The following is a 42,261-nucleotide window of genomic DNA, read 5'->3' as shown; positions in this document are numbered from 1 at the left end:
CGATTCAATTTTTACAGGCCGTTGACGATGTGGACCTGCCGCCGGAGGTCGCGGACCGGGCCATTTACTCCCCCCACCTGGGAGGAAATACCGGCGGCTCCTTCCGCCGGGGCCACCGGAATATGTGGGAGAACGCCCGCCGCATCCAGGAGGGACAGCGGCCGGTCCACATCGTCAACGGCCTGTAAAAATTGAATCGTGCCCCGCCTCCTTCTCCAAGGAAGGAGGCGGGGCACATAGTTTGTCAAAAAACTTGCTGAGAGGAAACCGGCTGAGTGATGGCGGGGGAGCTCGAGGGGGCGGCAGCCCGCCTCGAGTGGAATCGAATGCCCTGAACGCCTTGCGCAGCGGCGGAAAAGTACCGTCATTTTGATCACATCATCCTTAAAATCTCCTTTTTCAGCCGGGAGATGATCCGCTTTTCCAGCCGGGAGATGTAGGACTGGGAGATGCCCAGCTGGTCGGCCACCTCCTTCTGAGTGCGCTCCCGCCGGCCGTCCAGGCCGAAGCGCAGGGTGATGATCTGCTTCTCCCGGGGCTCCAGCCGCGCCAGGGCCTGACGCAGCAGCTGCCGGTCCACGTCCGCCTCGATGGGCCGCATGACCAGGTCGCTCTCGGTGCCAAGCACGTCGGAGAGGAGCAGCTCGTTGCCGTCCCAGTCGGTGTTCAGAGGCTCGTCAAAGGAGAGCTCCGACTTCTGAGCGGCGATCTTGCGCAGATACATGAGGATTTCGTTTTCAATGCACCGGGAGGCGTAGGTGGCCAGCTTGATGCTCTTGGCGGGCTGATAGGTGCCCACCGCCTTGATAAGGCCGATGGTACCGATGGAGATCAGGTCCTCCAGGTTGACCCCCGTGTTCTCAAACCGCCGGGCGATGTACACCACCAGGCGCAGGTTGCGCTCGATGAGGGTCTGGCGGGCCTCCTCGTCCCCCTGCTCCAGGCGGGCGATGACCTGGGCCTCCTCCTCCCGGGTGAGGGGGGTGGGCAGAGTGCCGCTCCCCCCGATGTACATGATCTTGCCTGGCTGCACCAGGCCCAGCCGGGCGAGCAGGGCGGCCGCCCGCCGCCCCAGGCCCCTCCAGAATCGTCTCATGGCTGTCCCTTCCTTTCCATCTCAATCGGCCCCCAGGAGAGCCCGGTAGCCTCCCCCGTCGGACACCGGGGTAGGGGAGAGGGCGGCCAGCATGGGCCCCCGGTCCTCCTCGCCCACCTGCACCTGGTCCACCCGCACCGCCAGCAGCAGCCCCCGGTCCACCCCCACCGAGCGGTAGGGGAGCAGGCGGAACCGCCGCCGCCAGGGGTCCTCCAGCCGCTCCAGCGCACCCGCCGGGTCCCGAAGGTCGGCCGGGCTGGGCCGGATTCCGGGAGGCAGGAGTTCCTCCACGCAGTCCGCCTCGGCCACCAGCACCGGCCGCCCCGTGGCCGGGTCGGTGAGGGTGTTTCCCGTATCCACCAGGGCGGTGAGAGAAACCTGCCGCTCCCCCAGGGTGAGGCGCACCGGCCGGAGCTCTCCGGAGGGGGCGGTGTGCCGGCCTGTCCGCTGGAAAATCAGGGTGAGGGCCCCGTAGCACCCGGCGGCCGACAGCAGCACGATCTTCAGGTCCATGCCGGAGCAGAGCACCCCGTTGGACAGCGTCAGCCCCCGCCCGCCCAGCAGGCCGATGGCCAGCACCCCGCCCCCGAAGGCGCAGGAGAGGGCGAAGAAGATGACCACCTGCCGCAGCAGCCGCCGGCTTTTCCAGAAGGCGGCCAGCACCATCAGCACCGCCGCCGCCAGACGGCAGGGGGGGCGGGCCAGAAAGGAGAGCCCCGGCAGGAAGATGGCCACCGCGTACAGCCCCCCCAGCGCGGCCCCCAGCAGGAAGCGCAGCCGGGCCAGGGGTTCCCCCGCCAGCCTGGCGGAGGCCAGGAGCAGAAGATAGTCCACCATTGCGTTGAGCAGAAACAGGGTATCCACATAGATGACGGTCACGGCTATACGCCCCCTTTCACCGCAGCTGCACCCTCTATTATAGGAGCTTGGGCCAACGAAACCGGTCAAAACAGCTGGGCGCAGATGGATTTACCGCCGGCTTATCTGCCTCGGAACAGGTCGAAAAAAGCACTTTCCCCTTGCACGCGGGCCGGAAACACGGTATACTGGGGGTGAGCTGGATGAGAATGGATTCCTTCCGGCTCCATTTGCGCGAACAGTTCTCGGGACGGCTCCCGAGACGATACAATGGCCCCAGCGGCCGCAGAGAGAAATGAGGCAGACTATGACAAATCAGGAGCTCAACACCCATGCCATTAAAGTGATCGGCCACCGCAATCCGGATACCGACTCCATCTGCGCCGCCATCGCTTACAGCCGCCTGAAAAATAAGCTGGACCCGGAGAACCCCTGCAAGCCATGCCGGGCGGGACTGCTCAACCGGGAGACAGAGTTTGTGCTGGACCACTTCCAGGTCCCCGCCCCCGAGCTGTACACCGACGTGAGCCCACAGCTGCGGGACGTGGACATCCGCCCGGTCCCCGGGGTGGACGGGGAGATGACCGTGCGCCGGGCCTGGGCCAATATGCGGGACCAGGAGATCGACACTCTGTGCGTGGTGGATGAGGGCCGGAACCTCAAGGGGCTCATCACCGTCAAGGACATCGCCACCGCCAACATGGAGGTGCCGGACATCTCCATCCTGGCCGAGTCCCGGACCAGCTATCAGAATGTGGTGGACACCCTGGACGGCACCGTGCTGGTGGGGGACATCGAGGGCCGGTATGTGGAGGGGAGCATCCGCATCGGCTCGGGCAGCGCCGAGCACATGGAGCGCACCATCACCAAGGGGGACCTGGTCATCGTGGGCAACCGCAGCGACAGCCAGCTGGCCGCCATTGAGATGGACGCGGGCTGCATCGTGGTGTGCTCGGGCAGCAAGGTGTCCAAGGTGATCTGCATGCTGGCCGCCGAGAAGGGCTGCATCGTCATCAGCACCCCCAACAATACCTATGTGTCCGGCCAGATGATCAGCCAGGCCACCCCCATCCGCCACTATATGGTGCAGAAGAACCTGCTCACCTTCAACCTGAACAGCTCGGTGGACTCGGTGACCAAGGTGATGGCCTCCGTCCGGTTCCGGTACTTCCCGGTGCTGGACGACGAGGGGCGCTATGTGGGCGTGGTGTCCCGCCGGAACCTGATGAACCTGCACAAGAAGCAGCTCATCCTGGTGGACCACAACGAGCGCAGCCAGGCGGTGGACGGCATCGACCAGGCCGAGGTGCTGGAGATCATCGACCACCACCGTATCGGCTCCCTGGAGACGGAGGGACCGGTGTACTTCCGAAACGTGCCTGTGGGGTGCACCTGCACCATCATCTACCAGCTCTACCGGGAGACGGGGGTGGAGATCGAGGACACCACCGCGGGGCTGATGCTGTCCGCCATTCTGTCGGATACCCTCATGTTCCGCAGCCCCACCTGCACCCCCGCGGATGAAAAGGCGGCCCGGGCCCTGGCCCAGCAGCTGGGTCTGGATCTGGAGCGCTATGCCGACGCCATGTTTGAGGCCGGAGGAGATGTGAGCGGCAAGACCGCCGAGGAGGTCTTCAACGCCGACTATAAGATCTTCAACAGCAAGAACATCCGCTTCGGCATCGGCCAGGGCAGCTATATGAGCGAGAAGAACCGCAGGGCCAGCCAGGCGCTGATCGCCCCCTATCTGGAGACCGCCCTGAAAAATCAGGATCTGGACTTTATTTTCTATATGTTCACCGATGTGGTGCACTCCACCACCGAGCTGATGATGGTGGGGCGGGGCTCCGACGTTCTGGTGGAAAAAGCCTTCCAGGCCAAGGTAAAGAATGGAATGGCCATCCTTCCCGGTGTGGTCAGCCGGAAAAAGCAGATGGTGCCCGCCCTCATCAACGCCATCAAGTTGGAGGACCTGGAGGGGACGAACTGACCACTTTTTGTCCCGCCCCTGAAAAACAGAACACCCCGGCCGTTTTTAAACGGCCGGGGTGTTCTTCTGTCTTTTAAAGGGAAAATCAGGCGGTCTCCTCGGCGAAATTGCCGGTGTAGAGCTGATAATACTTGCCCTTCTTCTCAATGAGCTCGTCATGGGTGCCCCGCTCGATGATGCGGCCCTGCTCCATGACCATGATGCAGTCGGAGTTGCGCACCGTGCTCAGACGGTGGGCGATGACAAAGGTGGTCCGCCCGGTCATCAGGGCGTCCATGCCGTCCTGAACCAGCTTCTCGGTGCGGGTGTCGATGGAGGAGGTGGCCTCGTCCAGGATCAGCACCGGGGGATCGGCCACGGCGGCCCGGGCGATGGCCAGCAGCTGCCGCTGGCCCTGGGACAGGTTGGCGCCGTCGCCGGTGAGCATGGTGTCGTACCCGTCGGGCAGCCGGCGGATGAAGCCGTCGGCGTTGGCCAGCCGGGCGGCGGCCATGCACTCCTCGTCGGTGGCGTCCAGATTGCCGTAGCGGATGTTCTCCATCACCGTGCCGGTGAACAGATGGGTGTCCTGGAGGACGATGCCCAGAGACCGGCGCAGGTCGTCCTTCTTGATCTTGTTGATGTTGATGCCGTCGTAGCGGATCTTGCCGTCGGCAATGTCGTAGAAGCGGTTGATCAGGTTGGTGATGGTGGTCTTGCCCGCGCCGGTGGCGCCCACGAAGGCGATCTTCTGGCCCGGCTTGGCCCACAGGCTGATGTCGTGGAGGACCAGCTTGTTCTCGTCATAGCCGAAGTCCACGTCCTCAAAGACCACGCTGCCCTCCAGCCGGGTGTAGGTGACGGTGCCCTCCGCCCTGTGGGGGTGTTTCCAGGCCCACACGTTGGTGCGCTCGGCGCTCTCATACAGACGGCCCTCCGCGTCCTCCCGGGCGTTGACCAGCTCCACATAGCCCTCGTCCTTCTCGGGGGTCTGGTCCATCAGGTCAAAGACCCGCTGGGCGCCGGCGGCGGCGGTGACCACGAAGTTGATCTGCATGCTCACCTGGGCGATGGGGTTGGTGAAGCTCTTGTGCAGGCCCACGAAGGTGACCACGGTGCCCAGGGTGACGCCGGCCATGCCGTTGATGGCCAGGACAGCGCCCACGATGGCTACCAGGGCGTAGCTCAGCCAGCCGATGTTCATGTTGATGGGCATGAGCAGGTTGGAGTACCGGTTGGCCAGGTTGGCGCTCTGGCGCAGGGCCTCGTTCACCTTGTGGAAGTCGGCCTTGGCCGCCTCCTCGTGGCAGAAGACCTTGACCACCTTCTGGCCGTCCAGCATCTCCTCAATGAAGCCGTCCACCTCGCCCAGGGCCCGCTGCTGCTTGACGAAGTATTTGCCGGACAGGCGGGAGAAGTTCTTGGTGACGGTAAACATCGCTATGGCGGCCAGCACCGAGACCACGGTGAGGGCCGGGCTCATGATGATCATGGTAATGAGGGTGGCCACCATGGTAAAGCTGGAGTTGATGAGCTGGGGGATGCTCTGACTCAGAAGCTGGCGCAGGGTGTCCACGTCGTTGGTGTACACGGACATGATGTCGCCGTGGGCGTGGGTGTCAAAGTATTTGATGGGCAGGGACTCCATCTTGTGGAACAGGTCGTCCCGCAGGTGGCGCAGGGTGCCCTGGCTCACATTGACCATGATGCGGTTATAGCCGAAGGAGGCGATGACGCCCGCCCCCATGATGCACACCAGCTGCTTGATGTCCTGGGCCAGACCGGTGAAGTCCCGGGAGCCGGTGGACAGCATGGGCTCGATATATTCGTCGATCAGGGTCTGGGGGAAGGTGGCCCCCACCACAGTGCATACGGCGGACACCAAAATGCACCCGATGACGAGAATAAACAGATACTTATAGTAGTGGAGCATGTACCCTAGAACCCGGTTCAGAACGGCCGGTCCGGTCCGCCTTCTCTCATTTGCGTTCATAGATGTCCCTCCTCTCACGCGGGCTGGTCGAAGTCGCCGCCGCCCTTGATCTGGGATTCGTAGATCTCCTGATAGATGGCGTTGGTCTTCAACAGGTTGTCGTGGGTGTCAAAGGCGTTGACCCGGCCGTTGTCCAGCACCAGGATGCGGTCGGCCCCCTCCACGCTGGACACCCGCTGGGCGATGATGATTTTTGTGGTGCCGGGGATCTTCTCGGCAAAGGCCTTCCGGATCTTGGCGTCGGTGGCGGTGTCCACCGCGGAGGTGGAGTCGTCCAGAATCAGCACCTTGGGCTTTTTCAGCAGGGCCCGGGCGATGCACAGTCGCTGCTTCTGGCCGCCGGACACGTTATTGCCGCCCCGCTCGATGCGGGTGTGGTAGCCGTCGGGGAAGCGGTCGATGAACTCGTCGGCGCAGGCGGCCTTGCAGGCATCCATGCACTCCTCGTCGGTGGCCTCCGGGTTGCCCCAGCGCAGGTTGTCCAGAATGGTGCCCGAGAACAGGGTGTTCTTCTGGAGCACCACGGACACCTGGTTGCGCAGGGCCTCCATGTCGTACTCCCGCACGTCCAGGCCACCCACCTTGACGCAGCCCTCGTCCACGTCGTACAGGCGGCAGATCAGGTTCACCAGGCTGCTCTTGCCCGAGCCGGTGCCGCCGATGACGCCGATGGTCTCGCCGGACTTGATGTGCAGGTCGATGTCGGTGAGGGCGTCCTTGCCGCTGCCGTGCTTATAGGAGAAGCTCACGTGGTTGAAGTCGATGGACCCGTCCTTCACCTCCATCACCGGGTGCTCCGGGTCGTGGAGATCGGGGGTCTCGTCCAGCACCTCCCGGATGCGGCGGATGCTGGCCATGGACATGGAGATCATGACCACCACCATGGACAGCATCATCAGGCTCATGAGCAGGGACATGACGTAGCTGTACAGGCTGGTCAGGTCGGCGGCGGCCAGGGTGCCGTCCACCACGATGAAGTGGGCGCCCAGCCAGGACACCATGACGATGCAGAAGTACACGGCGATCATCATGGCCGGGCCGTTGAAGGCCAGCAGGCCCTCGGCCTTGACCGACAGGTCGTACAGATTCCTGGAGGCCTTGGAGAATTTCTTGTCCTCAAAGCGTTCCCGGACGAAGGCCTTCACCACCCGGATGGCGGACACGTTCTCCTGGACGCTGGCGTTCAGGTCGTCGTACTTGCGGAACACCTGGCTGAAGATGCGCAGGGTGACCACCATGATGGCGCCGACGACCACCACCAGGAAGGCCAGGGCGATGAGGAAGGTGAGGCTCAGCTCCACGTTGATGTACATGCACATGGCGAAGCTGAAGATCAGGGACAGGGGAGAGCGCACCGCGATGCGGATGACCATCATAAAGGCCTGCTGCACATTGGTGATGTCGGTGGTCATGCGGGTGACCAGGCCGGGCACGCTGAACTTGTCGATGTTGGAAAAGGAAAAGGTCTGAATGTTGGCGTAAATGGCCTCCCGCAGGTTGGCGGCCAGGCCGGAGGAGGCGCTGGCGGCAAAGCGGCCGGCGGTGGCGCCGAAGATCAGGCTGAACAGGGCCATGACCACCAGAACGGCGCCGTAGCGGTACACCGCGGACAGGTTGCTGGCCTCCAGGCCCTCAGCGATCAGCCGGGCGGTGATAAAGGGCAGCAGGATCTCCATGATGACCTCCAGCGTGGTCAGACCCACGCACAGGAGGGCGTCCTTCTTGTAGACTCCCAGCTGCTGCAACACTCGTTTCACGATTTGGATACCTCCTTGCTGTGATTCTGCGTCAGGGTGGAAAGATTTTGCAGCATTTTCTTCTGCAGACGGTCCAGCGTGGCCAGTTCCTCCGGAGAAAAGCCGGAATAGAGCTGGTTCTGGGCCTCGCAGATGGCCCGGTCCAGAAACTCCCGGGCCTCCTTGCCCTTGTCGGTCCCGAAGAGGATCTTTTTCCGGTCGTCCCGGGCGCAGGGCTCCACCCGCACATAGTCCTTCTCACGCAGGCGCTTGACCAGCCCCGACATGGCCGCCATGGAGTAGCCGAACTCCCGGTGGATGTCGGTGAGGGAGATCCCCCGGTCCGAGTGGTCCAGAATATACAAAAGGATGTGCGCCTGGATGGCGGTCAGCCCCTTTTGAGCCATGGCGCGGTTGCCCGACTGCTCCAGCTGGATGTTGATCTGCCGGTTCTCCTGAATCAGGACGCTTCGATTCACTTCCACGCTGGTTCCACCTCCTTCCAATTTGTTTTGCCCTAAACAGTTCGGACGTTTATCTTTATAGCACAAAAACCGTTGCATGTGAAATTCAAATCTGCTATTATCTATTAAAAAGTTTTATCGTATTTCTGTATTATACAAAAAGGCGCGGAAGCGGAAGGAGTGTTTTTGTTTGAATACTACACAACTGGAGTGTTTTATGGCTGTATCCAATTTTTTGAACTTCTCCCGGGCGGCGGAGCAGCTGCGAATCACCCAGCCGGCGGTGAGCCACCAGATCAACACCCTGGAGGACGAGCTGGGGGTCAAGCTGTTTTACCGCACCAGCAAGCGGGTGCGCCTTACCCAGGCGGGGCATCTGTTCTCCCAGTACGCCCGGGAGATCCTGTCCCTGTCCCGCATGTCCAAGGCCCGGCTGAAGGAGGGCCAGGACTCCTCCGTCCTTCGCTTTGGGATCGGCTGCCGCAGTTTTCTGGAGCTGCGGCTGCTGGGGCCGGTGCTGGGACAGCTGCGGGAGGAGTTTCCTCAGCTGATGCCGGTGCTGCGCCTGGTGCCCTTCGACTCCCTGGAAAATCTGCTGGAGGACGGGGATGTACAGGTGATGTTCACCTTTCAGGAGACCGCCCCCAAGCGGGCCGTCTACCGGGAGCTGTCCCGGAGAGCGGTGGTGTGCGTGTGCGGAAAGGACCACCCCCTGGCGGCCCATGAGCAGCTCGCCATACAGCAGCTTCGGGAGGGGGACCGGTTTGCCGCCTATCCGCCCCACAGCGCGCCGCCCTCCCTTCTGGCGGTGCAGGGTCAGATCATCACCGGACGAAGCACGGACCAGATCTGCTTCTGCGAGGGGCTGGAGACGTTATACACCCTGGTGGAGGCGGGCTTTGCCTTTGCGGTGATTGCGGATCTGCCCCAGGTCGCAATGCCGGGAATCCGGGCCATCCCGGTACAGGAATTTCCGGCGCTGTCCTATGGAGTGTCCTATCAGGCGGGGGAGATGGGGCCGGTGCTCCGCCGCTTTCTGGCCCGGATGGAGGAGTTTTTTCAAGCGGGAGACCGCAGGGTATGAAAAAAACGGAACCGGACCCCATCTATATGGGGCCCGGTTCCGGAAAAGGACCGGCCGGTGGAAAACGGGGGAGTTCAGCCCCCCATGCGCAAGGTGCTGCCGGAGGAGAGGCCGTCCTTGGCCAGCATCCGCTCCAGCACCTCCACGTCGGCGGTGATGTCCAGGGCGTCCCCCTGGAAGAGCTGGTCCAGCTGCTTCTCAAAGCCCTCCACCACCTTGTCCATCATGCCCTCGATGCGCTCCATGGCGGCGGAGATGTTCTCCCCGTCCACCTCCTGGTCCTCCAGCTGGGCGTAGGCCCGGAGAATTTTCAGGGTGGTGGGCAGGTAGTAGCTCAAAAAGCTGTGGAGCTGGTTGGACTTCTGGGGGTGGCTGCGCTGGTACTCGAACACCTTGGCGGTGATGACGCCGATGCGGTCGATCTGCTGATTCAGCTTGGGGTTGTCGATGTCCGCGTTGATGGCGCGGATCTCATCCAGAATGGCGTTCTGCGGGTCCTCCGCCGGCTCCTCCTGGGCGGGCTTCTCCTCCTCCTTGGGGGGATCGGGGATGCCGTCGCTGGTGAGCACCAGGCGGTCATTGCCGTAGTCCAGATAGCCCTGAGGGAAGAATCCGTCGTCCAGCATGTCCTCCAGCGTGTCCCGCACTTTGGCGGGGGAGGTCCCCAGGGTGGAGGACAGGGCGGAGATGGAGATGGTGGTCCGGCTGCCGATCATGGCCAGATAGCTGCGGAAGGTGCGCACCCGCTTCTGCCGGCGCAGGCCGCCCCACAGGCAGCCCAGCCCGGCTCCGAAGAAACAGAAGATGGGGACCAATTCTTCCAGATACCAGGCGATGTCTGGAAGCATCCACAGATTTCCAAACACGGAGTTGATGGAGGCGAAGCCAAAGACGGCGGAGAGCACGGCGCCCACGATGGTCAGCTTCTTTGCCTTGGCAGACATCTTGGACAGAAGGCTGTTGGGGGCCGGCACCGTGCCGGAGTGGGACACCGGCCCGGGCTGTCCGCCCATTTGCGCGGTGCGGGCACCCATGCGCCCCTGCTCCTGCTGCATGTAGTAGGGGTGGCGGCCCTTCTTCTTCCCGCCGCCGGCCAGCTTGATGACGATCATCAAAATGCCTACCGGGGGGAGCACGAAGAGGAAGAACAGCGCCAGAATCCAAAAGCCCCAGTTGCTCCGATTTCCGCCCCGGCGGGAGCCGCCCCCGGAGTCGTAGCCGTAATTGTAGGATTGATCTGCCATAGTATATGACCTCCAGCCGCGTGTGATTTCCATGGGATAAGCATATCAGACGCAAGGAAAAATGGGATTGAACTTCCCTTAAAATTTGATAAAAGCGCACATAACCCCCTGCGGCAGGGGGGACGCCCTTTGATTATACTGCGGGTCAGGGAAAAAGTAAACGGCTCTGGTGGAATTTTCAGGGGACTTGTAACTGTTCTGTAATTGTACGGCCGGGGAGAGAATGCTATAATATTCTGGAAACAGGTCTGCGCCGGACCGGGCCGCAGAGCGGTCCGAATATATGGCGCGGCCTGCCGGAATGAAACCGGGCCGGGTCCCGTACAATGAGAGCGCACGGGTTTCAATCCGCCCGGGATAGAGAGACAAAACCAAAGCCCCGGATCTGCGAGAGGGGCGTGGAGGGAAAACATGGAAGAAGTGCATACGCCGAAGAGGGTCGCGGCCCAGCCGGGGCGGCGCAGGAAGATCGCCCTCATTGCCGCCGGCTGCGCCGCGGCAGTGCTGCTGGCGGCCTACCTGGGGCTGTGCGCCTGGGTGGGCGGCTCGCCCAATATTTTGAAGGGAGTCTCCGTGGCCGGCGTGCCGGTGGGGGGACTGACCCGGGAACAGGCTCTGGAGACCCTGGAGGACAATCTGGGGCAGGTGTCCAGCGTGGCGCTGCCCCTGGAGTACGGCCCCTGGGAGGGGGAGATCACCGCCGCCGCCGTCCGGGTGGACGACCAGGCCACCGTGGCCCAGGCGTGGCAGACCGGGCGGGAAAACTTCCTGCTCCAGGGCGCATCCTATCTGTCCCATCAGCTGGGGGCGGAGGATGAGATCGGCCTGACCCTGGCTTGGACCGACACCGGCAAGTCGGAGCTGGAGGCGAAGATGGACGAGGCGGACCTCCAGGTGGGGGGCGCCCTCACCAACGCCACCTACGCCGTGGAGGGCGACAAGCTGATGCTCACCAAGGGGGTCACCGGGGTGACCATCGACCGGGAGGCGGCCGAGCCCATGGTGATGGCCGCCATGACCGAAGCGGTGTCCGACGCGATGCAGGGCGGTACCGCCGCGGTGGAGCCGGTGGTGCTCCCCGCCCACGAGACCACCCCTCAGGAGCCCGACTTTGACGCCATGTACCAGGAGCTCCACGCCGAGGCCAAGAGCGCCGAGATCGACCCGGAGACCCTGGAGGTCAGCGACCACGTGGTGGGGGTCGACTTTGATGTGAACCAGGCCAAAACCCTGTTTGACGCGGCGGCGGAGGGGGAGACTGTGGAGATCCCCCTGACCATCACCCAGCCCGAGGAGACCAAGGAGGGCCTGGAGGGGAAGCTGTTCCGGGACCTGCTGGGGGAGGGCACCAGCCGGGTGGGCGGCTCCGCCAACCGGAAGAGCAACGTGAAGCTGTCCGCCCAGGCCTGCAACGGCGTGGTGCTCATGCCCGGGGAGGTCTTCTCCTATAACAACACCACCGGCAGCCGCACCGCCGACAAGGGCTATCTGGGGGCGCCGGTGTACTCCGGCGGCGCGTCGGTGGAGGGCATCGGCGGCGGCATCTGCCAGACCTCCTCCACCATCTACTACGCCGTCCTCCATACGCCGCTGGAGATTGTGGAGCGTCACGCTCACATGTATGCCGTGGGCTACGTCCCCGACGGCATGGACGCCACTGTGTGGTATGGCGCCTCCGACTTCCGCTTCAAGAACAACACCAACTACCCAGTGAAGGTGGTTACCGAGAGCTATGACAAGAACGGCAGCCGTTTCCTCACCGTGAAGATTTACGGGACCAACGAGGATGGACGCTATGCCGTACCGGAGCGGATTCAGTACGACTATATCCAGCCCACCACCCAGTATAAGGCGGACTCCTCCGTGCCCCGGGGCACCACCCGGGTGGACTCCGTGCAGAATGCCTATGTGGGGTTGAAGGCCCAGACCTACCGGTATATTTACGCCGAGGACGGCACCCTGCTGGAGAAGCAGGATATGGGGGTCAGCAGCTATAAGATGCGGCCCACCACCATCCTCTACAACCCCGCCGACGGCGACCCCAGCCAGCCCGCGTCGAAGCCGGAGACCCCGGCCACCGATCCGGGGACCGGCACCGACCCCGGCGCCGGAACGTCCAATCCCGGCACCGGCACCGCCACGCCGCCCACCGACCCGAACGCCGGAGCGGGAGGAGGTTCCGGCTCCACAACAGACCCGGGCTCCTCTGCCGGGACAGATCCGGGGGGAACGCCTCCGGACCAGAGCGGAACGGAGACGCCGGACTCCGGGGCCTCCAGCTCCGGCGGGACCGGCTCCAGCAGTTCCAGCGGAGCCGAGGAGCCGCCGGTAAGCCAGGACGTGCAGGCGTAAAATACGAAATACCAGAGAGAAAAGGATCACAGCGCATGTTTCAAGGATTTTCTCAGGGTGCCGTGGATTTTCTGTGGAGCATCCGATTCAACAATGAGCGCAGCTGGTTTCTGGCCCACAAGGAGGAGTATCTGACCCTGGTGGACCGGCCCATGCGGGAGCTGGGAGACCAGGTCCACCAGGCCATGGAGGAGCTCTGCCCCGAGCTGGGGCTGAACCTCCACGTCTCCCGGATCTACCGGGACGCCCGGCGGCTCTACGGCCGGGGGCCCTACAAGGACCACCTGTGGTTCACCCTACGGCGGCCCAGGGAGGAGTGGGTGAGCCTGCCCGCCTTCTACTTTGAGATCGCCCCGGAGTATTACAGCTTCGGCATGGGGTGCTATGACGCGACCCCGGCCACCGTGGCCAAGCTGCGCGCCCGCATCGACCGGGACCCCAAGCCGGTGGAGCAGCTGGCCCGGAAGCTGGAGAAGTCCCCATTCCAGCTGGAGGGGGAGCTGTACAAGCGCCCCAAGGGGGACCCGGGGCCGCTGCTCGCCCCCTGGTACAACCGGAAAAGCATTTCCTTCGCCCGGGATGAGAACTGCGAGGGGCTGCTGTTCCAGCCGGAGCTGGCCGATCAGGTGCTGGAGGGGTTCCGCTTCCTGAAGCCCTATTACGACTATATGCTCTCTCTGGCCGGCGACCCGGCCCCGGAGGGCAGAGAATAATCCGTGCCGACGCCTCCCTGGGCCCGCTGGGTCCGGGGAGGCGTTGTTTCTGTCTGGGGCTCCGGGCAGAAAATCTCCCCGCTGTCGGTGGAAAACTGGCATTCTACACAAAAACGGGGGAGAAAAAAAGGAGGAACTGCCAGTTGAAATTAGCATACTAGTATATTAGAATATCAATCAGGAGGACGGCGCGGGGAGCGGAACTCCGTCTGTCCAATACTTGCCGCCCCCGGCCCGCCGGAGGCGTTCCGCGGGGAGAGACATTTATTATTTTTTAAGGAGGCGCATGCATATGCCCATGCAGATGGGATTCCGCTGGTATGGCGAAGGGAACGACAGCATCTCTCTGGCCGACATCAAGCAGATCCCCGGCGTGACCAGCATCGTCTGGGCCCTGCACCACAAGCAGCCCGGCGAGATCTGGGAGAAAGAGGAGATCGCTCAGGTCCAGAAGCAGCTGGAGCCTTACGGCTTCAACATGGACGTGGTGGAGTCGGTGAACGTCCATGACGACATCAAGGTGGGGCTGCCCACCCGGGACATGTACATTGATAACTACATTCAGACCATGCGGAATCTGAAGGAGTTCGGGGTGAAGGTGATCTGCTACAACTTCATGCCCGTCTTTGACTGGACCCGCACCGACCTGTTCCACCCCCTGCCCGACGGCTCCACCGCCCTGTATTATCAGAAGGACCTGATCCAGGACGACCCCAAGGCCATGGCGGACTATATCATGCAGAATCTTCACGGCATGACCTTCCCCGGCTGGGAGCCGGAGCGGATGGCCCGCCTGGACGAGCTGTTTGAGATGTACCGCCCTGTGACCAAGGAGAAGCTGTGGGAGAACCTGAAGTACTTCCTGGAGAAGCTGATGCCCGTGTGCCACGAGTGCGACATCAAGATGGCCATTCACATGGACGATCCCCCCTGGGACATCTTCGGCCTGCCCCGCCTGCTGGTGGACGCCGAGGCCATTGACCGGTTCCTGTCCATGGTGGACGACCCCTACAACTGCCTGACCCTGTGCTCCGGCAGTCTGAACGCCAACCCCAAGAACAATGTGGCCGACATCGTGCGCAAGCACTGCGACCGCATCGCCTTCGCCCACATCCGCAACGTGAAGCACTTCCCCAACGGGGACTTCTCAGAGACCTCTCACCGGGACTGCGACGGCGACACCGGCATTCTGGACATTCTGAAGGCCTACCACGACTGCGGCTTTGAGGGCTATATCCGCCCCGACCACGGCCGCCACCTGTGGGGCGAGGGCCCCGGCAGCTGCCGCCCCGGCTATGGCCTGTACGACCGGGCCCTGGGCATCATGTACATGTGGGGCGTCTGGGATATGCTGGATAAGCTGGACGCGGAACAAAAGGAATCGAAGTAAAGAGGGATACCAGATATGAAACTTTCCGATATCGAGACCGGCGCCCTCAACGCCCAGGAGTGGGCGGACAAGGGCTATGAGCTGCCCAAGTTCGACCTGAAGGCCGTCCGGGCCAAGACCCACGACCAGCCCACCTGGATCCACTTCGGGGCGGGCAATATCTTCCGGGCCTTCCCGGCCGCCCTGCTCCAGCGGGTGCTGGACGCGGGGGAGTATGACCGGGGCGTCATCGTGGCTGAGGGCTTCGACTACGAGATCATTGACAAGGCCTACCGGCCCTATGACAACCTGAGCCTGTCCGTGCTGCTCAAATCCGACGGCTCCATTGAGAAGCGGGTGGTGGCCTCTGTCACCGAGAGCCTGAAGGCCGACCCCCAGTTCCACGAGGACTGGGAGCGGCTGGAGGAGATCTTCAAGAACCCCTCCCTGCAGATGGTGAGCTTCACCATCACCGAGAAGGGCTACTCCATCTCTCCCGCCGACCTGGAGCGGGGGGCCGAGCCCCAGCTGATCATGGGCAAGGTCACCGCCCTGCTCTATCAGCGCTATCAGGCGGGCGAGCTGCCCATCACCGTGCAGAGCATGGACAACTGCTCCCACAACGGCGACAAGGTGAAGTCCGCCGTCCTGGCCTATGCCCAGGCCTGGGTGAAGGCCGGCCTGGTGCCCCAGGGCTTCCTGGACTACCTCCAGGATGAGGCGAAGGTGTCCTTCCCCTGGAGCATGATCGACAAGATCACTCCCCGGCCCGACGCCAAGGTGCAGGATATGCTCAAGGCCGACGGCTTTGAGGACAACTACACCATCATTACTGAGAAGCACACCTATACCGCCCCCTTCGTCAACGCGGAGGAGACCGAGTATCTGGTCATCGAGGACAAGTACACCAATGGACGTCCCCCGCTGGAGAAGGGCGGCGTGCTCTACGCCGACCGGGAGACGGTGGACAAGGTGGAAAAGATGAAGGTATGCACCTGCCTCAACCCCCTGCACACCGCCATGTCCATCTATGGCTGTATGCTGGATTACACCCTCATCTCCGCGGAGATGAAGGACGAGGATATCTGCGGCCTCATCACCAAGATGGGCTACAAGGAGGCCATGCCCGTGGTGGTGGACCCCGGCGTACTCAAGCCCGCCGACTTCATCGGCGCGGTGCTCACCAAGCGCCTGCCCAACCCCTTCATGCCCGACGCCCCCCAGCGCATTGCCACCGACACCTCCCAGAAGCTGCCCATCCGCTTCGGCGAGACCATCAAGGCCTATCAGGCCAAGGGGCTGAACATGGACGACCTGGTGCTCATTCCCCTGGTGCTGGCCGGCTATGCCCGCTACCTCAAGGGTGTGGATGACGCCGGGAAGCCCTTCGAGCCCTCTCCCGACCCCCTGCTGGAGGAGCTGCAGGCCATTGTGGCCCCTCTGGAAGTCAAGGAGGGCCCCCAGGACATGAGCTGCCTGAAGGAGCTCTACCGCCGCACCGACGTGTTCGGCGTGGACCTGTACGCCGCCGGACTGGGCGAGCGCATCGAGGGTATGGCGGCCGAGCTGTATGCCGGCCCCGGCGCCGTGCGCAGGACCCTGCATAAATACGTCTCCGCCCGCTGAGAGGGAATTGGGGAGTTCTTTTCATTCCTTTCTTTACTCCCCCGGCCTCTCCGCACTCAGAGCGCCCCGAACGCTGTGTTCGGGGCGCTCAGTTTGTCGAAAAGCATTTGCTGCACAGAATCCGGCTGAGCTTGGGCGGGGGAGTCCGAGAGGGGGGCGGCCGTCCCCCTCGCCTGGGACCAAATGCACCGGGAGCCCTGCCGTGCAGGCCTTCCGGCGAGCGGCGCATAAGCAATCTCATTTTTGCCGGCGGGCGTGCCGGAGGGGCTGCGCCTGAGAGAAAGAAAGTTTGTAACCTTTTTCCCTCCGCCGGGGGAGAACCGGTTTCCAAATTTGGTTTTTGCGTAAAACCCAGAAAATGGTTCAAAAAAGGGAGCTTTGCGGCAAAAATCCACCGGTTTACGGGGAGAACCTGCGAATGACGGCTGGTTCTCGAAAATTTTCCAGAAAAAAACGCCGGGAAGGGTTTGACAACTGGTTACGAATATGTTACAATTCGGTTACAACATTAAAATCGCTTTAAAATTTGAGGAGGAACCCCATGGCTACTGAAAAACTTCCTCTTTCCTATAAAGGGCATCCCCTGCGCCGGAAAGACAATTTGATTTACTACGGCACTATGGCCGAGAAATACATCATCATGCTTCAGATCCTCTCCACCCAGAACGTGGACGGCCTGGAGATGGCCAATAAGGTCAGCGTTCAGCTGCAGCTCACCGACCCGGATCTGAAGAGCCGGGACCGCGTGGTCAAGAAGAGTGAAAAGGACAGCCTGTATGCCGCCATGGATGTGGCCGCCGTATGGCTGGACCGGGCCCTGAGCGGAAAGTAATTCCGCCCCTCCCCGCCCGTTTGATCTACGAAAGAGAAATTGGAGGAATCCTGTTATGCACCTGTCGAAGCAGCTGGCGGCCAAGCTGAGTGCCGCTCTGGTGGCCCTGACCACCGTGATCGTCCCTTCCATGGCCGCCGACGTCGGTACGGTGACCAGCGATACCGGTCTGAACCTCCGCTCGGAGGCCAGCACCGACGCCGCGGTCCTGGCGACCCTGGATTACGGCACTCAGGTGGACGTGCTCAGCACCTCGGACGATGGCACTTGGCACAAGGTTACATATAACGGCATGACCGGCTACATGAGCGGCGACTACCTCCAGGTGACGGAGGAGCAGCTCTATGGACAGGTGATGGACGGCCCCCTGAACATCCGCTCCGGCCCCGGCACCGAGCACGGCACCGTGGGCAGCCTCTCCACCGGCGCCGTTGTGGAGATCGAGGAACTGGTGGGCGGCTACGGCGGCTGGTACAAGATCGAGCAGGGCTATGTGAGCAGCGACTATGTGGCTCAGGTGGACGCCTCTGTGGCGGCCTCCTCCGGTAAGGGGAGTCAGATCGCCCAGTATGCCCTTCAGTATGTGGGCTGCCCCTATGTGTACGGCGGCAGCAGCCCCAGCGGCTTTGATTGCTCCGGCTTTACCACCTATGTGATGAAGCACTTTGGCTACTCCATCAGCCGTACCGCCTCCGGCCAGATGGACAACGGCACCTCCATCTCCAAGAGCGAGCTGCAGCCCGGCGACCTGGTGTTCTTCAACAACGGAAACTCCAGCAAGCGCGCCACCCACGTGGGCATCTACACCGGCAACGGCCAGTTTGTCCACGCCTCCACCTCCACCACCGGCGTAATCATCAGCGACCTGAACAGCAGCTATTACAGCAGCACCTATGTGGGCGCCCGCCGTCTGTAATGGAGACGATTCTCTTTTGATCGGATTAAAAAACCCGGCTGAACCGCGTTCAGCCGGGTTTTTCACTTTTTTGACGCGCGTCAAATCCCCAGGTTACAGATTCATGTTGAGGACGTTGACGAACACCTCCTTGGGCAGGGCGCCCACCTCCCGGTGGATCTCCTTGCCGTCCTTGAAGAAAATCACGGTGGGAATGCTCATGACCCCGTAGCGCATGGCCAGCTCGCCCTGTTCATCCACGTCCACCTTGCCGATGACCGCCTTGCCCTCATAGTCCTGGGCCAGCTGTTCGATAACCGGACCCAGCATGCGGCAGGGCATGCACCAGTTGGCCCAGAAATCCACCATCATCAGCTTGCCCTCCGCCAGGGCCGCGTCAAAGCTCTTCTGATCAAAATGCTGTAATGCCATTGTAAAACTTCCTTTCTATTCCTGTGCTTGATTACTCCGCTGTGTCTTTTTTAGGGAGCTGGTCCAGATACTCCGCCGCCGACAGGGCGGCGGTCAGGCCCTCGCCCACTGCCTTGGACACCTGGAGGGGCTCTCCGGTGCAGTCCCCGGCGGCAAACACCCCCGGGATGCTGGTGGCCATGCGGCGGTCCACCCGGATGGCACCGTTTTCGGTCTCCAGACCGGGCAGCAGATCGGTGGGGGCCACCGCCTCCCGGAGAATGAAGATTCCGGAACAGGGGAGAAGCGCTCCATCCGCCCTCAGACCGGTGACGGTCTGTTCTCCCTCAACCTCCAGGCGGTTGGCCTGAACAAAGGGGATGGCTGGGTCCAGATACTCTGGCCGCTGAGCGGCCACATAGACTACCTGACAGCCCAGCTCCTTCAGGTAGGCGGCATCTCTGGGGGCCTCCTTGCTGCGGCCCGCCACAACCACCGGCCTGCCCCGGTAGAGCATGCCGTCGCAGGTGGCGCAGTAGCTCACGCCCCGGCCCAGGTACTCCACCTCCCCGGGATATTTGGCCTGGCGGACCACTCCGGGGGCCAGGATGAGGGAACTGCCCTCATAGAGCTCATTGCCCACCGTCAGGTGGAAGCCCTCCCAGGCCATGAGGGAGATCACCTTGCCGGTGACCAGATTGGCCCCGGACTCCTCCGCGTGGCGGGTGAACCGCTCCATGAGCTCCGCCCCGGTCATGGAGGGCAGTCCCAGGTAGTTGTCCACACACTCCGCCCGGGCCAGCGGGCTGTCCTGCCAGCGGTTGCCCACCACCAGGACGCTCTTGTTCCGGCCACGGGCGGCCACTGCGGCGGACAGCCCCGCCGGGCCGCTGCCCAGGATGACAATATCATAGCGCATTGGTTTCACCTCCCGCCTCCGCCCGTCCGGGCGGGGGCGTGTTCTGCTTTCTGATGCTTAGTATATCCGGCAGTCCGGCCTTTTTCCGTGACCAGATCACAAAACGACAGAATTTATTCCGCCGCCTGGGTCAGGAGCCGGGCCAGCAGAGCCGGGTCTGCGTTGCCGCCGGAGAGGACAAAGACCGCCTTGTCCTCCGGTTTCACCGGAAGCGCGCCGGACAGAGCGGCGGCCACCGGCAGGGCGGAGGAGGGCTCGGCGATCACCTTGGCCTGGGTCATCAGCAGGAGCATGGCCTTCTCGATCCAGGCATCCTCCACCGTGTACAGCTCATCCACCCGCTCCTGGATCATGGCGAAGTTGTCCGGGTTGGCGTGGTCGGTGCGGGTGCCGTCGGCGATGGTGTTCACCGAGTCCAGCTGGACGGGGCGGCCCTCCGCCCGGCTGCGGGTGTAGCGGGGGGCGCCGGCGGGCTCCACGCCCACAGTGCGCACCTGGGGATTGACCCCCTTCGCCGCGGTGGCCACGCCGGAGATCAGCCCGCCTCCGCCGATGGGGGCGGCCACCAGGCTGGCGTCGGGCAGGTCCTCCAGAATCTCCAGAGCCAGGGTCCCCTGGCCCGCCGCCACATAGGGGTCGGCGTAGGGGTGGACCTCCACCATGCCCTGCTCCCGGACCAGCTCCGCCGCCCGGGCCTCCCGCTGGGAGGAGAGGGTGCCCACCAGCTCCACCTGGCCGCCCCACTTCTTCACCCCGGCCAGCTTCACCGGATTGGCGTTGGTGGGCATGACGATGACCGCCCGGCAGCCCAGCTTGTGGGCGGCGTAGGCCACCCCCTGGGCGTGGTTGCCCGAGGAGGCGCACACCAGGCCCCGGGCGCGCTCCTCGGGAGTGAGGGACAGGGCCTTGTTCATGGCGCCCCGGAGCTTGAAGGCCCCCATGGGCTGGAAGCCCTCGTGCTTCAGGTAGACCTGGCAGCCCAGGGCCTCGTCCAGGGCGGGGACCCGGAGCAGCGGCGTGCGGACGATGTAGGGGGCGATGCGCTCCCGGGCCGCCTGGACATCCTGATATGTGATCATAGGGCAGAACCTTCTTTCTGTTTTGGATGACTTCATTAAAGCACAGCCGTCCGTCTTTGACAAGAGGAAAGCAAAATTCCCTATAAAATTACTCTGATTTTACGCCGCAGGCGGAGCGGACACAGAAAGCGCCGCCTGGAGAAAGTCCAGGCGGCGGGATGGATCAGACGGTATCCAAAAAATCCCGAATGAAGTGGAGGGCGGCCCCCAGCGGCACGGCGTGGCTGCGCAGGACGCCCAGCTGCAGATAGTCCGCCCGCCGCTCAAAGGGGTCGTTGGCGGCGGCATATTCCCGAAGCATGGGCAGGTAGGGGTCCAGGTACTGGCTCATAAATCCCCCCAGGACCACTGTGCAGTCCAGAGCCATGCGGATATTGCTGGCGCCGATGGCCAGGTGGAACAGAAAATCCTTCCAGAGGGCGGCGTATTCCGGGTTCCCCTGGTTCACGCCCTCAAAGAACTCCTTCAGAGAGACGCCGAAGGTGTTCCGAATCCGCCAGTCGGAGCAGTAGGCCTCCAGGCAGCCCCACTTGCCGCAGGCGCAGGGCAGCCCGCCGGGCTCCACGCACAGGTGGCCGAACTCGGCGCTGCGCCGGTTGTCCCCGCCATAGACGACTCCGTTGGAGATGAACGCGCCGCCCACGCCGTTTTCCAGGGAGAGGTAGGCCAGATTCTCCTGGTCTCCCCGCATAAACCACTCGGCGTATCCGCTGCATGTGGCGTCATTTTCCACATAGGTGGGGTATGGGATGGAGCGGGTCAGCCCGGACAGCTCCACATTGCGCAGGTGCATGGTGGGGGCGTACAGGAGATGCCCTCCCTCCGGGTCGGTCACGCCCGCCATGGCAATGCACACCCCCAGCAGCCGGCTCCGGTCAATGTGGTAGGCGTCCAGAAACTGCTCCAGCTCCCGGGCCACCAGGGCGCCCAGCTCCTCCATCTCAAAGTTGGAGGTGTGCGACACCTTGTGGTAGGCGATCTCGTTCAGGCGCAGGTCGGCGGCGGAGAAGCGGAGCCGGTCCTCCGTCAGCGCGATGCCCACCGCCACCCGGGCGTCGGGGACGATGGCCAGGCCGCTGGCCTTGCGTCCGCCGGTGGACTGGGACTGTCCGGCGTAGCGCACCAGCCCGGCGTCCACCAGATCCGTCAGGTTCTGATAAATGGTGGGCAGGCTCAGGTCCAGGGCCTGGGCCAGGGACTGCCGGGTGCAGAACTCCTGGGCGCCGTACAGGTAGTGGTATACGTTGCTGCGGGTCTGCCTCCGGCGTTCATTCGAATTGACGTCCATAGTTTCCCTCTCATTCAACTCTTAAAGGCGCTTCTTTTATAAAACTGATTCACAAAATAGGTTTTAATATGTCTATATTATCACATTTTACTGCGCCGTCAACCTAAAATTTCAGATTTCATACAGTATTGCCCTGAAGAAAAGTGTGAGGGCCAGATGAAAACTTCAGGGAAGAAAATCTTGAAATTTTGCGGTTTGCACAAATAATTTACATAGATTTGATGCAGGCTGACAAAATTGACGGGAGCGCCCCCGGTTTCTCTTGACTTTTATAAAGTTAGTTATAAAATGGTACTCGGAAGTGCAAAAGACTTCCAGTTCCGATCCACCTACATACACTGTGAGGAAAACAGGAGGAAAATGAGCTATGAAAAAATTTCTTGCACTGTCTCTTGCCTTAGCGATGTCCCTGTCTCTGGCCGCCTGCGGCGGTAACGGCGGCGGAAGCTCTTCCGGCTCCGGCTCCGCGAGCACCAGCGGCTCCGGTTCTGCGGCGGACGGCGCCCAGAAGATCGGCATCTCCATGCCCACTCAGTCCCTGGAGCGGTGGAACCGTGACGGCTCCTACCTGGATCAGCAGTTCCAGGCCGCCGGCTATGAGACCATCGTCACCTACTCCGACAACGACACCAACCGCCAGGTGAACGACATCCAGAACATGATCGCCGAGGATGTGGACCTGCTGGTGGTGGCCGCCATCGACGGCGAGGCCCTGAACACCGTCATGAACGAGGCCGGCGAGGCTGGCATCCCCATCATCGCCTATGACCGTCTGATCATGAACGACAACGTGTCCTACTACGTGTCCTTCGACAACTACACCGTGGGCACCCTGCAGGGCCAGTACATCGTGGACACCCTGGACCTGGAGAACCAGGCCGGCCCCTTCAACATTGAGCTGACCGCCGGCGACCCCGCCGACAACAACGCCCCCTACTTCTTCCAGGGCGCCATGGACGTGCTGCAGCCCTACATCGACGAGGGCAAGCTGGTTGTCGTCTCCGGCCAGACCGACTTTGACACCGTCGCCACCGCCGCCTGGGATACCCAGACCGCTATGGAGCGCGCTCAGAACATCCTGGCCTCCTACTACGCCGACGGCACCGAGGTTGACGCCTGGCTGTGCTCCAACGACTCCACCTCTCTGGGCGTGACCCAGGCCATCCAGTCCGACTACGCCGGCGCCAACAAGTCCGAGATCATCATCACCGGCCAGGACGGCGACGTGGCCAACCTGAAGAACATCAAGGACGGCATCCAGTCCATGACCGTGTACAAGGCCGTGGCCAACGAGGCCGTTGTCACCCTGGACCTGGCCAAGGCCATCCTGAACGGCGACACCATCGACGAGACCCTGATCACCAACTCCGCCTGGGACTTCGAGTGCTCCTATGACACCGAGTCCTACGCCACCTCCGAGGGTCACAACTGCCCCTCCTTCCTGCTGGTGCCTGACGTGGTTACCGCCGACAACATGCAGGAGAAGCTGGTGGACACCGGCTACTACACCGTGGGCGACGACGGCTATCTGGTCGCCGCGGGTTGATCAAACCGCCAATCTGTAAACACAGGAGCAGCGTAATGGGCGGGGCATCTGCCCCGCCCATTCTTAATATCTGGGATACTGCGGCGGAGAGGAGGAACTTTGTTTGGCTAAGACACTTTTGGAAATGCGCTCCATCACCAAGGAGTTCCCCGGCGTCAAGGCGCTGGACAACGTGAACCTGAAGGTGGAAGAGGGCGAGATCCACGCGCTGATCGGGGAAAACGGCGCGGGAAAATCAACCTTGATGAACGTGCTCTCCGGAACCTATCCGGCGGGCAGCTACTCCGGCGAAATCTACTATGACGGAAAGCTCTGTCAATTCAAGAACCAGAAGGACAGCGAGGCGGTGGGCATCGTCATTATTCACCAGGAACTGGCCCTGATCCCGCTGTTGTCCATTGGAGAAAACATGTTCCTGGGCAATGAGATCAAAAACAAATTCGGCTTTATCGACTGGAACAAGACCTACTACGAGGCCGAACAACATATGAAGCAGGTGGGGCTGAACGAGTCGGCCCAGACCCTGGTCAAGGACATCGGCACCGGCAAGCAGCAGCTGGTGGAGATCGCCAAGGCCTTCTCCAAGAAGGTGCGGCTCCTGATTCTGGACGAGCCCACCTCCTCCCTCAACGACGAGGACGCCAAGATGCTGCTGGACCTGCTGATGGAATTCAAGAAGCAGGGCCTGACCTCCATCATCATCACCCACAAGCTCAACGAGATCATCTACTGCGCCGACAAGGCCACCATCATCCGGGACGGCTCCACCATCGAGACTCTGGTCAAGGGCGTGGACGAGTTCAGCGAGGACCGGATCATCAAGGGCATGGTGGGCCGCGCCATGGAGGACCGCTATCCCAAGCGGGAGCACAAGGTGCAGGACACCGTGAGCATGGAGGTCAAGAACTGGACGGTGCACCACCCCCTGTATCCCGAGCGGGTGGTGGACGACAACATCTCGTTCTATGTCCGTAAGGGCGAGGTGGTGGGCTTCTCCGGCCTGCAGGGCGCCGGGCGCACCGAGCTGGCCATGTCCATCTTCGGCCGCAGCTACGGCACCGATATCTCCGGCGAGGTCTACCTCAACGGGGAGAAGGTCAACCTGAAGAGCCCCGAGGACGCCATCCACCACAAGCTGGCCTATGTCACCGAGGACCGGAAGACCAACGGCCTGATCCTGGATGAGTCCATTCGCTTCAATACCACCCTGGCCCGCCTGGACAAGGTGTGCGGCGGCGGCATCATCGATACCGACAAGGAGGTCCAGGTGGCCGATCAGATGACGAAGGAGATGGGGACCAAGACCCCCACCATCGAGCAGCGCGTCGGCAACCTGTCCGGCGGCAACCAGCAGAAGGCCCTGCTGGGCAAGTGGATGTTCACCGAGCCGGACATTCTGATCATGGACGAGCCCACCCGCGGCATCGACGTGGGCGCCAAGTACGACATTTACTGCCTGATCAACGACATGGTGTCCAAGGGCAAGTCGGTGGTGATGATCTCCTCCGAGCTGCCCGAGCTGCTGGGCATGTGCGACCGGATCTATGTGATGAATGAGGGCCGCCTGCTGGCCGAGGTCAACGCGGCGGATGCCACCCAGGAGAGCATCATGGGCTATATCATCCGGGATACCGCCAAGGCGTAAAAAGGGAAGGTGTGAAAACGATGAAAACAAACAGCCAATCTTCAACTGCTTTATTTGAGTTTCTGCGCAAATACACCATGGTCATCGCCCTGGTGGTAGTGTTTATCCTCTTCGCGTTTCTGACCGACGGGCGTCTGGTGTACGCCCAGAACCTGTCCAACCTGATGCTTCAGAACGGCTACGTGCTGGTCATGGCCTGCGGCATGCTGCTGTGTATCCTCACCGGCGGCAACATCGACCTGTCCATCGGCTCGGTCATCTGTATGGTGGGCGGCCTGGCGGCGGTCATGATCTCCGACATGTCCATGAACCCCATTCTGGCCATTGTGCTCTGCCTGGCTGTGGGCCTGCTGGTGGGCGTGTGGCAGGGCTACTGGATCGGCTATGTCCGCATCCCCCCCTTCATCACCACCCTGGGCGGCATGTTCATCTTCCGTGGCCTGGGCCGTCTGGTGCTGGATAACCAGACCGTGGCCATTCAGGACTCCACCTTCCTGAACATCTTCACCGCCTACATCAACATCCCCGGCCTGGACGACGGGGACACCGTCCTCTCCGCCCTTATCGTGGGCGTGGTGGCCGCGGTCTATGTCATCCTGAACACCGTGAAGAACCGCCGTGAGCGGGCCAAGAAGGGCTACCGTCAGAACAGCGCCGCGGCCGACTATCTGAAGGCCGTCATCATCGCCGCGCTGATCCTGGCCTACTGCTACATGCTCAGCCAGTACCGGGGCATCTCCGTCATGCTGGTGTGGGTGGTGGCCATCTGCCTCATCTACAACTTCATCACCGCCAAGACCGCCTTCGGCCGCTACTTCTACGCGGTGGGCGGCAACGAGAAGGCCACCCAGCTCTCCGGCATCAACACCAACAAGATCTACTTCATCGCCTACGCCAACATGGGCCTGCTGGCCGGCCTGTGCGGCCTGCTGAACGCCGCCCGCGTGGGCTCCGTCAACGGCAACACCGGCACCTCCTTTGAGATGGACGCCATCGGCGCCTGCTTCATCGGCGGCGCGTCCGCCTACGGCGGCAGCGGCACCATCGGCGGCGTGGTCATCGGCGCTCTGCTGCTGGGCGTCATCAACATGGGCATGTCCATCATGGGCATCGGCGACTCCTGGCAGTATGTGGTCAAGGGCGGCGTGCTGCTCCTGGCCGTCATCTTCGACGTGGTCACCAGCCGCAAGTCCGGCAAGGGCTGATCCCAGTTTCAGAAAATCGGTCCGGAGGTTGACCCGCCCGGCCCGGCGTGGTATTCTGTACCAGACCGGCCGCCGGGCGGCCCTCCGGTCCGAGGAGGAATCGTATTATGCTGTATATCGGAATTGACTTAGGGACCTCGGCGGTGAAGCTGCTGCTGATGGACCAGGAGGGGACCGTGCAGAATGTGGTCTCCAAGGAGTACCCCCTGGAATTTCCCCACCCCGGCTGGAGCCAGCAGAACCCGGAAGACTGGCGGCGCGCCGTCCTGGAGGGGGTACCGGAGCTCCTGAAGGGGTTTGACGCCGGCCAGGTGGCGGGCATCGGCGCCGGCGGGCAGATGCACGGCCTGGTGGTGCTGGACGAGCATGACCGGGTGATCCGCCCGGCCATCCTGTGGAACGACGGCCGCACCGCCCGGGAGGTGGACTACCTCAACCAGACCGTGGGCAAGGACAAGCTGTCCGCCTGGACGGCCAACATCGCCTTCGCCGGCTTCACCGCCCCCAAGGTGCTGTGGATGCGGGAACACGAGCCGGAGAACTTCGCCCGCATCAAAAAGGTGATGCTCCCCAAGGACTACATCAACTACATCCTCACCGGGGTCCACTGCACCGACTACTCCGACGCCAGCGGCATGCTGCTGCTGGACGTGGAGCACAAGCGCTGGTCCAAGGAGATGCTGGACCTGTGCGGCCTCACGGAGGACCAGATGCCCAAGCTCTTTGAGAGCTATGAGGCGGTTGGCGCCCTGAAGCCCGACGTCGCCGCCCAGCTGGGGCTCTCCCCCGAGGTGAAGGTGTGCGCCGGTGCGGGGGACAACGCCGCCGCCGCCGTGGGCACCGGCACAGTGGGAGACGGGGCCTGCAACATCTCCCTGGGCACCTCGGGCACCATCTTCATCTCCAGCGGAAAGTTTGGGGTGGACCCCAACAACGCCCTCCACGCCTTTGCCCACGCCGACGGGCACTACCACCTGATGGGGTGCATGCTCTCGGCGGCCAGCTGCAACAAGTGGCTGATGGAGGACGTCTTCCAGACCAAGGACTACGGGGCCGAGCAGGCCCCCATCACCCCGGACAAGCTGGGGAACAACCACGTATTTTTCCTGCCCTACCTGATGGGGGAGCGCTCCCCCATCAACGACACCAACGCCCGGGGCACCTTTGTGGGCATGACCATGGACACCAGCCGCTCCGATCTGACCCAGGCCATGCTGGAGGGCGTCGCCTTCGCCATCCGGGACAGCCTGGAGGTGGCCCGCTCCCTGGGGCTGGACATCCGGCGCAGCAAGCTGTGCGGCGGCGGAGCCAAGAGCCCCCTGTGGCGGACCATCCTGGCCAATGTGCTGGGGCTGGAGCTGGAACTGCCCGTCTCCGAGCAGGGGCCGGGCATGGGCGGCGCCATGCTGGCCATGGTGGCCTGCGGGGCCTGCTCCAGCGTGGAGGAGGTCTGCGCCAAGCTGGTCCAGGTGGCCCAGACGGTGACCCCCGATCCCGAGCTCACCGCCCGGTACGAGGCGCGGTACCAGCAGTTCAAACAGATCTACCCCGCTTTGAAGGGGATCTTCCCCGCGCTGCTGTAAGGGGGAATTTTCTTGGAAAACTGGGGTGAACAGACCCGGCTGGTGTTCCGGCTGGCTGTGGGGCTGTATCTGATCTATATGGCTTACAAGCTCATCGCCACCCAGCTGGGGGGAGGGAGCGACATGCCCGATTGGGCGGCCTATGCCGGGGGCGGGATCCTGGGCCTGGCCGGCGTCGCGTTCTGCGGCTACTCCCTGTTCCGCTACTTCAAGCAGTGCCGGGCCAACCGGGAGAAGAAGCCGGACCCGCCCGCGCCGGAGGACGAGCCGTGAAGGGCTGGACGCGCCGGGAATTGGCGGTCCGGGTGGTCCTGCTGCTGGCGGGGCTGTGCGTCGCCCATCTGGGCGTGACCCTGTTTCTCCAGAGCGATCTGGGCTCCGACCCCTTCAACGTATTTGTGCAGGGGCTGTTCCGGGGAATCCCCTGGCCGGCCTTTGCCGCCATGACCCACGGCCGGACCCACCTGCTGGTGTCGCTGGTCATTCTGCTGGTGCTGCTGGCGGTGGACCGCTCCTATGTGGGAATCGGCACCGTGCTGTGCATGGCCCTGGGCGGTCCCATTATTGATGTGTATACCCTCTGGCTGTCCCCGGTGATCCACGGGGGGCTGCCGCTGCCCCTGCGGCTGGCGCTGCTGGTGGCCGGGTGCGTCATCCTGGCCTTCGGCATGACCATCGTCATCCGCTCCCGGGCGGGTACCGGTCCCAACGACCTGGTGGCGGTGGTGCTCAGCGACAAGCTGCGAAAACCCTTCGGGCCGGTGCGCATCGGGGTGGACCTGACCTTCGCCCTGGTGGGGCTGGCCCTGGGGGGCGTGGTGGGGCTGGGCACTGTGATCTGCGCCTTTCTGGTGGGCCCCGCCGCCCAGCTGTTTTTTCCCATCAGCCAGCGGCTGTGCGAGGCCGCGCTGGCACAATTTGCGGGAGTGCGCTCCCAAACTTGAGGTGAATGCTTATGACCATTCAATCTGTCTTTGATCCGTCCTTCTCCAAGTACGGACAGGTGCTCACCGGCTACGACCTGACCGGGCTGCTGGACACCCTGGAGCGGGTGACCCCGGTCCCGGAGGGGACCGAGTACGTCCCGGAGCAGCCCGAGCTCATGGCCCTGCCCGTGTGCGGGGAGCTGTCCGACCGGGCTTACGGCGGCATGCCCATCCAGATCGGCTGGTGCAACGGCCACAACACCAAGCTCAACTGCCTGGAGTACCACCGGGACAGCGAGCTGAACGTGGGCGTTCAGGACTTTATCCTCCTGCTGGCCAAGCGGGAGGAGATGGCGGACGGCCGTCTGGACACCGGCAAGGTGGAGGCCTTCCTGTGCCCCGCCGGCACCCTGGTGGAGGTGTACGCCACCACCCTGCACTACGCCCCCTGTTCCGCCAAGGCGGGGGAGGGCTTCCAGGTGGCCATCGTCCTGCCCAAGGGCACCAACCTGGACAAGCCGGCCATTTTAGCGGGCAACCAGGAGGACCAGTGCCTGTGGGCCCGGAACAAGTGGCTGCTGGCCCACAAGGACAGCAGCGAGGCCGCCCAGGGAGCGCCCGTGCGCCTGGACGGAGAAAACATTGACATTGCCGGGCTCATCTGAACCGGCTCAATTTTAAAAGAGGTGTGAGAACATTATGCTGACCAACATTCCCACTGTAAAGCTGGGCATCATCGCGGTGTCCCGGGACTGCTTCATCATCTCCCTGTCGGAGCGCCGCCGCGCCGCGGTGGTGGCCGCCTGCCAGGCCAAGGGCGTGGACATCTACGAGTGCAAGACCACCGTGGAGAACGAGAAGGACATGCTCAAGGCCGTGGACGAGGTGAAGGCCGCCGGCTGCAACGCCCTGGTGGTGTTCCTGGGCAACTTCGGCCCCGAGACCCCCGAGACCCTCATCGCCCAGAAGTTTGACGGCCCCGTCATGTACGCCGCCGCCGCCGAGGAGACCGGCAAGGACCTGATCGACGGCCGGGGCGACGCCTACTGCGGCATGCTCAACTGCTCCTACAACCTGGGCATGCGCCACCTGAAGGCCTACATCCCCGAGTACCCCGTGGGCACCGCCGAGGACATCGCCGCCATGATCCAGGACTATGTGCCCATCGCCCGCGCCCTCATCGGCCTGTCCAAGCTGAAGATCATCACCTTCGGCCCCCGTCCCCAGGACTTCTTCGCCTGCAACGCCCCCATCAAGGGCCTGTACGAGATCGGCGTGGAGATCGAGGAGAACTCCGAGCTGGACCTGCTGGTGGCCTACAAGGCCCACAAGGACGACCCCCGCATCCCCGAGATCTGCGCCGACATGGCCAAGGAGATGGGCGAGGGCCGCTACTACCCCGAGATGAACGAGCGCATGGCCCAGCTGGAGGTCACCCTGCTGGACTGGGCGGAGCAGCACAAGGGCGCCCGGGAGTACGTGGCCTTCGCCGACAAGTGCTGGCCCGCCTTCCCCGAGGCCTTCGGCTTTGAGCCCTGCTATGTGAACTCCCGCCTGGTGAGCCGGGGCATCCCCGTCTCCTGCGAGGTGGACATCTACGGCGCCCTGTCCGAGTACATCGGCATGTGCGTCTCCGGCGACACGGTCACCCTGCTGGACATCAACAACTCCGTCCCCGCCGACCTGTACCACGAGGACATCGAGGGCAAGTTCCCCTATCAGCTCACCGACACCTTCATGGGCTTCCACTGCGGCAACACCCCCAGCTGCAAGCTGTGCGCCGACCGGGCCGTGAAGTATCAGCTCATCCAGCACCGCCTGCTGGAGCCCAAGGGCTCCGACCCCGACTTCACCCGGGGCACCCTGGAGGGCGACATCGCTCCCTCCCAGATCACCTTCTACCGCCTGCAGTGCGACAGCGAGGGCAAGCTGCGCTCCTACATCGCCCAGGGCGAGGTCCTGCCTGTCAAGACCCGCTCCTTCGGCGGCATCGGCGTCTTCGCCATCCCGGAGATGGGCCGCTTCTACCGCCACGTGCTGGTGCAGAAGCGCTATCCCCACCACGGCGCGGTGGCCTTCGGCCACTACGGCAAGGCCCTGTTCGAGGTGATGAAGCTGCTGGGTGTGGAGGACATCGCCTACAACCAGCCCAAGAGCCTGCCCTACCCCACCGAGAACCCCTTCGTGTAAGAGGCGGTATTTATTACATTTGCGTTCTTCTTTCCCCAAGCCAAACAAAGCAGCCATACCGGCCGGAGAATTTTTCTCCGGTCGGTATGGCCTTTTTTATAAATTCAGCTTTGCTCCGGCAGATAGTCCAGGGGGTCTACGTGGTTCCCCTCCGCCAGCAGCTCCAGGTGCAGGTGGGATTCCATCCCGCTCTCCGCGATGGCGGTGCCGCCCACGGCGCCCAGGACGGCCCCGGTCTCCACCGCGTCCCCCACGGACACGGCGACCTCCTCCGCCAGATTGGAGTATACCGCCGTAATCCCGTCCGGCTGCTGGACGGTCACCGTGGTGCCCATCATGGGGTCGGAGTAGACCTCCTCCACCTGTCCCTCGCCGGCGGCCAGCACCTTGAGCCCCGCCTCGGCGGCGATGTCCACGCCGCAGTGGGTGCGCCAGTCCCCCATGGTGGGGTCATAGGCCAGGGCCTCGGCGGTGAAGGTCCGCAGGACCTGTCCCTTCACCGGCCAGGTGTAGACCACTTCCTTGTACTCCGGCTGGGCGGAGACCTCCTCCTGGGTGGGCTCCTTCACCGGCTGGGGGTCGTCCTCCTGGACGGCCGGGGCGGGGGGCTCCTCCTCGGGAGTTTCTTCCTCCGGCGGCTGGGTGGAAGGGGCCTCCTGGGCGCTGCTGTCCGGGAGGGTGACGGTGGGGTTGGCCGTGACCGGCTCGCTGGGCTGGCTGCCCCCGGTGACGGTGCGGATGAGATAATAGCCCGAAATTCCAATGGCGGCGACGCACAGGAACAGGACTATGTAGAAGCCCTTTCCCAGCACGAAATCGCCTAATTTTTGAAACAGATTCCGTTTCATGGAACCACCTCCGAGGGATATTGTGGACCAGTTTTTGGGCGTCTATACCGGAAAGGGAAAAATTTTTGTACCGTTGTCCCCGGAAGGGGCTGGAAAATTTCCAGGGTTTTGTGTACGCAGACGTACAACTTCCGTGGACGTTTTCCCTATTTGTGTGATATACTTCTCCAAGTACGAATTCTGTCAAAGTGAGGAAGCTGTTATGTACCGTACCATCACCCTGCCCAACGGGGCCCGTATTTTAACGGAGCACATCCCCGGCGTCCGCTCCGCCGCCCTGGGATTTTTTGTGGGAGCCGGCTCCCGCCACGAGCGCGCCGAGGAGAACGGGGCCGCCCACTTCATTGAGCACATGTCCTTCAAGGGGACCAGCCGCCGCTCCGCCGCCGACCTGGCCATGGAGATGGACGCCATCGGCGGCCAGGTGAACGCCTACACCACCAAGGAGAGCACCTGCTTCTACGCCCGGTGCCTGGACCGGCACCTGGACCGGGCGGGGGAGATGCTGTGCGATATGCTCTTTGACTCCAGGTTTGACGAGGGGGACGCGGCTCTGGAGCGGGGGGTGATCCTGGAGGAGATCGGGATGTATGAGGACGCCCCCGAGGACCTGTGCGCCGAGCGGCTGGCCATGGCGGTGTACAAGGGCCGCCCCCTGGGCCGCCCCATCCTGGGAAAGGCATCCACCCTGGAACAGATGACCGGGGAGAGCCTGCGCCGGTGGCAGCAGGAGCACTATGTCCCCGGGGCCATTGTGGCCGCCCTGGCGGGCAGCTTTGAGGAGCGGCACGTGGACGCCCTCGCCCGGCGGCTGTCCGCCCTGCCCGCGGCCCCCCTGCCCAAGGTGCGGGAGGCCGTCTACCTCCCCGCCGTCACCGTGCGGAAGAAGGCCATCGAGCAGAACCACCTGATTCTGGCCTTCCCCGCTCTGTCCTATCTGGATGAGGAGCGGTACGCCCTGCTGCTGCTCAACTCCATCCTGGGGGGCGGGTGCTCCTCCCGGCTGTTCCAGGAGCTGCGGGAGAAGCGGGGGCTGTGCTACACCGCCTACTCCTATGTGTCCGACCACGCCGACACCGGCCTTTTGGGGATCTACACCGCCCTGAACCAGGAGCAGGAGCAGGGGGCCCTGGAGGCCGTCCGGGCCATCGTGGGGGAGCTGGCCGGCCACGGCCCCACCCAGGAGGAGCTCTCCCGGGCCCGGGACCAGGCCCAGGCCAACATCCTCATGGGGATGGAGTCGGTCCAGGCCCGCATGAGCCACCTGGGCACCTCCGCCCTGCTGTACGGAAAGGTGCGGGAGTCGGAGGAGATCCTGGCCGCCTACGACCAGGTGACCCGGGAGGAGCTGCGCCGGCTGGCGGAGCGGATCTTCCCCTTTGTGGGGGCCTCCCTGTCTGCCGTGGGCCGGGTGCGTCCGGCGGCGGAGTACCGGGCGTGGCTGGAGCGGGGAATTTAACTGAAAAGTCAAAACAGGCAGTATAGACCATGTGAGTCTATACTGTCTGTTTTTGTTTTTGGGTGTTTTCTCAAAGCCGGAGCGAGAAGTCAGCGCCCCTCCGCCCGGTCCTGCTGGATGAGGAGCTTCAGAGCCTCCACCCCCACCTGGATGGCGGCGGAGGTGTCGTGGGACTCCTTCTGGTCCAGCCCCTCCTTCTCCCGCTCCTGGTTCCAGATCACGTGGAACACCGAGCCGCACCGGACGCCCCGGGCGGCGGCCACGGTAAAGAGGGCGGCCGACTCCATCTCGCTGGCCAGCACCCCCAGCCGCTTCCAGGCCTCCCACTTGGTCTCCAGCTCATAGGACACCGGCATCCGGCCGGGGCTGTGCTGGCCGTAGAAGGAGTCCTTGCACTGGACCACTCCGGCCTTCCAGGGCTTGCCCAGATTCTGGGCCGCCTGGGTCAGGGCGGCGAGTACCTGGTAGTGGGGCACCGCCGGAAACTCAATGGGGGCGTACTCCCGGCTGGTCCCCTCCATACGGACGGCCCCGGTGGCCACCACCACGTCCCCGCTCTGGACCTCCAGATGGATGCCTCCGCAGGTGCCCACCCGCACAAAGGTGTCCGCCCCCAGATTGCACAGCTCCTCCATGGCGATGGCCGCCGAGGGGCCGCCGATGCCGGTGGACACCACGCTCACCGGCTCGCCCAGGAGGGTGCCGGTGTAGGTGACGTACTCCCGGTTGGTCTGGACATGCACCGGGTTGTCGAAGTATTTGGCGATCTCCCCGCACCGCCCCGGGTCCCCCGGGAGGATGCAGTACCGGCCCACCTGGCCGGGGAGACACTGGATGTGAAACTGAAGCTCACGCGCCTGCATAGGACCTGCCTCCTTTGTTCCGGCGGGCGCCGCGGCCCGCCTGCTGTGGTTCCATTATACGGTGGCGGACGGCGGGCCGTCAAGGCGGGCGGGGGGGAGAGGGGCGGCAAAGTTTTTCTGCCTTTTTTCAATTACAGATTGCTTTTTCCGCAAAAAGAGGATATGATACTTAACACGAATTTTACACCGTGCGGGTGGGAGGGCAAACATGAGGAAGTTTCAAGTCGTCAGCGACAGCTCCTGTGACCTGGGGCGGGAGCGGGCGGAGAAGCTGGGGGTCACCTTGGTCTCCTACTATGTCTCCATGGATGGGAAGAACTATTACCGGGAGGAGCGGGATATCACCGCCCAGGAGTTTTACCGGCAGATGGCGGAGAACCCCGGGGTGTTTCCCCGGACCTCCATGCCCACCATCGAGGACTATCTGGACGCCTTTCGGCCCATCGCGGCGCGGGGGGAGGGTGTGCTGTGCATCTGCCTCAACGAGCCCTTCAGCGGGTCCATCCAGTGCGCCCGGAACGCCCGGGAGGTACTGCTGGAGGAATTTCCCCAGGCGCAGGTCCGGGTTCTGGACTCCCGGCTGGCCACGGTGCTCCAGGGGCTGCTGGTCCTGGAGGCGGCCCGGCTGCGGGACGCGGGCTGCTCCCTGGAGGAGGCGGCCGGAATTTTGGAGCGGACCAAGACAACAGGACGTATTTTCTTTACCACAAATGACCTGGAGTATCTGCGCCACGGGGGGCGGATCGGCAAGGCGGCCGCCGCCACCGGGAGCCTGCTGCGGGTAAAGCCCCTGATCGGGTACGAGGGGGACGGCCTGGTGACCGACGGCATCGCGCCCGGGCGGAAGAACTCGCTGAACCGGGTGATGGAGCTGTTCTACCGCTATCTGGCCCGGCGGGAGATCGATCTGAACGACTACTACCTGGCCACCGGCTACGGCCTGGACCGGAAGGAGTATCAGGACTTTACCCGCCGCCTGCTGGCCGGGTTGGAGGAGCGGGGCTATCCGGCCCGGCTGGTGGGGGAGTTCCACATCGGGGTGACCATTGGGGTGCACACCGGCCCCACGCCCATCGGCGTGGGCATCCTGAAAAAAGAGACGGCCTTCCCTGGCGGAGCGCCGGCCCCGGAAAATTAAAAAAAGACGCGCCGCCGGAAAACTTTTTTTCCCGGCGGCGCGTCTTATTGATGTAGGGTGGCTTTTTCGGAGCGGAACCGCCCGTTCCGGCACAGGCCGGCCTCCTCCTGCGGAACTGGAGAAAGATGGGGCTTTGTTACAAAATTGTTGCTTGCCATTTTTCAGAAACATGGTATGCTGGTTCCAGGAGGCGGATCACATGGACTATGACGCCCTGTTGAATATGGGGACCGAGCTGGGCTATCAGCTGATGTACAGCGGGGCGGAGATCTACCGGGTGGAGGAGTCCGTCCGGCGCCTGCTCACAGCCTACGGGCTTCAGCCCCAGGTATTTGCCATTCCAAATTGTCTGATTGTCAGCTTCAATACCCCCACAGGGCATCCCATTACCCAGATGCGCCGGATTCCGGCCCACGGCACGGACATCGAGCTGCTGGAGCGGTGCAACGACCTGTGCAGGCGGCTGTGCCAGGAGGTCCCGCCGCTGGAGGAGGCCAAGGCCCAGGTGGACGCCCTGGAGAAGGAGCGCCACCTCTACCCCGGGTGGGTGTTCCTGCTGGGCTATGCGGCGGCGTCCGGCTTTTTCGCCGCGTTTTTCGGCGGCGATCTGCTGGACAGCCTGTACGCCGGAGTCTGCGGCCTGGCGGTGGGCGTCTGGATGCTGTATATGGGCGGACGGCTGGGCTTCAACGGCTTTATCCAGACCCTGTTCGGAGCGGCCATCGCTTCCCTGGTGGCGCTGGCCCTGGTGAACCTGACTCCCCAGCAGAATCTGGACGCCATCACCATCGGCACCCTGATGGTTTTGGTGCCGGGGCGCGCCCTCACCAACGCCATGTGGGAGATCATGGCCGGAGACATTATCTCCGGGGTGAACCGGACGGCGGAGGCGCTCCTCACTGCGGCGGCCATTGCGCTGGGCGTAGTGGTGGCCCTGGCTGTTGGACAGTAGGGGGGCGGACATGATACAGGAATTTTTCTTTCCCTGCCTCTGGGCCTTCCTGGCCAGCGTGGCCTTTGGACTGGTGTATAACATCCATGGAGGCGGAATTCTGATCTGCGGCCTGGGAGGTGCCCTGGGGTGGTTTGTGTACCTGGCCGTTCAGCTGCTCCCGATAGGCAGCATACCGGCCGCCTTCGCTGCTGCGGCGGCCATCGCGGTCTTTTCCGAGTGCATGGCCCGGCTGCGCCGCTGTCCGGTCACCGGCTATCTGCAGGTGGCCCTGCTCCCCCTGGTGCCCGGATCGGGCATCTACTACGCCATGCGCCACTGTGTGGCGGGGGAGACCCAGCTGTTTTTATCCACCCTGCTCAATACCTTCGGCATGGCCGCCTCCCTGGCGGTGGGCGCCATGCTGGCCTCGACGGTGCTGCGCATTGTGCTGCCCCACCTTCCCCAGAGGCATAAAAAAACTTAGAGATACAATCTGGAGGAAATTTGTTGCTATGATGTTGTTTTCCAGACGCCGGCTGCTGGCCTGCCTGTTTCTCAGCGCGGTCCTGTTGTCCGGCTGCGCGCCGAAATCCGCCGTTTCGTCCGGGCGCGAGAGCGGAAGCGGCGGTTCGTCCAGCACCTCCGCCCCGGCGGGGGACGCGTCCCAGACGCCGGAGCCCCAGCCGGAGGGGAGCGGCTCTTCAACTGAAACTGAGACCGGCTCCGATACCTCCCAGGTCCAGACTCCGGATGGAGACGGGAGCGCCGGAGACGCCCAGCCGGCCAATGCCGGAAAGACGGTTCCCGCCGGGGGGGAGACCCAGACGGTGAGCGGCTCGGCCTCCCTGTCCGGCTATGACTTCTCCCAGCCCTGCCCCGAGAGCCCGGCGGTGGATAACTCCTATTTTGAGGACGCCGCCTTCATCGGCGACTCCCGCACCGACGGCTTCCTGCTGTACAGCGGCATTGGCTGCGGGGAGAACCTCACCTCCAACGGCCTGTCCATCTTCAAGCTGGCGGAGAAGAAGGCTCTGACCATCGACGGACAGAAGTACACCCTGCTGGAGGCCCTGGCTCTGAAGCAGTACGGAAAGGTCTACCTGTCCCTGGGGGTGAACGAGCTGGGGTACAACAACGACAAGGGCTTCTATAACGCCTACTGCAATGCCATCGACGCCATCCGGGCCTGTCAGCCCAACGCGGTCATCTATATCCAGGGACTCATCCCCCTGAACGAGGACGTGATCGCCGCCACCGGCGGGGCCAGCTATCTGACCAACGAGCATCTGCGGGTGTACAACGACCTGATGCAGCAGGTCGCGGAGGAGAAACAGGTGGTATTCCTGGATCTAGAGCCGGAGTTCACCGGCCCCGACGGGCAGCTGCCCGCGGACGCCAGCAACGACGGGGTCCATCTGAAAAAGGCCTACTGTCAGGCCTGGCTGGAGTATTTAAAGACCCACACCGTCTCGTATGAGACGCTGTATCCCACTCAGGAGGCGCAGGTATGAGAAAGAAAATGTTCGGTTTGACCGCTGCGGCGGTCTGTCTGGCTATGCTGGCCGGATGCGGTGCCGGCGGAGGAGAGGCGGCCCAGCCCTACACCAAGGAGCAGGCCCAGGAGATCCTGGACAGCGGAATCTTCACCTATACTCTGGACGAGTACGACTATGCCATGGCCTGGGACATCTACGGCCTGGAGAGCGCGGGCCTGACCCAGGATCAGCTGGTGGACGGCTCCCTGTGGAACTCCTCCGGAGCGGACTGCGAGCAGCTGGCCCTGCTGATCTTCTCCGACGCCGGCGGGGCCGAGGCCGCCGTGGGGGCGATGGAGACCTACCTCCAGAACCAGATCGACAGCAACCGGGATTACCGCCCGGCGGAAGTCCCCAAGCTGGAGGACCCCTTCCTCCAGCAGGCCGGGGAGAGCGTGCTGCTGGTGGTGTCCCCCGACACCCAGGCCGTGAAGGACCTCTTGGGCTGAATAGCAGAAAAGAATGGGAAAAACCGCCTGTTTCCTTTGGGAACAGGCGGTTTTGTTATTTGGGTCGGAAGACCGGGCGGCCCGGTGTGCCCCTACGAAAATACAAAAGCCTGTCCGGTGAACGCCGTAGGGGCCGACGGCCTCGGCGGCCCGCGGGCGCACACTGTGCGGCCATACAGATAGAAAAAGAAGCGCGCTGTGAATGTTTTCTGGGAGAAGGAATCCCCCCGCCGCTTCGCGGCACCCCCCTTTGACAAGGGAGGCTTTGGCGGGAGGGGGACATTCGGGGAGCCTCTCGGCCTGCCTTTCAGGAGAGCACCCTCATCCGCCTCGCATGCGCTCGGCACCTTCCCCCTGGAAGGGGGAAGGTACGGGCGGGTCGTGGCCCCGCCCCTACGGCGAAAACGCACCGGGGGCGATGGTTCGGCAAAGCCAGGCGCAGGGGCGGAACCGCACCAACTACAATTTTGGGAAGGCCAGGGCCCAGTGGCCCGGCAGGAATTCAGACCAATCACTCAGATTTTGCGCGCCGGAAATTTTGCTCATCCTAACAGGTACGCGTCCCCCGTAATGGGGGTTCTAGGGGGGCGGCGAATATGGACACGGAGTGTCCATCCTGAGCCGATCCCCTAGCGTCTTTTGGTTCCTTTTCCACGTGGAAAAGGAACTCGCCGCCGGGGCGGCGAAACTCCCCCTAATCAATAATCAAAAAACGTCAGCTGCCGGTCCCCATATCCCCGGGTGGCTGCCGAGACAATGTGGGGCATCTGATACAGCAGGCCCCGCTCCCGGCACCGGGCGGCAAAGACCTCCCACAGCTCCCGGGCCCGGGGGGAGGGGCAGCGGTACCGGTCCCCGTACCGGGCCAGATACCGCCGGGACAGATGTTCCCCCGGGAACGCCCGGTCCAGCTCCCGGAGAAAATACTCCCGCTGGCCCTGGCGCATGGTCACCCCGAAGCCGGAGTAAATAAACTTGGCCCCCGCGTCCGCCGAGCGGTCCACCACCGAGAGCACCTGTTCCGGCCGGTCCTCCAGAAAGGGGAGCACCGGCATCAGGAGCACCCCGCAGAACACCCCGGCCTGGGCCAAACTCCGGACGGCCGCCAGCCTCCGGGCGGGGGAGGGGGCCCGGGGCTCCACTTTGGCGGCCAGGTCCTCGTCCACGGTGGTGACGGTGAGCTTGCAGATCACCGGGGAGTGGGCCTGGATGGACTGATAGAGATCAATGTCCCGGACGATGAGGTCGCTCTTGGTATCCACCGACACCCCGCAGTCATAGGCGTCGATGAGCTCCAGGGCGTGGCGGGTGAGGAGGAGCTCCTCCTCGAAGGGGTTGTAGGGGTCGCTCATGGCCCCCATGGCGATGAAGGCGGGCCGGACCTTCCGGGCCAGCTCGTCCCGGAGGATGCGCAGGGCGTCCGACTTGGCGGTGACCCGGTCAAAGTCTGGATTGCGGTAGCAGTCGCTGCGGCTGTCGCAGTACAGACAGCCGTGGCAGCACCCCCGGTACAGGTTCACCGTGTGGTCGGTGCCGAACCAGGCGGTGGATTTGCTGCGGATGAGGATGTGTTTGGCGGGGATGTAGTCCATGGCAAGCGCCTCCCCCAGTGTGTCGTGTGAATCCATCCTATCAGCTCCGGGGACGGCTGTCAACGGGATTTGGAACACCTGTTTGACTTTTCGGCAAAGGCACCGTATACTGAAACCGAGAGGAGGGCGCGGGCATGGAGCGGATCATTTTTCACTGCGATTTGAACAGCTTTTACGCATCGGTGGAGCTTCTGGACCACCCGGAGCTGCGCCATCTGCCGGTGGCGGTGTGCGGCGACCCGGAGAGCCGCCACGGCATCATCCTGGCGAAAAATGAGCCGGCCAAAAAATTTCAGGTCAAGACCGCGGAGACCATCTGGCAGGCCAAGCGGAAGTGTCCCGACCTGGTGCTCCTTCCCGCCCACCACAGCGTGTACCGGGAGTTTTCCCAAAAGATCAACCGTATGTACCAGGACTACACCGATCTGGTGGAGCCCTTCGGCATCGACGAGAGCTGGCTGGACGTGTCGGGCACCCTCCACCTGTTCGGGGGGGACCCGGTGGCCCTGGCCGACGAGATCCGCCGCCGGATGCGCCAGGAGTTCGGTCTGACCATCTCGGTGGGCGTCTCCTTCAACAAGATTTTTGCCAAGCTGGGCAGCGACTATAAAAAGCCGGACGCCACCACCTGGATCAGCCGGGACAATTACCAGCGGCTGGTGTGGCCCCTGCCGGTGACCGACCTGCTGTACGTGGGCCGGTCGGCGGCGGAGACCCTGGAGCGGGTGGGGGTGCGCACCATCGGGGACCTGGCCCGGTTTGACCGGGAGCGGCTGTTCCGCCTGCTGGGAAAGCAGGGGAGCCAGCTCCACGACTACGCCTGCGGCCTGGACCGCTCCCCGGTGGCCCCGGCGGGACAGTACACGCCCCCCAAGTCGGTGGGCAACGGCAACACCTTTGCCCACAATTTGCAGAGCCGGGAGGAGATTCAGGCGGGGATCGTTCAGCTGGCCGATCAGGTGGGGGCCCGCCTGCGGCGGCACCGCATGAAGTGCACCGGGGTGGCCCTCCAGATCCGGGACCCGGATTTTCGTGACATCAGCCGCCAGAAGCGGCTGGAGGTCCCCACTTGTCTGGGCCGGGAGATCGCCCGGGAGGCCATGGAGTTGGCCGACGGGTGCTGGAACATGCAAAAGCCGGTGCGGGCCCTGACCGTCACCGCCATCTACCTGATTCCCGAGGACCAGGCCGCCGTGCAGCAGACCCTGTTCGGGGACCAGGGGGCGGAGCAGCGGGAGCGGCTGGAGAAGCTGGCCCACGCCATGGACGCCATCCGGGACAAGTACGGCAAGGGGGCCATCGGCCTGGCCTCCGCCCCGAAGGAGGCCGCCCGGGAGCGCCATGCCCCTCCGCCGGGGGGCGGGAGAGAGGAGTAGGCCAGAGGCGGAGAACTGTAACCGCTGTGTAGTTGCCTCGGGCGGAACGATATGGTACTATAAAAGAACAAACACAGGGATGATATTCGTCAAGCAAAGGGAGGAAGCTTGGACGTTTCGCCCAGAGCGAACCGTGGCGCGAAGGAGGTGCGCTGCATGCGGAAGGAGACCTATCAGAAAGCGGACATGGGATTTCAGATTTTGATCTCGGTGGCGGTGATCTGCAATCTGGCGGCGAAGGCCATCTGGGGCCGTCCGCCGGTGATCGTGCCGCTGGTCGGCTTGGTAGTCCTGTTGATTTCCGCCATCGGGCTGTATATTTGCCGGCATGAGACATTCGGGGTGTGCACCCAGGAGGAGAGCCAGAGCCTCTGGCACGCCGGGAGGATCTGGCGGCGGGTCCGCGCCGCCCTGCTGGGTACGATGACCGTATGCTTCCTGATTTATTTGTGGCGGTGGTGACAAGCAGGCCGTAGTTAGGAACGTGGGGCGGAAGGTCCAGCATAATCCCGTGGGAGGGTCTCATACAGTGGGCATGAGGTGAGTTCTCATGCCCGCTTCTTTTTCCACATTTTTGGCCCAGGCGGTGGAAAATCCCGCTCTGACATTATCTGCGCTTCTCACCCTGGGGGTGCTGCTGGTGAACGGCTGGACGGACGCCCCCAACGCCATCGCCGGGGCGGTGGTGACGGGGGCGCTGTCCTTCCGCCGGGCGGTGCTCCTGGCGGCGGTGTGCAATTTTCTGGGGGTGCTGTGCGTCACGTCGGCGTACCCGTCGGTGGCGGAGACGGTGTACTCCATCGCCTCCTTCGGGGGCGGACCGGAGGCGGCCTCCCTGGCCCTGTGCGCCGCCATGGGGGCGGTGGTGCTCTGGGCGGCGGCGGCCTGGTGGTGGGGCATCCCCACCAGCGAGAGCCACGCCCTGGTGGCGGGCGTCTCCGGGGCGGCCGCGGCCCTGGAGGGGGACCTCTCCTGCATCCGCTGGCAGAAGTGGGGCCTGGTGCTGCTGGGGCTGGTGCTGTCCACCGCCCTGGGGTTTTGGGC

At 63.5% G+C, this 42,261-nt stretch carries 38 protein-coding genes and 1 pseudogene; 26 read left to right on the top strand and 13 right to left on the bottom strand.

The window, feature by feature from the left end:
- Positions 1 to 188 (top strand): annotated as a pseudogene (locus B5F19_RS17515) (hypothetical protein); the annotation flags it as partial.
- Positions 189 to 373: 185 nt separating this feature from the next.
- Here the strand turns inward: B5F19_RS17515 and sigE are convergent.
- Both sigE and B5F19_RS10790 read right to left on the bottom strand, forming a co-directional pair.
- Positions 374 to 1,096 (bottom strand): RNA polymerase sporulation sigma factor SigE, encoded by a 723-nt coding sequence (gene sigE / locus B5F19_RS10795; RefSeq protein ID WP_087290395.1) that lies wholly within the window; start codon positions 1,094 to 1,096, stop codon positions 374 to 376.
- 21 nt (positions 1,097 to 1,117) lie between these two features.
- On the bottom strand, positions 1,118 to 1,975 hold the full coding sequence (locus B5F19_RS10790) for a sigma-E processing peptidase SpoIIGA (RefSeq protein ID WP_087290393.1): 858 nt from the start codon (positions 1,973 to 1,975) through the stop codon (positions 1,118 to 1,120).
- 286 nt (positions 1,976 to 2,261) lie between these two features.
- Here B5F19_RS10790 and B5F19_RS10785 point away from each other — a divergent pair, with 286 nt between their 5' ends.
- On the top strand, positions 2,262 to 3,944 hold the full coding sequence (locus B5F19_RS10785; RefSeq protein WP_087290391.1) for a putative manganese-dependent inorganic diphosphatase: 1,683 nt from the start codon (positions 2,262 to 2,264) through the stop codon (positions 3,942 to 3,944).
- A gap of 85 nt (positions 3,945 to 4,029) precedes the next feature.
- Here B5F19_RS10785 and B5F19_RS10780 read toward each other — a convergent pair whose 3' ends face one another.
- Genes B5F19_RS10780 through B5F19_RS10770 form a run of 3 tightly spaced genes read right to left on the bottom strand, consistent with a single transcriptional unit; the run spans position 4,030 to position 8,137 of the window.
- Positions 4,030 to 5,916, bottom strand: coding sequence for an ABC transporter ATP-binding protein (locus B5F19_RS10780; protein WP_087290389.1), 1,887 nt, complete (start codon positions 5,914 to 5,916; stop codon positions 4,030 to 4,032).
- A gap of 14 nt (positions 5,917 to 5,930) precedes the next feature.
- Positions 5,931 to 7,673 (bottom strand): ABC transporter ATP-binding protein, encoded by a 1,743-nt coding sequence (locus tag B5F19_RS10775; RefSeq protein WP_087290387.1) that lies wholly within the window; start codon positions 7,671 to 7,673, stop codon positions 5,931 to 5,933.
- On the bottom strand, positions 7,670 to 8,137 hold the full coding sequence (locus B5F19_RS10770; protein ID WP_242972791.1) for a MarR family transcriptional regulator: 468 nt from the start codon (positions 8,135 to 8,137) through the stop codon (positions 7,670 to 7,672). Before B5F19_RS10770 ends, B5F19_RS10775 begins: the two co-directional genes overlap by 4 nt.
- A 169-nt stretch (positions 8,138 to 8,306) precedes the next feature.
- Here B5F19_RS10770 and B5F19_RS10765 point away from each other — a divergent pair, with 169 nt between their 5' ends.
- A complete protein-coding gene (locus B5F19_RS10765) occupies positions 8,307 to 9,200 on the top strand; it encodes a LysR family transcriptional regulator (protein WP_087290383.1) in 894 nt (297 codons plus the stop codon).
- A 74-nt stretch (positions 9,201 to 9,274) separates the two neighbouring features.
- Here the strand turns inward: B5F19_RS10765 and B5F19_RS10760 are convergent, their stop codons facing one another.
- On the bottom strand, positions 9,275 to 10,444 hold the full coding sequence (locus B5F19_RS10760; protein ID WP_162612567.1) for a 5-bromo-4-chloroindolyl phosphate hydrolysis family protein: 1,170 nt from the start codon (positions 10,442 to 10,444) through the stop codon (positions 9,275 to 9,277).
- 411 nt (positions 10,445 to 10,855) lie between these two features.
- On the opposite strand from B5F19_RS10760, the gene B5F19_RS10755 reads away from it, so the two are divergent.
- The 6 genes from B5F19_RS10755 (at position 10,856) to B5F19_RS10730 (ending at position 18,252) form a co-directional block, all read left to right on the top strand.
- Positions 10,856 to 12,796, top strand: a complete 1,941-nt coding sequence (locus B5F19_RS10755) for a VanW family protein (protein ID WP_087290379.1) — start codon at positions 10,856 to 10,858, stop codon at positions 12,794 to 12,796.
- 35 nt (positions 12,797 to 12,831) lie between these two features.
- Positions 12,832 to 13,509, top strand: coding sequence for a DUF2461 domain-containing protein (locus tag B5F19_RS10750; RefSeq protein ID WP_087290377.1), 678 nt, complete (start codon positions 12,832 to 12,834; stop codon positions 13,507 to 13,509).
- Positions 13,510 to 13,801: 292 nt separating this feature from the next.
- Complete coding sequence (gene uxuA / locus B5F19_RS10745; protein ID WP_087290375.1) at positions 13,802 to 14,899, top strand: mannonate dehydratase; 1,098 nt, start codon at positions 13,802 to 13,804, stop codon at positions 14,897 to 14,899.
- Between the two features lie 15 nt (positions 14,900 to 14,914).
- Complete coding sequence (locus tag B5F19_RS10740) at positions 14,915 to 16,504, top strand: mannitol dehydrogenase family protein (RefSeq protein WP_087290373.1); 1,590 nt, start codon at positions 14,915 to 14,917, stop codon at positions 16,502 to 16,504.
- A gap of 541 nt (positions 16,505 to 17,045) precedes the next feature.
- Positions 17,046 to 17,336, top strand: coding sequence for a hypothetical protein (locus B5F19_RS10735; RefSeq protein WP_087290371.1), 291 nt, complete (start codon positions 17,046 to 17,048; stop codon positions 17,334 to 17,336).
- Between the two features lie 55 nt (positions 17,337 to 17,391).
- Positions 17,392 to 18,252 (top strand): C40 family peptidase, encoded by an 861-nt coding sequence (locus B5F19_RS10730; RefSeq protein ID WP_087290369.1) that lies wholly within the window; start codon positions 17,392 to 17,394, stop codon positions 18,250 to 18,252.
- Positions 18,253 to 18,345: 93 nt separating this feature from the next.
- Here B5F19_RS10730 and trxA read toward each other — a convergent pair whose 3' ends face one another.
- From trxA to B5F19_RS10710, 4 genes are all read right to left on the bottom strand, one after another.
- The gene (gene trxA / locus B5F19_RS10725; protein ID WP_087290367.1) at positions 18,346 to 18,663 is read right to left on the bottom strand and encodes a thioredoxin; all 318 of its coding nucleotides are present in this window, start codon (positions 18,661 to 18,663) and stop codon (positions 18,346 to 18,348) included.
- 31 nt (positions 18,664 to 18,694) lie between these two features.
- A complete protein-coding gene (locus B5F19_RS10720) occupies positions 18,695 to 19,561 on the bottom strand; it encodes an FAD-dependent oxidoreductase (RefSeq protein WP_087290365.1) in 867 nt (288 codons plus the stop codon).
- Between the two features lie 113 nt (positions 19,562 to 19,674).
- On the bottom strand, positions 19,675 to 20,640 hold the full coding sequence (locus B5F19_RS10715; protein WP_162612566.1) for a threonine/serine dehydratase: 966 nt from the start codon (positions 20,638 to 20,640) through the stop codon (positions 19,675 to 19,677).
- Positions 20,641 to 20,803: 163 nt separating this feature from the next.
- A complete protein-coding gene (locus tag B5F19_RS10710) occupies positions 20,804 to 21,928 on the bottom strand; it encodes an ROK family transcriptional regulator (RefSeq protein ID WP_087290361.1) in 1,125 nt (374 codons plus the stop codon).
- Positions 21,929 to 22,295: 367 nt separating this feature from the next.
- Between B5F19_RS10710 and B5F19_RS10705 the strand changes: the two genes are divergently transcribed.
- From B5F19_RS10705 to B5F19_RS10670, 8 genes are all read left to right on the top strand, one after another.
- On the top strand, positions 22,296 to 23,474 hold the full coding sequence (locus B5F19_RS10705; RefSeq protein ID WP_087290359.1) for a sugar-binding protein: 1,179 nt from the start codon (positions 22,296 to 22,298) through the stop codon (positions 23,472 to 23,474).
- Positions 23,475 to 23,577: 103 nt separating this feature from the next.
- On the top strand, positions 23,578 to 25,119 hold the full coding sequence (locus B5F19_RS10700) for a sugar ABC transporter ATP-binding protein (protein WP_087290357.1): 1,542 nt from the start codon (positions 23,578 to 23,580) through the stop codon (positions 25,117 to 25,119).
- Between the two features lie 20 nt (positions 25,120 to 25,139).
- Positions 25,140 to 26,324 (top strand): sugar ABC transporter permease, encoded by a 1,185-nt coding sequence (locus B5F19_RS10695; protein WP_087290355.1) that lies wholly within the window; start codon positions 25,140 to 25,142, stop codon positions 26,322 to 26,324.
- A gap of 107 nt (positions 26,325 to 26,431) precedes the next feature.
- Positions 26,432 to 27,907, top strand: a complete 1,476-nt coding sequence (gene xylB / locus B5F19_RS10690) for a xylulokinase (RefSeq protein ID WP_087290353.1) — start codon at positions 26,432 to 26,434, stop codon at positions 27,905 to 27,907.
- Between the two features lie 12 nt (positions 27,908 to 27,919).
- Positions 27,920 to 28,180 carry a hypothetical protein gene (locus B5F19_RS10685; protein ID WP_242972789.1) on the top strand — a complete coding sequence of 87 codons (261 nt, stop codon included), beginning with the start codon at positions 27,920 to 27,922 and terminating at the stop codon, positions 28,178 to 28,180.
- On the top strand, positions 28,177 to 28,851 hold the full coding sequence (locus B5F19_RS10680; RefSeq protein ID WP_087290351.1) for a DUF6198 family protein: 675 nt from the start codon (positions 28,177 to 28,179) through the stop codon (positions 28,849 to 28,851). The genes B5F19_RS10685 and B5F19_RS10680 overlap by 4 nt, the downstream gene beginning before the upstream one ends.
- Before the next feature lie 11 nt (positions 28,852 to 28,862).
- Entirely contained in the window at positions 28,863 to 29,498 is a 636-nt protein-coding gene (locus B5F19_RS10675; RefSeq protein WP_087290349.1) for a DUF4867 family protein, read from the top strand.
- 37 nt (positions 29,499 to 29,535) lie between these two features.
- Entirely contained in the window at positions 29,536 to 31,023 is a 1,488-nt protein-coding gene (locus B5F19_RS10670; RefSeq protein WP_204248321.1) for a fucose isomerase, read from the top strand.
- A 104-nt stretch (positions 31,024 to 31,127) separates the two neighbouring features.
- On the opposite strand, the gene B5F19_RS10665 is transcribed toward B5F19_RS10670, so the two are convergent.
- Entirely contained in the window at positions 31,128 to 31,871 is a 744-nt protein-coding gene (locus tag B5F19_RS10665) for a M23 family metallopeptidase (RefSeq protein ID WP_087290345.1), read from the bottom strand.
- Positions 31,872 to 32,073: 202 nt separating this feature from the next.
- Here B5F19_RS10665 and B5F19_RS10660 point away from each other — a divergent pair, with 202 nt between their 5' ends.
- Entirely contained in the window at positions 32,074 to 33,330 is a 1,257-nt protein-coding gene (locus B5F19_RS10660; RefSeq protein ID WP_087290343.1) for a pitrilysin family protein, read from the top strand.
- Positions 33,331 to 33,419: 89 nt separating this feature from the next.
- On the opposite strand, the gene udp is transcribed toward B5F19_RS10660, so the two are convergent.
- Complete coding sequence (udp, locus tag B5F19_RS10655; RefSeq protein WP_087290341.1) at positions 33,420 to 34,193, bottom strand: uridine phosphorylase; 774 nt, start codon at positions 34,191 to 34,193, stop codon at positions 33,420 to 33,422.
- A gap of 208 nt (positions 34,194 to 34,401) precedes the next feature.
- Between udp and B5F19_RS10650 the strand changes: the two genes are divergently transcribed.
- The 5 genes from B5F19_RS10650 to B5F19_RS10630 all read left to right on the top strand — a co-directional run bounded on the left by B5F19_RS10650 (position 34,402) and on the right by B5F19_RS10630 (position 38,249).
- Positions 34,402 to 35,331 carry a DegV family protein gene (locus B5F19_RS10650; RefSeq protein ID WP_087290339.1) on the top strand — a complete coding sequence of 310 codons (930 nt, stop codon included), beginning with the start codon at positions 34,402 to 34,404 and terminating at the stop codon, positions 35,329 to 35,331.
- Between the two features lie 199 nt (positions 35,332 to 35,530).
- On the top strand, positions 35,531 to 36,283 hold the full coding sequence (locus B5F19_RS10645; RefSeq protein WP_242972788.1) for a threonine/serine exporter family protein: 753 nt from the start codon (positions 35,531 to 35,533) through the stop codon (positions 36,281 to 36,283).
- 10 nt (positions 36,284 to 36,293) lie between these two features.
- Positions 36,294 to 36,749 carry a threonine/serine exporter family protein gene (locus B5F19_RS10640; protein WP_087290337.1) on the top strand — a complete coding sequence of 152 codons (456 nt, stop codon included), beginning with the start codon at positions 36,294 to 36,296 and terminating at the stop codon, positions 36,747 to 36,749.
- A gap of 28 nt (positions 36,750 to 36,777) precedes the next feature.
- Complete coding sequence (locus tag B5F19_RS10635; RefSeq protein WP_087290335.1) at positions 36,778 to 37,776, top strand: GDSL-type esterase/lipase family protein; 999 nt, start codon at positions 36,778 to 36,780, stop codon at positions 37,774 to 37,776.
- Positions 37,773 to 38,249: a DUF4358 domain-containing protein gene (locus B5F19_RS10630; RefSeq protein ID WP_087290333.1), complete on the top strand. Its 477-nt coding sequence runs from the start codon at positions 37,773 to 37,775 to the stop codon at positions 38,247 to 38,249. Before B5F19_RS10635 ends, B5F19_RS10630 begins: the two co-directional genes overlap by 4 nt.
- 698 nt (positions 38,250 to 38,947) lie before the next feature.
- On the opposite strand, the gene B5F19_RS10625 is transcribed toward B5F19_RS10630, so the two are convergent.
- Positions 38,948 to 39,877 (bottom strand): radical SAM protein, encoded by a 930-nt coding sequence (locus tag B5F19_RS10625; RefSeq protein ID WP_242972787.1) that lies wholly within the window; start codon positions 39,875 to 39,877, stop codon positions 38,948 to 38,950.
- A 98-nt stretch (positions 39,878 to 39,975) separates the two neighbouring features.
- On the opposite strand from B5F19_RS10625, the gene dinB reads away from it, so the two are divergent.
- The 3 genes from dinB to B5F19_RS10610 form a co-directional block, all read left to right on the top strand.
- Positions 39,976 to 41,217 carry a DNA polymerase IV gene (gene dinB / locus B5F19_RS10620; RefSeq protein WP_087290329.1) on the top strand — a complete coding sequence of 414 codons (1,242 nt, stop codon included), beginning with the start codon at positions 39,976 to 39,978 and terminating at the stop codon, positions 41,215 to 41,217.
- A gap of 156 nt (positions 41,218 to 41,373) precedes the next feature.
- The gene (locus B5F19_RS10615) at positions 41,374 to 41,679 is read left to right on the top strand and encodes a hypothetical protein (RefSeq protein WP_087290327.1); all 306 of its coding nucleotides are present in this window, start codon (positions 41,374 to 41,376) and stop codon (positions 41,677 to 41,679) included.
- Positions 41,680 to 41,767: 88 nt separating this feature from the next.
- A partial coding sequence (locus B5F19_RS10610) for an inorganic phosphate transporter (RefSeq protein WP_140394217.1) occupies positions 41,768 to 42,261 on the top strand: 494 nt, incomplete at its 3' end.

Source organism: Pseudoflavonifractor sp. An184, assembly GCF_002160305.1.
Lineage (GTDB): Bacteria > Bacillota > Clostridia > Oscillospirales > Oscillospiraceae > Lawsonibacter > Lawsonibacter pullicola.
Note: the sequence above shows the minus strand (reverse complement) of the source record. Positions and strands in the feature narration are given on the sequence as shown.

Coding starts and splice junctions, on each gene's coding strand:
- B5F19_RS10625 (WP_242972787.1), bottom strand. CDS start 39,877: ATGGATTCACACGACACACTGGGGGAGGCGCTTGCCATGGACTACATC.
- B5F19_RS10715 (WP_162612566.1), bottom strand. CDS start 20,640: ATGATCACATATCAGGATGTCCAGGCGGCCCGGGAGCGCATCGCCCCC.
- B5F19_RS10730 (WP_087290369.1), top strand. CDS start 17,392: ATGCACCTGTCGAAGCAGCTGGCGGCCAAGCTGAGTGCCGCTCTGGTG.
- sigE (WP_087290395.1), bottom strand. CDS start 1,096: ATGAGACGATTCTGGAGGGGCCTGGGGCGGCGGGCGGCCGCCCTGCTC.
- trxA (WP_087290367.1), bottom strand. CDS start 18,663: ATGGCATTACAGCATTTTGATCAGAAGAGCTTTGACGCGGCCCTGGCG.
- B5F19_RS10695 (WP_087290355.1), top strand. CDS start 25,140: ATGAAAACAAACAGCCAATCTTCAACTGCTTTATTTGAGTTTCTGCGC.
- B5F19_RS10660 (WP_087290343.1), top strand. CDS start 32,074: ATGTACCGTACCATCACCCTGCCCAACGGGGCCCGTATTTTAACGGAG.
- B5F19_RS10665 (WP_087290345.1), bottom strand. CDS start 31,871: ATGAAACGGAATCTGTTTCAAAAATTAGGCGATTTCGTGCTGGGAAAG.
- B5F19_RS10755 (WP_087290379.1), top strand. CDS start 10,856: ATGGAAGAAGTGCATACGCCGAAGAGGGTCGCGGCCCAGCCGGGGCGG.
- udp (WP_087290341.1), bottom strand. CDS start 34,193: ATGCAGGCGCGTGAGCTTCAGTTTCACATCCAGTGTCTCCCCGGCCAG.
- B5F19_RS10760 (WP_162612567.1), bottom strand. CDS start 10,444: ATGGCAGATCAATCCTACAATTACGGCTACGACTCCGGGGGCGGCTCC.
- B5F19_RS10650 (WP_087290339.1), top strand. CDS start 34,402: ATGAGGAAGTTTCAAGTCGTCAGCGACAGCTCCTGTGACCTGGGGCGG.
- B5F19_RS10630 (WP_087290333.1), top strand. CDS start 37,773: ATGAGAAAGAAAATGTTCGGTTTGACCGCTGCGGCGGTCTGTCTGGCT.
- B5F19_RS10720 (WP_087290365.1), bottom strand. CDS start 19,561: ATGCGCTATGATATTGTCATCCTGGGCAGCGGCCCGGCGGGGCTGTCC.
- B5F19_RS10705 (WP_087290359.1), top strand. CDS start 22,296: ATGAAAAAATTTCTTGCACTGTCTCTTGCCTTAGCGATGTCCCTGTCT.
- B5F19_RS10750 (WP_087290377.1), top strand. CDS start 12,832: ATGTTTCAAGGATTTTCTCAGGGTGCCGTGGATTTTCTGTGGAGCATC.
- B5F19_RS10710 (WP_087290361.1), bottom strand. CDS start 21,928: ATGGACGTCAATTCGAATGAACGCCGGAGGCAGACCCGCAGCAACGTA.
- B5F19_RS10740 (WP_087290373.1), top strand. CDS start 14,915: ATGAAACTTTCCGATATCGAGACCGGCGCCCTCAACGCCCAGGAGTGG.
- B5F19_RS10635 (WP_087290335.1), top strand. CDS start 36,778: ATGATGTTGTTTTCCAGACGCCGGCTGCTGGCCTGCCTGTTTCTCAGC.
- B5F19_RS10640 (WP_087290337.1), top strand. CDS start 36,294: ATGATACAGGAATTTTTCTTTCCCTGCCTCTGGGCCTTCCTGGCCAGC.
- B5F19_RS10675 (WP_087290349.1), top strand. CDS start 28,863: ATGACCATTCAATCTGTCTTTGATCCGTCCTTCTCCAAGTACGGACAG.
- B5F19_RS10780 (WP_087290389.1), bottom strand. CDS start 5,916: ATGAACGCAAATGAGAGAAGGCGGACCGGACCGGCCGTTCTGAACCGG.
- B5F19_RS10645 (WP_242972788.1), top strand. CDS start 35,531: ATGGACTATGACGCCCTGTTGAATATGGGGACCGAGCTGGGCTATCAG.
- B5F19_RS10785 (WP_087290391.1), top strand. CDS start 2,262: ATGACAAATCAGGAGCTCAACACCCATGCCATTAAAGTGATCGGCCAC.
- xylB (WP_087290353.1), top strand. CDS start 26,432: ATGCTGTATATCGGAATTGACTTAGGGACCTCGGCGGTGAAGCTGCTG.
- uxuA (WP_087290375.1), top strand. CDS start 13,802: ATGCCCATGCAGATGGGATTCCGCTGGTATGGCGAAGGGAACGACAGC.
- B5F19_RS10615 (WP_087290327.1), top strand. CDS start 41,374: ATGCGGAAGGAGACCTATCAGAAAGCGGACATGGGATTTCAGATTTTG.
- dinB (WP_087290329.1), top strand. CDS start 39,976: ATGGAGCGGATCATTTTTCACTGCGATTTGAACAGCTTTTACGCATCG.
- B5F19_RS10735 (WP_087290371.1), top strand. CDS start 17,046: ATGGCTACTGAAAAACTTCCTCTTTCCTATAAAGGGCATCCCCTGCGC.